This is a genomic window from Xenorhabdus lircayensis (assembly GCF_016306625.1).
Taxonomy (GTDB): Bacteria; Pseudomonadota; Gammaproteobacteria; order Enterobacterales; family Enterobacteriaceae; genus Xenorhabdus; species Xenorhabdus lircayensis.
On record NZ_JACOII010000046.1, the window covers coordinates 1 to 50,183 of the forward strand.

The following is a 50,183-nucleotide window of genomic DNA, read 5'->3' on the forward strand; positions in this document are numbered from 1 at the left end:
CTGATTTGTGGCAATAACGGCAATAGACGTCAACTTTGACCATGCTTCATCCTTAAAAAGCCGGAAGCATATCACAGTAACTAACCATTTAATACATGACCGAATCTCAGGCCTCAATGAACTATCCACTGGTAGGATGTTTCTACCAGTGTGTCTGCACTTGCCTCTTCTATGGCGGTTCAGGCAGGGGAGGCTTCGGCCTCGCCGGTGGATAGTTCCCGGTACCTGAGAATCCCTGTCTTGAATCGCCACCATTCAATAATCAAAAGAAGGGGAAGCAGGTATGACTATGACTCACACTCAGAAAGACTGGCACCCAGCCGAAATTATTTGTGCATTACGCAAACGTGGTACAACACTCGCCGCCGTCTCCCGCGAAGCCGGACTAAGCTCTTCAACTCTCGCCAACACCCTGTCCCGCGCCTGGCCAAAAGGGGAATGGATCATTGCGAATTACCTCGACGTTCATCCCTCTGAAATCTGGCCGAGCCGTTATTTTGACCAATATGGTCAGTTGATTGAACGTACCGTGCGCAAAGCGGTTTCAGCAGAATCTTCAGAGCAATAAGCGATAACGTTTTTATTTCCTAAAAGGCAGTTTCAGTTGTTGATTGAATAAATCCTGTTATTTCCTGCACAGTCAAGGGCATTTTATTGTCGGGCAGGAATAACAGGAATGAGAATAACCGTATTAATGGGTGTATTGGTCACTATCCTGACGGGTTGTCATGCCCCGTCCAAGCAACCGCCTCAATGTACTCCCGAGACCATTTCAGCAACGCAGCTCACGCGCAATATTCAGCCCGTCTCACCCGATATTTATCAACAAACATCGGAAGTTGTCCGTCACGGTCGTTATCTGCTGGTCAGCACCGATCCGACAGAGGCACAGCGTGACCTTCTTTCCCAATTGGTTGATGTTCGTATCTCTGTTTCCCAGAAACCTACGGTTGGCGATGCCATGCGTTATGTGTTGCGTCATTCAGGCTATACCTTGTGTTCGCCTGAAAAAACCAATGACATTTTATATCGCCAGCCGCTGCCGTCGGTACACACTCAGTCAGGTTCTGTCCGGCTGCGCACGGCGTTGCAGTTTATGGCAGGCCCGGCCTGGCAACTGGAGGTGGATGAGGTGCAACGTGAGGTTTGTCACCATTTGCGGCCGGGTTATCAGCTTCCACAACCTCAGCAGGGAAAGCAGCCATGAGATTGCATCAAATCGGTCTGGTAACGTGGATAGTGCTCAGCAGTCCGGCATGGGCAGAAACACTGGCACCCTTAACCTCGCAGCAAACCCATGTTGTGGAAAGCCAGAAGCAAACGTTGAAAACACAGGCTGAGCAATGGGGATTGAATACGGATGAATACCAGCGTTATCAGCATATTATGGAAGGGCCAAGAGGTATCCAGTCGCCGGGACTCGATCCGCTGACAGCATTGGGTATTGAAGCCGAAAATGATGCCGAACGCCGCCGTTATGCTGAGCAGTGGGTCAAAGCGGAATTTGCCCGCACTGAAAAAGAACTGCGTTTTCAGCGGGAAGTGGATGCAGCCTGGCAGCGATTATTTCCGGATATGTTGCCGGTCAATATGGAGAAATCCGGTGAGGCAAAGGGGCGTCTGGCGTTGTTTGTCAAAATCAACGATTGCCCGCCGTGTGATGCCCGCTTAGCGGAAGTTCTGGCATTGATGCAACCGGTTGACATCTATCTGGTCGACAGCAAGGGCAATGACGACACACTACGGCAGTGGGCCAAAAAACACCGCATCCCCGTTGAACGGGTGCGCAACCGGCAAGTCACCCTGAATCATGATGCAGGGTACTGGTTCCGGTTTGGGCAGGGCATCATGCCGGTCTTATTGCGACAGGGAGAGCAGGGATGGCATATCACGTCATGATAATGAAACGGCTGAGCGTATTTCCCGTTATCGGCCTGTTATGGATAAGTGCATGCCATGCTGAACTGAATGTGATTGCCGATTTAGGCGGCAAAGATGCCTCGCCTTTTTATGAAAGCATTAATGCTGAGCAAAGCGATGCGTCTTTGTCATCGGTACAGCATTTTTCGCCCAAGATGGCAGGGGAAGCCGCAATGTTGCCTGTCAAAACACCGGAACTGACGCCGGGAAAAGTAGCAAGCAGACCACTGCAATTGCCGGGGATTGGCGCCCTGTTTCTGATTGGGGATGATCCGGACTCACGCCAGTGGTTAAGCCAGAATGCGGGCACATTGACGAAACTGCATGCTGTGGGTCTGGTGGTCAATGTCAGTGAAATGGCGGGTTTGCAGTTACTGCGGGCATCAGCGCCGGATTTATTGTTATCGCCTGCTTCCAGCACCGAGCTGGCTCGTCGATTGCAACTGCAACATTATCCGGTGTTGATCACGGAAACTCAACTTTCCCAACAGTTGTCACCATGAGCCGCCGTTATGTGGTTGAAGCCCTGCTGCGCCCGGCCGTCGAGCTGAATACGGCGCTGGTCTCCGCCGTTGCCGCGTTTGTCTGTATCCGGGCACCCTGGGCCATCGCACTGGCACCTTCCGTCAGCTATGTGATGGCCGGTGGTTTTACTGTATTAGCGATGATACGCACATGGCAGGGTATTCAGGTCATCCGTTATCGCAGAAATCTGCGCCGCCTGCCGCGTTACCAGATGAGTACCAGGCACATTCCTGTCAGTCACCGGCAGTTGTTTCTGGGCCGTGGATTTCGCTGGCAGCAGAAGCATACCCAGCGTTTACAGGATACGCGCCGACCGGAGGTCGAACGATTTGTGCAACCTGCCCGGCTCTATCAGTTTGCCCGCGCACTGGAGCGCCGAACTGAATACCGTTGGCCGACATTATCTGCGCTATTACGCAAAGACTCGCCATTTAATCCGGTACGCCCGCTGCCGCCTGTGGGTGGCAATCCTGCTATCCACGGTATTGAGCCACAGGAGGCCGATGTTTTTATGGATCTGCGCGAGCGGGTCGGGCATACGCTGGTGATGGGTACCACACGGGTGGGGAAAACCCGGCTGGCTGAACTGCTGATAACGCAGGATATCCGGCGCGGTGAAGTGGTGATCGTCTTTGATCCCAAAGGCGACGCCGATTTGTTAAGGCGCATCTGGGCAGAAGCGCACCGCGCGGGTCGCGGCAATGAACTCTCCCTCTTTCATCTGGGCTGGCCGGAAATATCTGCCCGCTATAACGCCGTCGGGCGGTTTGGCCGGGTGTCCGAAGTGGCTTCCCGTCTGGCCGGTCAGCTCAGCGGCGAAGGCAACAGCGCCGCGTTCCGTGAATTTGCCTGGCGGTTTGTCAATATTGTTGCCCGTGCTTTGGTGGCGCTGGGGCACCGGCCGGATTACCAGCTTATCACCCGTTACGTCAATAATATCAGCGAACTGTATCAACGCTATGCCACCCGAATGATGGAGGAAAGACAGCCGGATCTGCTGGCGCAAATCAATCATTCCCTCAGCAAACTGAAAGAAAAAGACATTCCGCGCAATATGCAGGGGCAACCCGATGCCCTCCGGCTCTGGGCGATGGAAATGACGCTGAGTTCTGACGCAGGCAAACAACTCTATGACCCGATTCTGGATGGTCTGCGTTCTGCCGTGCGTTATGACCGCACCTATTTTGATAAAATTGTCGCCTCCCTGTTGCCGTTGCTGGAAAAACTGACCACCGGCAAAATTGCGGAATTGTTATCGCCGGATTATCTCAATATGACTGACCTGCGGCCCATCTTCGATTGGGAACAAGTGATCCGTAAGAACGGGATTGTCTATATCGGGCTGGATGCGCTGTCTGACAGTGATGTGGCCTCAGCCGTGGGCAACAGCATGTTTGCAGATTTGGTCAGTGTCGCCGGGCAGATTTACAAATATGGCATGAACGCTGGATTACCGGTACGTTATGATGGCAAACTGGCGATTAACCTGCATTGTGACGAATTCAATGAACTGATGGGCGATGAATTTATTCCGCTGATCAACAAAGGTGGCGGCGCGGGCATGCAGGTGACGGCATATACCCAGACCTCCTCTGATATCGAGGCCCGTATCGGCAGCCCGGCCAAAACGGCGCAGGTGATAGGTAACTTCAACACTTTGATTATGTTGCGTGTGCGCGATAACCGGACGGCGGAGTTGCTCACCAGTCAGTTACCTGAAGTGGAAATCTACAGCAAGACCCTGGTATCGGGGCATTCAGATATTGCCGATGTTGAACAAGGACAGGATTTCACTTCTTCCACACAGGACAGGGTAGGCACCGTCAAAACGCCGCTTGTCACTCCCGCTGAAATGATTAACCTGCCGAAAGGGCAGGCGTTCGCGCTGCTGGAAGGCGGGCAACTGTGGAAAATCCGCATGCCTTTGCCCACGGGGGATGAGGATGATGCCCTGATGCCGGCCAGTTTGCAGAAAATCGCCGAACAGATGCGCAGGCACTACCGCACCAGTGAAAACTGGTGGGAAGAGAAGGGATAGTTTCCGGTCATGGCACAGTCAGAAAATCAATCCCGCCCATCTTCCCAACCGCCCCGTAAGCATGGACTGTTGTATCGTCTGTTATGGGAATGGCCGTGGCAACTCATTGGGTTTATGGTGATGTCCTGGCTATTCAGCCTGTTACTGGAATATCTCGGTATGGCTTTTTTCTGGCCGGAACAGGGTGCCACTCACAGTCAGAATATGATGAAAACGGAGCTGCAATTTTTATCCACTGAATTTACCCGAAGCCTGTTGCTGTCAGAACCCTCACAAACCGTTTCGGCAGGGTTGGCGCAAGCCTATCAATGGCTGTTTGTGGACAGTGGTTTTATCAACTGGATTCAGGGACAATCGCACTATCAGCTCCATAGTCGCAATGATTTTATGCGTGAATTTAATGTGGTATTACAGGGTATATCGGGTCATTTGCGTGAGTATTGGCTGGCAACGATGTTTATCACGATGGTGACTCTGATCCGGCTGGCAATTTTGTTGTTATCTGTCCCCTTGTTTGTGATGGTGGTGTTAGTTGCAGTGATAGACGGGTTGGGGCGGCGCGATTTACGGCGTTATGGGGCAGGATATGAATCCAGTTTTGTTTATCACCATGCCAAACGAGGAATTAAACCGGCCTGCACCATTCCCTGTGTGTTGTATTTATCGTGGCCGGATGTGGTGTATCCCACGGTGATATTGTTGCCTGCGGCGATAGTGCTGGGCATGGCGATTGTGATAACAACCTCCATGTTTAAGAAATATTTATAAGTGCGACGTGAGGATTTATTTCAATTATTAAACAATGAGTTATGTTTATTTGAAATAAGTTATAAGCTTCACCAGTTATTGTCAAACATTTGATGTCAGAATGAAGATTGACCTGTTGTACGACCAACAGTAGCCCAAGAGGACAGGCATTGCGGGTAACGGTTTTGTCTGAAGCTCCTTCGGAAAGTAGCCACCGTCAGGTGTGATCACCTCTGTGAGGAGGTGATTGCGATCCTCGAAGCAGCATCGGGGTGAGGCGCAAGGCTGACTGGTAGGGATAATGTAAGTGAACTGCTGATAAACATCGTTAATTTTGATGTGCCAAAGCTGCTGTCAGGCACTGACCAAAACGGTATGTGGCTGGCTGCTCTTGTTTATAGTGGGAGCACGTCGTCGTCAAAGCCACCGGTGGACAGGCAGATCCTAACCCAGTCGTGTAACTGGTGAGGAACACGGTAAGCCCGTATCGTTGCCCCCGGGGGCAGGCGGACCGTAAGGAATGCTATTGACGGTGCGGGTAAAGGAGGATGGAGAAAGCGAAGGTCTGGCCGTAATCGCCAGAATACGGGTTGAAACATCACCTGACACGAAAGTGAGCCCACTTCCATCGGGTCTTTAATCGCATGAAATTTGTAACACTCTGACGATAACGGAGGAAAGCAGCATGGTAGCGCACTCGGCAACATCAGTGTCTGCGCTTTCCCACGGTTTACTAGACTGGCACGATATTGATTGGTGCCATGTTGAACAAACGGTGAGAGCACTACAGATCCGGATTGCGAAAGCGTGTAAGGCCAATAACTGGCGCAAGGTGAAAGCGTTGCAACGGATGTTGGTTCGCTCCCGAACCGCCAAGTTACTGGCGGTTCGGCGGGTGACAGAAAATCGCGGCAAACGAACCCCCGGCGTTGACGGAAAATTATGGTCAACACCGGAAGCGAAGTGGAAAGCAGCCCAGACGTTAAAACGCCGGGGCTATCAAGCCTGTCCTCTTCGTCGGGTTTTCATCCCAAAATCAAATGGTAAACATCGTCCTCTGGGCATCCCCACCCTGAAAGATCGCGCCATGCAGGCGCTGTATCTGCTGGCATTGTCACCTGTTGCAGAAACAACAGGTGATCCAAACAGCTATGGCTTCAGGGCAGAACGCTCAACGGCAGACGCAATGGCACAATTATTTTGCTGCCTGTCGAAAAAGCGTTCTCCCCAATGGGTATTGGAAGCGGATATTAAAGGGTGTTTTGATCACATCAATCATGAGTGGCTGCTCAGTCATATCCCTATGGATAAGGATGTGCTGCGCAACTGGTTGAAATCAGGTGTTGTGCATCAGGGGAGCCTGGCAGCAACAGAGGAAGGAACCCCGCAGGGTGGGATTATTTCCCCAACACTGGCTAATATGACTCTTGATGGATTAGAAATCTTGCTTAAAAAGCATATCGGCAAGGAACGCGCCCGGATAAACAAGATCAATGTTGTGCGGTATGCAGACGACTTTGTGATCACTTGCAGTTCGAAAGAGACGCTGGAAGAACGGGTTAAACCCTGGATTGAAGGCTTTTTGTCCGAGCGGGGATTGATGTTGTCTGAGGAAAAAACACATATCACACATATAGATACGGGTTTTGATTTTCTGGGGTGGAATTTTCGCAAATACGGCGGAAAGCTTCTTATCAAACCCGCCAAAAAGAATGTGCAAGCATTCTGTCGAAAAGTGAAAGAGACAATCACGGCCAATCGAGCGGCGAAGCAGGCGAACCTCATCCGCATGCTCAATCGCCTCCTGAAAGGCTGGGCGCAGTACCATCAACCCGTGGTGGCCAAATCGACGCTTCATAAAGTGAATGCACAGATCTGGTTTATGCTCTGGCAATGGGCCAGACGGCGACATCAGAAGAAAGGAGTCCAATGGGTGAAAGCTCGCTATTTTCACACCGTGGGCAACCGGGACTGGGTCTTCGCCTCTGACGCAGAGGGTGGAACAAGGGAAGGGGTACTGTATGATATCTCAAGTATCCCGATACGGCGCCATTTAAAGGTGAAGGGGCAGTACAATCCATTTGATCCGGCATGGGAACAAGAGGGTGAAATGTTGCGGACGAAACGGATGATGAATAAGCTCCGGTATCGTCGGCAAATATTCATTCTTTATCGCGAACAGCAGGGACGTTGTGCGTTGTGTAAAATGCCAATCACTCAAGAAACAGGCTGGCAGGAACATAATCGGGTTCCCCGCCATCGGGGCGGCAGAGATGTAGCCGGAAATAGAGTATTACTTCATCCTTCCTGCCATCATGAGGTTCATGAGCGCGAACTTTCGGTCAACAAGCTGGCCTGCTAAGCAGGTTTATAAAGGCTTGAGCCGTATGCGGTGAAAGTCGCACGTACGGTTCTTAGAGGGCGGGTGCGTAGTAATACGTGCTCGCTACTCGACGACGCTGACACTGAAGTGCAAAACGCTTTTTGTTTTGTACTTCAGTGTCAGCAGACAAGCCGCATAGCGGCGCGTCAGAAATGACTCTTATTAATATCAATTAATATCAATTAATATCAATTAATATTATAAAAATAAGTAAAGGTAGTGGCAGTAAAAATATAATTAGCTCACTGTATATTGATTTATATGTAAGCCATTATGTTTAGTAAAAAATGCACTTAGACTAGATTTTTTCAACTAACTCACTAATGGCGATTCGAACTTTATCAAGATTTACTTTATTTACCTGAATTGATTTCCCATTAACTGAAAGTTTTCCTGGTTTCATTTCTGAAAAAGGGCAACCCCTAGCAAATGCAACAACTCCTGTTGTTTGGAAATCTCTAACACTAATAATTCCTTCATGGGGTTTGTTAAAGGAAAAATATCTTTGATGATTTTGAATGGCTGTATTTAAATCATCATTTATCCCTGTTAGTACTGCTTGGTATGCAGATGCATCACCCATATATTGAGTAATTCTGTTTCTTACAACCAAATGAATTTTAGGTAAAGATCTACCAGCTTCATTCATGAGGTAAGAAAATGTAAATTCTGAATAAATAGGGGATGGAAGGTTTATGCCGTAGATGAGTGATAGGGCATTCTGTAAAGCTCTACGTGATGAGTCATCAGCCATTACTGGAACAATAATATATTCTGATGTGGCTAATGCTATTTGTGTATACATAGCAAAGCTTGGGTTGGTATCAATAAATACATCGTCATAATAATTATTATTTTTGTTTAGTAAATCTTTCAACCAATCAATGACTGCTAACCATGAATTTATTCCCGGCAATTTAGTATTAGCTAATGTATTCATTGCTATTGTCTGCAATTCAACTAATGGGTCACCGCAAATTAAATCAACATTGTCAGGAATGTTACTATTTACTGATGATGGTTTTAGAGTGTAATCGCTTGGTTCGAAATTGGATGGAGAATATGGAGATGAAAGTCGATTATCGAAGTATCCACCAATACTTTTCCTTGGTGTATTTGCATGAGCTACCAGTAGTTGATTATTTCCATTGTTTTCTTGACCACCAAGAAATAATTCAGAGATATTTGCTTGTGGACATAAGTCAACGGCCAGTATTTTTTTATCTGGGTGTTTTTTTGCAAAACTACAGATAGCCTGAAATGCTAAGCTTGTTTTTCCTGTGCCACCTTTGTTATTCCAAAATGAATATATAGACATAAATATTTTCCTTTTAGTTATTTATCATTAAGATAATGGGATAATTAGATTAATGCAATAAACGCAATATGTGGTTGGTGTGAACTTCAATGAGCGTCATCCATTCAAACCAGTCACAGGTCTGGCAGATCCAGCTTTCTCCCTTCGGATCGAAATAGTAGTGATGATGTGAAATATCTTCATAATACCCTACAAACGGCTGATCGATACGATGTAGCCGAATAGTAGCCGCTTGCTCCTTAGACGCAGGAAAAAACACGCAGCCGATCTCTGCAAACATTTCGATATCATCCTGTTGCGCGCCACAGTGATCGCAATAGTTTATCCGGTGCTGCTTTCGCAGCCGTTGGTTGACAGCTTTACGCAGAGTGTGGTTAAAGCCGGGAAGTACGTTACGCACGAGAGTGGAAATATCGGCGATATAAAATAAAAACGCTGGGCTGCCCTGCTCTGTGTAGCCATCATCATTATTTTCCAGAATTTTATGCTCGCCTAGCAGCATAAATGCCGTCGGGTCAACACTGTTATCGATATACCAGATTTTGGGGGCGCATCCCAACGCGCACCCAGTTTCCGTGTCTTTTCGTATTCATCATTAGGCACATTTAAATCATTCCTCAACTTATGATTTTCTTCATTGTTAAATTATTAACTCAATAATTTAGTCAGACGATTTAGCTAATTCTCATCAAAGCATAAAGAGTTTATTGCTGATCTGACCTTAAAAACCTCGCATCCTCGACATTCTGAATTTCATGACGAGGTGCGTGTTGATGCGTGGTAGTTTTTCCCTGTTCCGTTCTGCCTGTCTGCTGGGGCTGACCCTATTGTGTGTGCCGCTTGCGCAGGCAGCCGAGAAAGATGAATTGGCCAGTGCCAAAAATCTGATTGAGCAGGTACAAATAGCACTGGAACGCGCAAACATTGCCGAAAAGCAGGTTGATGCCCCAACCCTCCCTCGCTACTACTTTGATTACGCCCGTATCAGTGCCGATCTCAACACCATCAAAACCGGCATCGATCACTACCTGACGCCCTCCCGTGGCCAGCCAGGCGAGCCTGCACCGTTATCCGATCAATACCGTCAGGAACGCCCACAATGACCCCCACCCAGCGCAATGCCTTTGAAGCGGCTTCAGGACACTTTGATATTCATTTTCTGTATCTGGTGTGCGTCGGTTTTTTCTTCGCGACCTTGTTTCTTTGGGCGGCCTGGGCGGCGGTGGATGTCTGGAACGGTTGGGCAAATGAAAAAGTGCGTAATCAGACCATCAGCCAGTTTGCCCTGCGAACGGCCCTCTTACTGGTGATATCGGTCTGGATGTTTGCCAGTTAACACAATGAACACAGTAAAAAAGGAACCGCGTAAATATGAATCCAATATTAACTGCCTGCCGTCGTCTCAGTGCGAACCTGATGACTCGAATCAGCACTGTGTTTTTGTTGTTCGGCCTTGCCTGCGAATCCTCCTGGGCTGATTTACCTGCGATCGAACCGCCGAAAAGTGGCGGTGGGGGCGGGTTATTGGGACAAGTGAAGGGTTATGCACAGGATGGCATTGTGATTGGGGGCTTAATCCTCTCGGCTGTGGCGTTTTTTAAAGTCGCCTCTGCCGCCGTGGAAACCTTCTCCGAAGTGCGTGACGGCAAAGCGACCTGGACACAGTTTGGCTCCATTATCGTGGTCGGCGTGGTGCTGCTGGTTGCAGTGATCTGGCTGCTGGCAAAGTCGGCCGGCATTATTTTTTAAGGTGCCGCTTATGCAGACGATCCCGTTCTTACCTGATCGCTTAAACGCTGAGCCGGTGGTATTTCGCGGCTTCACCACCCCGGAGATGGGACTGGCGGCATTAGCCGGAGTAGGCGGTGGGCTGATGGTAAGCCTGCCCCTCATCCCGTTAGTGGGTTGGGTCATGATACCCACGGGCATGCTGGTCACGCCTTTGCTGCTGGTGAGCTTTGGCGGGCGCTGGCTCGCGCAGCTTAAGCGCGGCAAACCGGAAAATTATCTTTGGCAGAAACTGGAAGAAAAAAAACGTCGGCTGGGTATTGGTGATCCGGCACTGATTATTGCGGCTCAGGGCTGGTCGCTACGGCGCAGCAGGAGCAAGCGATGAGTCGGTTTCGCCATGCACTGAAAAACCGTGACCAGCATATTCTGACTTTGCGGCTCGCCTGCGGGGTGCTGGTTCTGGTCTTGTTGATCACGCTGACTGGCTGGATGACGGCACCGCGCAATCTCACCATTCATAATCCGCCGGATTTACGCAGTGGCAGCACCCGGGCTTGGTGGGAGGTCCCCGCGCCAAGTGTCTACAGTTTTGCGTTTTATATTTTCCAGCAACTGAATGCCTGGCCGAAAAACGGGGCACAGGATTATCCGGCCAAAATTGTGGCCTTATCGCCCTATCTGACGCCTACCTGTCAGGATTTTCTGCGGGAGGATGCCAAAACCCGGGCTGACAGTGGTGAACTGCTCGATCGGGTGCGGGTGGTATACGAAATACCCGGTCGGGGCTATGAGACGAACAGTGTGACGGTACACAATCAGGATAACTGGAGGGTGCGGCTGGATTTGGTGGCCGATGAGTATTACCACGCTGAATCCGTCAAACGGGCGCTGGTGCGCTATCCCCTGAAAGTGGTGCGCTGGGAGGGGGATGCCGAGCGTAATCCGTTTGGACTGGCGCTGGATTGCTACGATGGAATGCCACAACGACTGGAAGCCATGCCGCCACCTGTGGAAGAGAAAAAGGGGATGTTTCAATGAAAAGATTGCCTTCTCTCTGTGCTTGTTTGGGGCTGATGCTGTTGTTCAGTTTTGGGGCGAATGCAGATGAATTGCTGAAATGGGAACGCATTCCGTTATCAGTGACGCTGAAAGTGGGTCAGGAACGGATTATTTTTGCTGACCGGAATATGCGTGTCGGCATGCTCCCGTCACTCAGTAATAAACTGCGGGTGCAAAGCGCCGGCGGGGCGGTTTATCTGAAAGCCAGCCAATCATTTTCGTCGACCCGTCTGCAATTACAGGACAGTGAAAACGGCGAAATTATCTTGCTGGATATCCGTACCGCCAAAACGGCTCCAACCGAGCCGATACGCATTATTTATCCGGATGAAAAATCCTCCGTGTCAGCCGAAAAATCCCCTTCGCAGAGCAAAACCAGATTATCTGCGCCCGTGCCGGTGGTGTTGACTCGCTATGCCGCGCAGCAGCTGTATGCGCCGCTGCGCACCCTTGAGCCGGTTGCTGGCATTCATCCGGTCAACCTGCACTTACCTTCGATAATCACGACACTCTACCCCTCAGCGCCGATTGACATAACCCCATTGGCAGGTTGGGCGGTGAACCGTTATTCCGTTGTGGCGCTGAAATTGCGCAATACCGCCAAACGCACTCTCACACTCGATCCGCGCACCTTGCAGGGGCAGTTTGTGGCTGCGACGTTTCAGCATCGCTGGCTGGGGGCAGCCGGCACACCGGAAGATACGACGGTGCTGTATCTTGTCACTCAGGGTCAGCCGGATAACGCCTTTATTCCTGAGCCGACAGTCGTGAAATCGGGAGCCCTTCATGCAGATTAAATCTAACAGCTTGGTCAAGGTACTGGTGCCGGCGGTGCTGATGGTCGGCGGGTTTATCGGCATCAAAAGTTGCAGTTCAACAGACACGGTTGCGCCCGCGACACCGCCCAATAATGCCCTGGCCTCGCTGTCCCCGGAGGAGCTACAGGCACTGGGTATCGGCGGCGATACACCGGAAGATACCCTGCGAACGCTGGTCGGCACACTCAATAAAGTGCGGGCAGAGCAACAACGGTTAAGCCGGCAGAATGCCGATATCCTGAAAGAAAATGACCAGTTAAAAAACCAGCATCACGATGTGGCCGGTCAGATAGATGCCGCCGTTGCCACCCTTCGGCAGGCTGATGAACAGCGTCAGCGCGAATTACAGGATGAGCAGCAGGGGTTACTGGCACAGATTGATTTGCTGACTGAGCGACTGAATTCAACCCCGCTGTCTGCGCCCGACAGTCCGGTACCGCTGGGCGCGGGAATCGATCCCTATTCAGCGAATACAGCCACCGGGCAGGGTGATTTTATCTGGATAACACCCGCCGATGAAAAACCGACAGATATGCAAAGTATCGGCAATGGCAACGCAACGGCACGCTTCCCGACCTCATTTTTAAGTGAACAGCCTGTAGCCGGGCAAAATCAATCTCAGCCTGTTTCGCTTCAGAACCCCTCAAAGGAAGAAAACGAAAAACCGGTCTATACCCTGCCGGAAAATGCCACGTTAGTGGGCAGTCAGGCCATGACTGCGTTGTTAGGTCGTGTCCCCGTCAATGGCACGGTAACCGACCCTTATCCGTTCAAAATTTTGATCGGCAAAGACAACCTGACGGCTAACGGTATTGAGCTGCCGGAGGTGGAAGGGGCGGTGGTGTCCGGTTCGGCCAGTGGGGACTGGACGCTTTCCTGCGTGCGTGGTCAGGTCAATTCCATCACCTTTGTGTTTCAGGATGGCTCCGTGCGTACCCTGCCGGGCAGCGGGCAAAAAACTAACAATATCGGCTGGCTGTCGGATGAAAACGGCATTCCTTGTATCAGCGGTGAGCGTAAATCTAACGCCGGCACCTATCTGCCAACGCTGTTTGCCCTTTCAGCCATGAATTCGGCGGGGGAGGCCGTCAATGAAAGCCAGCAGACTGCTCAAACCAATGGCAGCGGTGGACTTACTACCGCGTTAACCGGCAATGCCGGCCAGGCGGCGCTGGGCAAGGCGATGTCTGGGGGCATGAAGGACATGAGCGAGTGGCTGAAACAACGTTACAGTCAGACGTTTGATGCGGTTTATGTGCCGCCGGGTGCCCGTGTTGTGGTGCATATCACCCAAAACCTGGCCATTGATTACGAAACGACAGGCCGTAAAGTACGCTATGGCGTGAGTGAACCTGCCCAATATCATCAGGAAGCCTTAGATTAATGGAAACCACTTCTTCTCAATGGCTGTTTTGTGCCAGCCAGCCTTATTGCCTGCAAATCACCATGACACCGGGTTCTGAACCCGCGCCCGTTCAGCTTTATTGGCGGTCTGTGCGTAAAAAAGCGAGCCGGTTATATCTCGGTGCCGGTCAGGAAAGCCGGGAACTGGGCGATGGCGATTTTGCGGTTTTCCGCCTGACAGAAACTCAGTGGCAGTCAGCGATTGACGGTCAGGCTGAGAGAGAGCCTGAGCAGTGGGAGCCTTTGCCTTTTACCTTATCAGAGCTGGCAGTCCATCCGGAGTTTGCCACCTTTGACTTCCTTGGTATGACGGAGACGGGTGCATGCGAAAAATAAACGGTGTCTGGGTCGTGTGTCTGGCAGGATTGCTGGCCGGTTGTTCGACGTCGAAAGACGATTTGCTGCCTGCCGGAGAACAAACCGTACTGGCAATGTGGCAGGAGAACAAAGCAGCTCAGGGGACAGCATCGGCAAGGCAAACACTGCGTAGGGCGTTAACCTCCGCCGAACGAAGCAGGGTATTAGAAGAACCTTATCACTACAGCCGCTCAGCCGCGCAGGAAATCAGCCAGCAATTTCCCCGCTTACCTAACCCCGATATGGTGATGTACGTTTATCCGCATCTGGTCGCCGGCAATACACCGATACCGGGCTACAGCACCGTATTTCCGTTTTACAGCCAAGTGCAGTATGCCCTGCCGGGTGAACGTACGGAGGCATTGTAATGGGAACTTTCAAAGCGCTGAACCGCCCCGGCAAGCTGCGTGAAGCCGATGAAAACACCGTTTATCAGGCCAATCCTTCGATTATTGATTATTTGCCCTGGGTGGAATATCTGGAAAAAGAGCGGTGTCTGTTGCTGGATGACGGGATTTCCGTCGGTGCAGTCTACCACATTGAGCCCATCGCCACCGAAGGCCGCCCGGCTGAGCGTCTGATTGAAATCCGGGATCAACTGGAAGATGCGATTCAGGACAGTCTGGAAGAAGATGATATTTCGCCGTGGGTGGTGCAGTTCTTTTGTCAGGATGACGATGATCCTGCTGACTATCTCAACACCTTGCAGGGCTATGTGAAACCGTGGGCGCAGGATACCACCTTTACTGACGCTTTTCTGGCAGAATCGGCACGTCACCTGCACAGTATTGCCCGGCCTGACGGCATATTTCAGGACAGTCTGATCACCGGGCAGCCTTGGCGGGGGCAACAGCGTCAGACCCGAATGGTGGTGTACCGCTGGTTACCTGCGCACAAATCGCAGAGATATACTCTTGCCTTATCTTCCGTGGCGACTCTGAATCAGGTGTGTGAACGGCTGGTCTCGTCACTGGCCGCCGCCGGTGTGATGGCTCGCCGCCAGAATGGCGGGCAGATCCACAACTGGTTATTACGTCATTTTAATCCAGCCCCGGATTGGGAGATGACAAAAGCCGATTTTTACCGGGCTGTCAGTTATGAAACGCCCACCCAATCGGAGCTCCCCCTCAACACCGATTTTGCCGAAAGTCTGTGGTTTACCCCGCCGGTGTCTGATCCTGAGGCGGGCGTCTGGTGGTTTGACGGCCTGCCGCACAAAGCGGTGCCGGTCGAGCGTCTGCGCCGTTCGCCGGAGCCGGGTACGCTGACCGGCGAAGTGAAACGGGGTGACAATATCAATACCCTGATGGATATGATGCCGGAAGGCACCGTGGTTTCGCTGACGATTGTGGCGCAGGCACAGGACAGGTTGGAAGAAGACTTTACCCGGCTGGCGAAAAATGCCGTGGGGGAAAACACCGAATCACTGCGTGTCCGGCAGGATGTGCAGGAAGTCAAAGCACTGCTGGGGCGACGGCATAAATTGTACCGCAGTGCGCTCACTTTTCTGGTGCGCGGCAAGGATGTTTCTGATCTGAATCATCGGGTGCACCAACTCTCTTCCACCCTGTTGACGGCAGGATTACAGCCTGTCCGACCGGAATTCAGTGTTTCCCCGCTGAATGCCTATTTACGGGCACTGCCGATGTGCTTTAATCCGCAGAAGGACAAAAAACACTGGTACAGCCGTTTGACCTGGGTACAGCATCTGGCCGGATTACTGCCGGTCACGGGGCGCTCGACCGGCACCAGGCATCCGGGGTTCAGTTTCTTTAACCGGGGCGGAGCACCGCTGACCTTCGATCCGATGAACAAACAGGATCGTACCCAGAATGCCCATTTGCTGTTATTTGGCCCGACCGGTGCCGGTAAATCCGCTACGCTATGCGCCTCACTCATCCAGCTGATGGCCATACACCGGCCGCGTTTGTTTATCGTGGAGGCGGGCAACAGTTTTGGTCTGCTGGCCGATTACTACGAAAGTCTGGGGCTGACGGTCAATAAAATCGGCATCAAACCGGGCTGCGGCGTCAGCCTGGCGCTGTTTGCCGATGCACATCAGTTGTTGCAACTCAGTCCTCAGCAATTGCGCATTCATGAAACCGACATTCCTGATACGGACGAGCAACCGGAAGAGGAAGGGAATGAGCAGCGTGATATTCTGGGCGAGATGGAAATTGCTGCCCGGCTGATGATCACCGGCGGTGAAAAAAGAGAAGAAGAACGGCTGACCCGCTCTGATCGGGGGCTTATCCGTGAAGCCATTATGCAGGCGGCTCAGACCAGCTTTGAGGAGTCTCGCCAGATGGTGGCGTCAGACTTACAGAACGCACTGTATGCCATTGCTCGCAATCATCAACAGGATGAACACGGCCAGCCGTTAATCACAGCCCACCGACGGGCACGGGCGGATGAAATGGCCAGCGCCATGTCGATGTTTACCCAGGGATTTGAGGGAGAACTTTTTAACCGATCCGGCATGCCATGGCCGGAAGTGGATGTCACCCTGATTGATTTGGGCACACTGGCACGGGAGAACTACTCGGCTCAAATGGCACTGGCAATGGTCTCGTTGATAAACAAAGTCAATAACCTTGCGGAACGGGATCAATATCAGGATCGCGAACTGCAACTGGTTATTGACGAAGGGCATATCACCACCACAAATCCGTTGTTATCACCGTATATGACCAAAGTGGTGAAAATGTGGCGTAAACTGGGTGCCTGGCTGTGGCTAGCGACTCAAAACCTGGCGGATTACCCCGATACCGCTGAAAAGATGCTAAATATGGCTGAATGGTGGTTGTGTCTCACCATGCCACCGGATGAAGTGGAGCAAATCGCCCGGTTTAAGAAACTGACCGAAGAGCAGAAAGCGGTACTGCTTTCAGCCAGTAAGCTACCCCGTTGTTATACCGAAGGGGTGGTGCTGGCGAAGAAAATCGAGGCCTTGTTTCGGGTGGTGCCGCCGAGCCTCTATCTGGCACTGGGGATGACGGAAAAAGAAGAAAAAGCGGAACGACGGGCGTTGATGCGGGAGCATCAGTGTAGTGAACTGGAATCTGCAAAGTTGGTGGCCAGAAAAATGGATATGGTACGAGGCTTGTGATAAGTGAGGTAATTGTGTTGCGAAGCAAATATAGCACGTAGTTGAATTCGCGAGAAACGTGTTTTTGGCTGGAAAAAGCAAAAGCCTTTTTATACCAGAACGCATTCAAATCACCGCAAAGAAAATCATCTAAAAACAATACATTGGATGCGTGTTATGAAAGATTTAATTCTTAAGAACCTTTATATGAAGGAGCTGTAGACTATATTGGTCATCTAGGTCAGCTCCATAAATTCACCTGATTAGTAAATTAATATTACTTTTGAAGATAAATACAATCATTTGGTAGGATAAATCGTTTTAATCCCCATAAAAACAATGCTGCTGGAATTATATTTGCGTAATATACAGCACTAAAAATATATTTTCCTAACAATGAAAATATCATGAAAAGTATTAATGACAGGATGAATGTAATAATAGTCCCCTTTATGCGAGGAGCTTTACCTTGCTTTTTATGAAAGCCCTGTTTTTCTAAAATTGGAAAATAGAATTTTATGAATTTATTTTTTTCATCTAAAGATTTAAATTCAGGAATGGACACTCCCGGATAACAAGGGAGCTCAATTGATACGCTTTTACTTGGTGCTTCAGAAGACACTTCACCAACTTCCGAAGGAAATATAATTGAGAAGCTATCCATGGATTCAAGATAGCCTTCAGTTATAGTTTTTTTATCAATTTCATCAATGTATTTATTGATTTCACTCTCTGTTATTTTATTAAAAATAATATCTTTATATATTATTAAAAACAAAGGTTTTCCATCTTCTGTTGTCTCACTTAAATGGAATTTAGTAATATGATTTTGCATAAAAACTCCTGTCATATGAATCAATTAAAAGCGATTTTACGGCAACTTGAGAGTAAAAAAAAGCTCACATACCCGCCTTGAAATTGTTTTCTGACGTTCCTCACATCATTTTTTCATCGTGAAGATGGCTCATGCTCATAAACACGTCACATAAGCTCACATTTTTAGGCACAAAGGCGCTGACATTGTATTTTTGCGATCGAAAAAGAAAAGAATAAAGGTCGCGTCCATTCTCAAGTTTTCTTGTTTTATCGAGTAATTCAAATTTCTTGTGAATTTCCGTGACCACTGTTTTATGTATTTCACATTTAACCAAATCCTCTCTCCGATAGGGACTTTTAGCATCACCATAGTACAAGTTACGAAGATAAAGGATATTCTCCTCTCCGTCTTCATATACGGAGGCGGTGACTAAGGGCATAATTTCATCCGTGATTTCTTTTTTAATACGGGTGAAAAAATCATGAATGCACTGATGCAATTGAGGTGTGCATTTTCCTTGAGGCTTAGGCCGTTTTATTTCTTTATAAGTGGACTGTTCCTCCGACATTTTTAGCATATCCGCCATGATCTTTTTAAATTCTTTCGGGCATTGGGTCTGTTTGACTTCTGCATGCACACAGCAACCATAATGGCGTGAGTTGTAATCATAATTATATTTTCTGATAGTCAGAATATAGATTCCGGGCTGAGGTTCGCCCCCTTTAATTTCGGTGGATTCATAGGCGAATTTGAAGTAAATTCCATTTTTTTGTTATAGCCAACAAGATTACCGGCATCAGCAAAATCCGGAACAGTACATCCTTGATCGCAATAAAAGGGCGTGTTTCCATTGAGCATAAGAAACCAACCTTTCGGAAAGGTTATTGCATTTTGCATTGGGTCTATCATATGTTTGTTTTCTTTTACAAGTTGTGGTTCGAATGCATATAATGCGATTGTTTTTTTATTTTGTAAATATGAAGTTGTCCGGTAATATAATGTCACCGGACGTTTTAGAAATATATGTGATTTGCTTTTTAATTAAAAATGTAAGCTATTTCATGTTTAAAACCCATCCCAAGCGTCGTATTTATAATTATTATCTATGATTTCAAATTCTGCTCCCTTTAAATTAAGTGACTCAAATTTTTCTTTGAATACATGCGAACATACAGGCTTTGCCAGTTCCTGGCAAAAAAACAGATGTTGTGATATTCCTTCTTTAATGCAGAATTTATCAATTGTTTCATAATAAATTCTATCTAATCCACTGTCTTCTGGTGTTTCTAATTTACCAGTATATATATCTTTTGATATAGAGAAAACGGATTTATTCAAATCTAGTATAGATAAATAATCTGATAGGAAAAAAATGAAATATTGCTTTTGTGGGATTTTTTTTCTGTATAGCTGAATTTCAACGGGAACTGTTATGCAGTTTATTTTTAGCTCGTTGCATAATTTTAACATTTCTAGCGAAATTAGGCGGTCTTTAACAAAAAAATCACCATCAAGTTGGTAGGATTTAATTTTAATATTATATTTATCAGCTAATGTTTCTAAAGATGGAGGATTCTTATAAATATCATAATATGGTAATTCTGGACTCCACTCTTTATCCATAAAATCAGGTAATCCTACCCCATCAGGGGCATATTTAACAATGAAAAAATTATTTTCAGTATTAATCATATTAGTCTCCCAGTATTTGGATCAACTTTGAATAAGCCATTTTCTAAGCCTTTTCTAGCCCAATCTTGAATCTTTTTCACACCTAGTGCCAGCTGAATATCACTTAATTTATCAGCGTTCTCAGCAAGTTTAATAAGTTTTGCCTCTATTTGTGCAGTATATTTATTGTGGTTAGACCAGTGCCCAGGTAATCCAATTTTTCCGGCTAGTTCTTTTGTGCCAGGTAAAAATATTCCGTTAGATGCACCATCTCCGTTCCAGCCTATCTTTTTAATGTTGTCAAATATTTTCCCATACTCTTTATTTTTGATTAACTCCTCAGGAATAAGATGATGATTGGCCATACCATCACGGGCTTTTGCACCCATATTTCGCCCCAAAATACAACTAGATAAACCTAAGGGGTCGATCCAGCCTGTTGGATTTTGTACATAGGAGTATAGATTTTCTCCGCCTAAGAGCTTAATTGGATCGGGTGTTAGATATACACCCGCAACAGGTGAAAAATATCTGTACCGATTATAGACTAAACCACTCTCTCCATCGAGCCATTGACCGGCGAATTGCATTTCCGGGTTCAGTTCCGCATTTTCACCCGCTGCTTTCAGGCGCATGCCATACAGGCTCTGCGGTGGTTGACGCCAGACGCGATGACCTTGCGGGTCAAAAGCGCCAGCGGTTCGCCTGTCGGGGCACAGACGGCATACTGTGTTTGCACCTCGCCGGCCATCAGTTCAGTGCGGTTTTCCGGATTGGGTGTGAAGAACTGGATTTGCTGTGCCAGCAACTGCCAGCCATCAAAGACCAGATGGCGGATACTGTACAGCCGGTTATGACGGTATTCACGGATTTCTGCTGGTTGGTCGCCGTCCCACAGGTAGGTCGTCCGACTGCCGGATTGTTCGCAGACTTTCTCTGTGCGACGCCCGAAAGCATCATAGCGATAATCCCATTGCTGGCCACCCGGTGTCTGCACGCGGATAAGCTGGTTCTGGCTGTTCCAGCGGAACTTGGTCAGCTGGGGACGATGACCTTCCTGCCACAGCTGCATGGCGGTCATTCGCCCTGCATCATCGTATTCAAACAGATGCTGACCCGCCTGCCGCAGCCGGTGGCCTTTCTGGTAGAGCCGTTCGTTGTCAATATCGTGGCGACCGTCGAAACGGCGGGCGGGGTAGCCGCAGGCATCGTACTGATAATGCTCCCGCAGCTGGTCGCCGTCACTGACCGAGGTGACCTGACTGTTACCGTTGACGACATAGCGCAACCATTGTCGTTCATCATTGGCCGCCACCAGATTCAGTGCTGCATCGTAGCGATATTCCCGATCCAGCCCCGCCAGTGTCGGTTGGGGAATATCAGCCACTTCATGGGCAGCAAAAAACTCGGTGTTGCGGCCGGCTCGCTGCGCCGTCAGTTGCCCCATCAGGGCATGTTCCTGACGCAGGATAAAGCCCTTGTCTGACTGACGGTGCCATTCGTGCCCGTCCTCATCCCGCTCAAGCGTAAGTTGATGCTCACCACTGATACTGAGCAGGCTCAGTTCACCCACCTTATTGGCCTGTGTGCCCGTTTGCCAGCTTCGGCCATCGGGCGTGTGAAGGGTGCGTTCTGCCGTGGCGTTGTCGGGATACTCACGCCGGATTTCGCCATACGGCTGAATTTCTTTGACAAGGCGGCCTTTGTCATCGTATTCAAAAGTCAGCGGCTCCGCCTCCGGTGCTGTCACCACAAGCAGACGCCCCAGAATATCGTAGGCATAAGTGGTGGTGCCTTCCGGCGTGTGCATGGCGGTCATCTGCCCGGCGGCATCGTAGTCATAGCGGGTGACGTTATTCAGCGCATCCCGTTTTTCCGTGCAGTTGCCATTGCCGTCATAGGTATAATGCCACTGCGTGCCGGCGTAATCGGTCTCGGTTATCACTCGACCGTCGGCATCCAGTTGATAACGGTAGCTTTCCCCTTGCGGATTAATGACTTCGAGGAGTTGCAGGCTATCGAGATCATAACGGTACTGCCAGCGGTGACCTTCACCGTCAATCCGGCCGATCGGCAGGTCAAACGGCCCGTATTCAATTTGCCATTCCACACCCCGCGCGTCTGTCCATCGGGTGAGGTTGCCGTGGCGGTCATGACGGAAGCGCTCCAAACTGTTGTTGGGGCGGTCGCTTAAGGCGATGCGGTGATGGCGGTCGTATTCCCATAACCATAAAGCCCCGCCGCCCGATGACAACCGTTGTAACCGGTCATGGCTGTCGTAACCGAGCCGCAGGCTGCGGTTTTCTTCATCAAACAGCCGGGTCAGCCGCTGATGGTCATCGTATTCCCAGGTCCGCTGGTTGCCTTCGTCATCCTCAGCCTTCGTCACCAACCCGAACGCATTGCGGGTCAGGGTAGTTTTGCTGCCGTCAGGCGCAATAAAGCATTCGGCATGGCCTTTATCATCGTATTGCTGCCACCAGACCTGTCCCAGCGGATCGGTCATGCTGGCCAGCCGATCGTCGTCGTCATAGTGATACTGCCACACGGCGCCGCCGGCATCGGTAAATGTTGTGACCAGTCCGGTATCCGCCAGATAATCCAGCTGCAAGATTTGCCCTTCCGGCAGGATTTGCCGTTGCAGGTTGCCCCAGTCATCGTATTCATACCGGGTGACGTGACCGCACGGGGTTTCAACCTGAGTGACCTGCTGCTCGGCGTTATAATGCCAGGTGGTGGTATGGCCTTGTGGCGTGGTGGAGCGGGTGATACCGGGTTCATAGGTCAGCCGGACGGGGTAATAGCCGCCGCTGCCGACGCTTTCAACGCAGCGCCCTTGCGCATCATACACATAGTCCACCGAGGTCTGGTCACCGTCTGACCAGCGTTTAATCCATCCCTGTGCATTGTATTCATAGAACAGGTGGAATTGTTGGGCACTGTCGGCTTCCGCCAGCCAGCCATTGTCGTGATAGCCATAGCGCACCATCACGTCATTGAGACCATTGTCGCTGCGGCGAATGTCGGTCAGTAATCCGTCCTCACGATACAGTAATACCAGCTCCGGGCCGTCGCTGTGGGTGACCCGGTTTAGCTGGCCTTGCCCGTTGTAATGAAAATCAATGCTGTTATCGTTGCGGTCACGCAGGGCCGACAATGGCCAGCGCTGGGTGTCGGCGGTCGCTGAAATATCCGGCTGGGTAAAGTATTTTCTGACCGGCTGATTGCGCTCAGTCAGCATAAAGCCCTGTTGATGGCGGCTCAGCGTAAATTCCGGGTGCTCCGGGTTGATACTGTGGTCAACGCTCCGGGGCAGAGCGAAGTGCAGGGAAGCGCCTTCCAGCGTCAGGACTTCTATCCGGTCACCGGTCACGATGACCGCTTCGGAGAAGTTGTCCAGCCAGTTTTCACCCAGCAGACCCCGCAATCCCGGTGACCAGCTGCGGGTGAAGGTCAGGGGTATGGTTTGCCCCAGTTCAAATTCGGTACGCTGGTCAAACAGGCTGCCGGTGGTCACGTCTATCGGATCGCCTGAGAAGAATTTTTTGGTGGACTGGGTAAAACGTTTCACGCCTTTATTGGCTTTAAAAGCGGCTTTAGCACAGCTCAGGGTTTTGCCTTTCAGTACGTTGCCGGCTTTTTTGGCACCCAGCTTTACCCCGGCCAGCACCGCCTGTCGGCCGGTTTTGGTCATCAACTTACCGATGCCTTTTACCAACCCGCGTGTCGGGGGGACCAGAAATTCTACCGCCACCAATAACGCTCGTTGCCAGCCGGAGAACTCTTCTTCAATCTTTAGATAAGTTCCCTGACCGGAGCCGATGAAGACGGTGCTTGCACCGCCTTTGATGGCGGCACCACACACCAGTTTATCGCCAACCCGCGCCGCCGGCTGGTCGTTGATAAACACCGACTCACTGCCTTGCGCTATCAGGGGGGGAGCCGGGTGTTTGCTGCATGCCGCCATATCAACGGTAGCGCGTGCGGCGGGCATACCTTCAATGATGACGTTACCGGAACCACTACTCAACACCCCGTCCGGTGAGCCGAAGCTGTCAACAAAGTCCGAGACGGCCGAACTGGCTGCCGCAATGGCATCGCTGGCCAGATAGGTTAATCCACTGCCGGCGGCTGCCACCAGGAGGGTTGCGCCCAATCCGCCGGTGCCGGCTACCAGCAACCCCACCGCCCCGAAAATTGCAGCACCAATCAGGGCACCGGCCACCGCTCCCATCAGGGCACCAAAGAAACTCTTATGTTGGATGGGGTCACCTTGGCGTGCCGCTGCCGGTCCTCGGGCACCACCTCCGGGCGGCAAGGGCGGCCGGGCATGGGTGGCCCCGACCCGGGCAATCCGGGTAATTATTTCATCACCTAATCCCATATCGGCTTCTCCTTATGCCGCCTGAAAACTGCTCACCACGGCGAGTAAGGCGTCCCGTTGACCGCTGTTCATGGGCTGGGGGGACGTCAGGTTAAACGCCAGTAATTGGTGGCCCCGGATTTGCAGTACCACCGTCTGGTGCATTTCCCCTTCCGGGCTTTGCCATTGGTAATCCAGTCGCCACGCCATGTCACCGCTGAGTTCCATTTGCAGCCGCTGATGCTCCTGATAGCCCGGCAGGTGGGTCACAAATTGAGTCAGTGTCTGTTCATAATAGGTCTCTCTGTCAGTGCCTGCCGGCACCGGCGTGCGGTTAATCACCAGATTGACGCCGCTGTCATCCGGCAGCACAAAGACGTGCATTGATTCATCGCGCCAACCGGCGGGAATGTTTAAGGTACCTTCGTTCAACTGGTAAGGTTGTGCACTCATCATGTTTCCTTTTCGCTCTTTAGTTATCGCCGATGTTCAGTCTATGACCGAAAAATCCGTTTTAATCGGCTTCAATGTTGTTATTGTTTTGTCTGGCATCAATTCAGGGTAATGACGTCTTTTCCGTTAATAATGACAGTCTTACCGGTAATATGAATATTGCCGTCTGCATCAATTGAGATGCTCCCTTTGGTGTTGCCGAGGGTGATGCCGCTTTCAGTGGACTGAATGGTGATTTGCCCTTTGACACTGAGGACGCTGGTTTTTTCCACGGTGACCTGTCGTGTTCCGATACTGCTCACTTCCATGCCGATAACTTCTTTATGGCGGTCAGCCCGCACGCTGATGGCCTGATTGTGCCCGACACTTTCGGTATGGTCGTGCATCACGCGGGTACTGCGGTCGTTGAGCACCGTGGTATCCATATCCTTCTGCGCGTGCATTGACAGTTTTTCACTGCCTTTCGAGTCTTCAAACAGCAGCTCGTTATACCCTTCCCCTTTATGGGTTTTGGATCGGAACGCCATCTGGGTTTTACTGCCCGGCAAAGCCCCTGGGGGGATGTTGCTGGCGTGGTAAGTACGGCCGGTGACAATGGGCTGATCCGGGTCGCCGTGCAGGAAATCCACGACAACTTCCTGACCGATGCGCGGGATGGCGAGCATACCCCAGCCCTGACCGGCCCACGGTTGGCTGACGCGTATCCAGCAGGAGCTTTGGTCGTCGCTTTTGCCGTAGCGATCCCACGGGAATTGCAGGTGTACGCGACCATACTGGTCACAGAAAATCTCCTCCCCAGCAGGCCCCACCACTTTGGCAATCTGCGGGCCGTCAATGCTTGGTTTCGGTAGCGGAGTCGGCCGCCAGTGCTGGTTATGGCGGATAAAGCTGAACTGGCTGTGCAACGTGGTGCCGCTGCCGCCGGTAGCCGTTTCCAGGGCACCCGGTTGGTTGCCGGAGTGGCTTGCGCTCACGACTTGCCAGGGCTGGTTGAGATCCACCCGCGGGTGGTTGGTCAGAATGAACAGTTTCCCCGGTTGAATGGCAATCGCGTGACCGAGCCCCTGTCCGGTGATCGCATCGTTACGCAAGGCTTCCAGCCGATAGCGGGTAAAGGCCTTGCCGTGGGCTTCGTCTTTAAATCGGCCCGGGTAATCGTAATGTTCGTAATACTGTTCCTGTAGCTGTTCGTCCTTCATCTGCTCCCGAAATTCCGCTGGCCACGCCGGATTTTTGAAGGTGTAGTCTTTTAGCTCAACCTGTGCCGGGCGCACCTGTGCACTGCTGGTGAAACTGGTCACCGATGGCTCTCCAGTGGTACTGGCTTCCCCCGGCTGGTAGGGCAGCATGATACCCGGCGGCACGGAACCGGCATCGTCGGCGAATACCAGTGTGTTGCGCCCGTTGCCGCATTCGAAGAAATAGAAGATGCCTTCTTCCGCCGTCAGCCGTTGCAGAAAGGCAAAGTCACTTTCCTGATATTGAACGCAGAATTCCCGTTCCGGGTGCGGATGACGCAGGCTGAAGACCACATCGCGGATACCGTGTTCTTTCAGGATAGACGTGACAATGGTGGAAATGTCCTGCTGCTGAAAGATACGGGAGTTCTGACGCAGGGTGGTGCGCCACAGGTCGGGGAGGATACTCATCTGGTAGGTGGTTTGGTGCAACCCGGTGTTACCCTGTTCGAAGCGTGCCACCATGCCGGTGATGCTGCGTTGTTCAACGCCGTCCTGCAAAATGGTCAGGGTGGCGGAGCGATCCAGCACGGCCGGAAAGTCGATGGCAGGATCAGCACTTGCCAGTCCGACACTCAGGCTGAAGGGTTGGGAAAAACCTTCCGTCAGGGTGAAGTCAGTAACGACAAAGGTTTCTGGAGCCAGTCCCCCCGCCGTCAGGGTAAATTGCAGGCCACTCGGGGTAGATCCCCCCATCAGCTGCTGACCAGCTTTTTGCAGTGCCTTGGCGGCCCCGCTGTGTCCGGCCGCCGCTTGCTGAGCGAGGCCCTGACCGCCGAGTGGGCCGGCAAAACCGCCGGGTTTCATCAGGCTGCCTTTATCCATCATGCCAGCAGCACCGGTTCCACCCAGAACGCCTGCTGTTTGTTTCGCCAAGCCGGCAGCTTGCTTGCCTTTTTCCAGAAGGGAGTGCCCCTGCTGCAACTTCGTCAGGTGTTTTTTTATCGACATTGTTTCGTTTTCCTTATTTGTACTTGTTGTCCTCTATACCGTGTTCCACCGGGATCTCTTTGATTCACTTAACCTGGCATCCGGGTTGGTATTCCAGCTGAAAAATCAGGCTATTCAGGCACATCCTTTTTTTCTTATTATGCTGGGATGAGGCTACTTTGATCGACATGTTTTTCATTCCATCTATTACAGATGCTGTCAGGCGACCCATCCTGCTTGTTATTTTATCGGCATAAGCATGAATTTAATGAATGTAATGCCCTTCTTATCAACATTTGAGAAAAATCTTAGCAAGCTGGTGTATTTATTCTTCATTTTCAGAAAATCAATTAAACGCTGATTTTTTCCGTGGCTTTCTTCACGCTGGTCTGATGTTTTGCTTTCGGGAGAGTGATAATGAAAAAAACGGGTGTACTGTTCCTGATGGGATGGATGGTGTCTCTGTCCTCGGGGGCCAAAACGGTGGTGTACACTGACCGCCAGCACCCGCCGGTGAATCTGACACCGGACAGCCATGTGGTCTGGCTGGATGCGGCTGAACAGCATCAGAAAAAAACTTTCCCTCAACTTTCCGCTGATCCCCAGCAGGCAACCCTTCAGGCACAGGCTGTGCTGCAATCGCCCCAATGGCGTCAGCAGGAACAGCAGCTTATCAACGCTTATCGTGATGTTGTTGAAGCCTGGCAACGGGGTGTGCGTCAGTACCCGGCGGTGGTCTTTGATGATCGTGATGTGGTGTATGGCACCGCAGATGTGGCTAAAGCGGCGGCGCTCAGGGAGCAACACCAGCCATGAATTCGTCACGTATTGCTTTTCCTGTGTCTATCACACTGGTTGCGGCGTTTACGCCTGTCACACAAGCCGCCATCAATACTGCCCAAATCGTGGCAAGCAGCCTCTCACCCACCTGCATTCAGTGGCAGGTCAGTGGTATTTGTTATTGGCTGTTCTGTTCGTGGCATGGCTGCACGGTAAAAACCTCGGTCAAAGTGACTCATTTCCTGCCACAGACGGTGGTCTCCACCTATCATGGCCCCGGCGGCAACCCGTGGTCTGAAATGGCGCAAATCAGCTCCATATCCGGCGGGCTGGAAAATACGGTGACCAGCGCTTTATCTAACTTCACTACCGGCGGGGGCAATCATAATACTCAGGTTGCCGGAAAGCGCAGTACCCATCTGCGTTTCAAATACGCTGATGCTATCGGGCATCCCGCCACCACGCTGATAGGCGGGCAAATTCCGGGTTACTCCTGTAAAAGTGCAGCGACGCCACTGATGCCTTATTTCCTCAGCACGCTGGATACGGTGGCGTGGCGCAGCGGGTTGCCGGAGTCATTTTATCCAGAAGCCCTTATCCCTGGTCAGCGGGAACTGGGTAGCCAGATGCGTGGCAATATGTGGGGAAATCTCTACCCGCGTGCCGGTTTTGTTACGCAGGCGGATGAAGATAAAGCCTCGGCGGTGGTGGCGCAGCGGGTGGCAGACATCATTACCCGTACCGGGCAACCCCATGTCTATCAGCCGCTGACCGGGCAACGCCGTGACGGCTACTGGCCACCGCCGCCGGTGACGGAAAATACCGGCACGAAAAATCATCAGTGGCAGCGGTTATCGCCACAGTTAAGTCAGTCTTGTGCCGTGTTTCCTGACGGAACACATTCCGCTGCCATGAATGGCAATCAGGCGTATGCCTTGTGGCAACCCTACAGCTGTTGCAAACGGCGCGGGCAGCGTTTTCTCAGCAGTACGGATATTTGAATCAGGAGGTCGGATGACGACAAGAAACGCCTTATGGCTGGCTGTAGGCGCAATGATGCTTGCTCCGATACAGTCCCATGCCACCGGGCTGTCCCTCACCTTACCGCAGGTGAACCGAAGTGCTCTGGGCTATGGCGCAGAGGCCAGCGGGGCGATCTCCGATACGCTGTTTTATACGCTGGGTGGCGGCTCGGTGATTTCTGAGCCGGCCAGTCGCGGCGGTTCAACTATGCTGGCCGGTCTGGAGTTGGGTTGGAGTTCGGATTTGATGTGCGGCAATTTCGACCTGAAAACCACGATCAGCAATCAGCTTAATGGCATTACGGCGGGATTCAAGAACCTGATGAGTGATGTGGTTCAGGGGGCCACCGGAGCGGTTGCCAGTCTCCCTGCCATGATAATCCAGCGAGCCAATCCGGGGTTGTATGACATGCTGACCAACGGGGTATTGCAGGCCAATGTGGCGTTTGATAAAGCCCAGTTCAATTGTCAGAACATGGCGAAGAGAATGATGGATTTTGCGCAGAACAACAAATGGAGCCAATCAGCGGCGTTGCAGGAGTACAAAAATCAGGTTAACGGCGGGGATGGTGATGCTGTGCGTGTCAATAATGCCGGAACCAAAGCGACCGGAGCCAGCGGGCACTCGTGGATTGGCGGGCAACGACAAGGCGGGAAGGGACAGAATGCCATTCGTCCGACCCGTGATTTAGCCAGCGCCGGCTTTAATATGATGAATCAGCTGCCAGTACTGAGCCAGTCATCGGTCAGCCCCTTCAATTGCGAGGGCAGTGCCTGCCGTAAATTCAGCACGGCGCGGGAAGCAGCCGAGGCAGTGGTCAGCGTGCTGGGCGACCGGGCCATCCGGACCTGCGCGCAAGCCACTGAGTGTAGCAGCGGGGGGGGGGGGGGGGGGGNNCCCCCCCCCCCCCCCCCCCCGCAACACCAGCCGGGGACGACGGTCGCGGGAACGGGATTTGCCCCGATGCTGGAAGCCCATACCAAAACGAACACTGAACAACTGGTGAAACTGGTCAGCGGCACGGAGAAACCCACGCGGGCGAATCTCACCAAACTGAAAACCGGCAGTCTGGCCGTGACGCAAGGTGTCATTCAGGCGTTGCAGCGTGATCCCGATAAGGCCGCCCTGACAGCGCGTCTGGCGGGGGAGCTGGCCATGAGTGAGACCATTGAAACCGCGTTACTGATGCGCCGGATGCTGATCACCGGCATGTCCGAACCCAATGCGGCAGCACAATCGGAAGCACTGGCAGAAGGCGACCGCCGGATTGCCGCGCTGGACAGGGAAATTAATGCCCTGAAAAATGAAATGGAGTTGAAGCAGGCGCTTTCCCGTAATTCCATTCTGACCATTATTGAGCGGGATACCCAGCGTATTCACGCTCACTCGCAAAAACAGGTCGCGGACAGTCAGGATGCCCGTTTTTATCAGCTGGAAGCCCCCAACCGTGAGGGCAGGTAAGTTCGATGATGGCAAAAAAACGTGCAAGATTAAAACGAGGCATCGGATTATCACTGATTATCGCTTTGGCGATGGTGGTGACGTTAACTGCCGGCTGGGCAGGGATGAATTATCCCGAAACCCTGTCTGCCTTGAATCGCTGGCTGGAAAGGTATCAATCGCTTTGGCTGTTGTGGCGATTAAGCCTTTACGGCGGGCTGATCTGGGGCGGCCGGAAAATCTGGCAAAGAGTGAAACATCAGGCGGAATATCGCACAACGCTGAGGCGGATGATGGTGGTCAGCCTGTTGTTTATCCTGCTGGGTGAATACGCCCTGTCAGCCAGCCAGGGAAATGTGTCATGACCACGAACAGTTATCTGGAATATTTCCTGACCCTGCTCGGCTGGGTGGTGAATAATGGCCTGTGGCACATTCTGATAGCCACGGGGTTGTTTACTCTGCCGTTAGTGGTCAAAGTGATTGCCATTTGGCTGAAAGTGCGTGAATGCGGGGAGGAAGAAGGTCCCAATGGATTGCAGTCACTGGCCCGGCTTGAAAATACGCTTTACAGTGCGTTTTTCGTCATGGTGTTCTGCTGCGTGCCGCTGGTGAATGTCAGCTTCAGTACCCTCCAGTATGATACCGCCCGAACCAAAAGCTGTGGCACCTGGACACCCGGTGCGCCGGAGAACAGCGGTTATGCGCCGGTGATATCCAGCCTGAACAATCAAACGGCGGCAGTGCCGATTTGGTGGGCCGTGTTGCACCGGTTATCCAAAGGGGTGACGCAGGCTGCGGTGGCCGCCATTCCCTGTCGGCCGGATTTACGGCAACTGCGTTTTGACGTGCAGCATACCCGTATCAAGAGCCCGGCATTGGCGGCCGAGTTGCAGGATTTTACCCACGATTGTTATGCATTGGCGTTGTACCAGTGGCAACAACGCGATCCGGAACACACCAGCGATCCAATTATCCTGAATGATATCGGCTGGCTGGGCAGCCGTACATTTTTAGCCGGCGATTACCGGACGCTGCAATCGCGCACGCCCCGGGCTGATTTCCCATGGCAGGAGAGTCGAGACAACGGGCGACCTTATACCGGGCTGGGCGGCTATCCGAGCTGTCAGGTCTGGTGGTCAGCGGCCAACATCGGCCTGAAAGATCGGGTACTGGCGCAGGCCGATCCGGGGTTATGGTTGCGTCTGTCCGCGACACTGAAAATGTTAGGTAAAAACACGCCCGCTTATCAGGAAGCGGTGATCCGCCGTCTGGTCAGTCCGGTGAACCTGACGGTGTCTCAAGCCGGTCAGGTGTATGCCGGCTATGGGGGAAATGCCGATCCCACGCTGTGGGATGGCTCGACCCGGATAGGGGCCTCTGCCGGTGCATTGTTGGGGGGCTTACTGGCTTATCCGATGTTTGATGCGGTACGGCAGGCTCTGCCGATGATTCAGGCGGTGATTTTGATGGCGTTGTATATCTTAATCCCGTTGCTGCTGTTGGTGGCTGCGTATGAGTTTAAGACCGTGTTTACCCTGACTTGTGTGATTTTTGCGTTGAATTTCCTGACGTTCTGGTGGGAGCTGGCGCGCTGGCTGGACAGCCATTTGCTGGACGCCCTGTACGGCTCAGACACCCACAGCCTGTTTAATCTGGCGGGCATGCAGAACACGTCGGATGATTTAATCATGGGGCTGGTGATGGGCACGTTGTTTATTGTCCTGCCGATGGTCTGGCTGGGTGCGCTGGCTTGGGCCGGGGTGCGGATGGGTGACGTCGGTGGCCTGATGAGTCAGGGCGTGGGGCAAGTCAGGCAATCCGCTGGCATGTTTGGGCAGATGGTGATGCAGAAGATGATGTCAAAAGGAAAGTAGACAAACCCGTGTTTACAACGTCAAGGATACGCGGTTATCCCTGAATTGTCGTTTGGGTTTTAGGTCAATTTTCTATTTTTTTGTCTGTTTGATTTATTTATTATTGCCTCGTTAATGAAAGATAAAATAAAGATGTTTAACAAGATGGATAAATGAATCATTTAACGCCAATGCGTTATTGATTTAATTTATTCTATTTTAGAATGCAGGGGGATTTTATATTGGTTTTTGTGTCGTTATATTTTACGTCGGGATTTTAATACGCAATATTCATGAGCTGACTCACAAAAAAAATAATAAACTCATGCCATTTTATTTCATATGACATACACTGTAAACGCTGTAATATTTAACATGTTCTATATCAATAATGCCGTTTTAATGATAATAGACGATTTATAGAAGCCTCAGTGGTTGAAGCCATTGAGGCTTCGCCGTTTATTGCCATTAAATAAATGCGGGAAGATTCAACTTACCGATTTGGTTTAATTTTTTCGCTATTGAATTCATTATAAAAAGGATTAAATTGGAACGTCTTGAATATCGTCTGAAAAGGTTCAGGGAAAGTCATGCGTGATATTGATAAAAATCACAAAAATAAAAAAGTTAAAAAACAATCCGATCATTTTATTCCTTACAAAACGACGTATGATTTGCGGTTAACGAAAAGGGAACCTAATTTAATCAACATACTGATGCAAGTTCAGGGGTATGAATACGGCTTTTTTACGGTGTTAGGTGTCCGCCCTTTATCACAACGGGGTAACCCGAAAAGCACATCCATTTATGTCGTGCGGTGCCGGTGTGGTAAATATGCCGTCCGGTCACTCAGGGCCATCAGAAACCCGGCGAATATGAATGACATGTGTGAGCATTGTCGTCACCTGTACAACTTGAGACGCAGAAACTGCTTTCTTACTGAAGGGAAGGATGTGGATTTGTCAGAATTAACCGGTATTAACTATAAAAAGCCTTTAGACATTAAAGAATAAAGGAACGCTATTGCACTTGAGTATGAGCTCCCTGAGCGTGTGAAACGTGAGGCAGAGATCATCGCACTGACATTGACCCGGTTTGATACACACGCTACCATCGAAATGTAATTATCAGTGATCTGTTCGCCTGTGAGGATCACCCATGCGATGGCGAAACAAAGCTCCCGTAGCCTGCAAGGGAGCGCATTACCCTGTGGTACATCTGCGCACTTTTGGAAGCAGATATCGTCAGACAATAACCCACCGTCCGGCGATGAAAGTTATCCGGTGTGATTCACGACCGGCTTATCACGCAATACGAACAGCGCAGGCTTTGCGTTGTCCCGAATACCGACGATAAACGTCCTGAATGTTGTGCGGCGTCACTTGCGTAAAAGCAGCGCGATTACCAAGTGACGCCGCCGGGCGGCCAACGTCCAGAGCACGTCTGGTCAGGCTTTACGACTGATTTGAACCACGAATTACTCAGTGAAACCGCCCAAAATAGGCCATTGTCTGACATTCTGTTTGATTGACGAACCATCGTCAGGTCTGGTTTTCAACCCACTGCCTTGCAACAGGCTGATGCAGTAAGAAAGGAGATACGACACGTCAAGATAATGAGGCGTTCACCCTGATTGGATCAGGCACTGAACGGGGAGCATGCCATCGCCGTGCTGAGCACGTCGCGAGCTCCTGCAATAACTCAACACAACCTCGCTCTGCTACACATTGTCTGACGCACCACGGAACGGTGAACCTGTACCGACACGCAGAGAATTTTTAAGCCTAAAAAATGAAAAGTGACAGGAAAGGTGTGGATTGCGCAGAACTCGACACGTTCAAAGGTTGAGCAGTTCAGAAAAGAATTTATTACTCATGCCCGACAGGCGGGCGGGAGTTTTGTCACGGTGGCGGATCGTGAGCGGATTGCCCGGCACTTCCTTGATTATTTGAAAAACAATGGTATCAAACTCCGGCAAATGGATAGCCTGAAGGTAAAATATATTGAGCGCTACATCGCTGAACGAAAAGCTAACCATATTAATTATAGAACCCTGCAAAATGAGATGTCCGTGCTGAGAGCCATTTTAGCGCAGGCCGGAAAGCATAAGCTGGCTAATCCCGCTAATGCCCGTCTGAGCAATCAGGCTTTGGGTATCGCTGATATGAGCCGCAAGGGAACGAAAACGGCGCTGACACCGGCCGCGTTCAGAGAAATCTTTCAGCAGGTAGAGCAAAAAGATCGGAGCGTGGCGGCGGTGATGCAACTGGCGTATGTGCTGGGACTGCGTACAAAAGAAGCGGTGGAAGCCTATAAATCGTTAGCGACCTGGAAAAAAGGACTGGAGAACGGTCATACTTCCGTGCGGGTGGTGTTTGGCACCAAAGGGGGACGACCCAGGCAGACGGTCATACTGGATAGAAATGCTCTACGACATGCTATTGCCTATGCGGAGCGAGAGCAGGCTGAGCGCAGTGGCAGATTGATTGATAAACCCACAATCCATCAGGCGATAGATCGTTACCGTTACGTGGTCAGAAGTGCCGGACTGGTGGGTCAGCAAGCGCCACACAGTATGCGCTACCATTTTGCGCAGCAATCCGGAGCACATTACAAAGCACAGGGTTTCAGTGAGCGGGAAGCGCTGGCACTGGTGTCGATGGATTTAGGGCATGGTGATAGGCGGGGGCGCTATATCCGGCAGGTGTATTACCAGAATATTGAGGGCGAATAAGCTGTATTGGGTCATACACGGTTTACTGCTTTGATCATTGAATACGAGCAAACTAACCTTGGCACTTAGCTGATTACTCACATGTTATCTCTAACTTGCTTCTGGACATAAATCATTTAGAGTAAAACCCGAATAAATCCAATTATTCGGGTTCTGGTCTTAGTGGATAAAGACAAACGTAAATGGTTAGCTCATAAAGTGACTAATTATGCAAAATACATTTAACTCTATCGAATGTAGTGTATCTAATCTGTGGCACCCTGCAAAATAAACTCCCGCAGGAGCTTGTTCAGTTCAATATTGACTTTAGGTGGCGTTAGCTTTGTGTCTAATTTATCTTCTAGATAGGCCTTAGCTTTGGCTTTATCCACCGTTGCCTTAAGCGCATCAAAACGACCATAATCGTTTAGGTTAGCTTCGGTAAGATTTTCTTTCGTTAGTGTTTTAAGCTGATTACCATCAAGTCCCAAAGCATCGACCATTACCTGCAAGGCTTTATCTTCTTCCTCTGCTTGAGCACGGGTAATGTAATCCTGTAAGGTTTTGCCTGCTTCGATGATTAAATTACCTGCCTGTATATCAATCAATAGCTTGTTTGCCTGTTTTTGTTCAACTTGGCTTAAGGTGGCAAAGGATTTATGGAGAGCATCAAGCGTTTGCTTCATTTCTTCTGGCGTGACATTGGGTTGATCACGTTGCTTAAGGAATTTGGTGAACTGAGCATTCATATAGTTATGATCAATTCGCCCCGTATTTTGCTTGGTTAAATAACCCAAAATGGCGTAAGGCACAGCAGGTTCACTGCCACCATTACCTGGTGAGGATGAGAGCTCTTTATAACGTTGCAACATCGCTTGATACTGATTCTCATCAAAATCAATATCCACGGTATTACCCGTTTCTTCAAATGAATAGCTGTTTTCCTGCCAGTTAAATCCTTGAACTTTCACCGCCTCCAAGATTTTGCTGAACTCATTAAACAGAGTGGCAAATTTAGCACGAGTCTCTTCATCTTTTGGTAACTGACTAAAATCGCTGATCTTCGCGTTTTTAAAAATGATTTCTATCTCGGCAAATTTTTCATTGAGAGAATGCAAGTTATCTTCCAATTTCTCCACAAATACACCATAAGGACGATCTCCAGAATAGAGCTTGAGCGCTTTATTGATGTTGAGTTCCATGGTGTGCGGTTTACGGTAATAACGAATATTGCCAAAAGGTTTATCGATACCAAATAATCGGTTAGTGCGAGAAAACGCTTGAATGATATTTGCGTACTCAAGTTCTTTATCCAAATACAGGGTATTCACCCATTTGGAGTCATAACCGGTGAGCATCTGATCAACAACAATCAGTAAATGTAATTGCTGGTCCGGTTGTTGCTCGACATATTGATAAGGTTTTTTGTGCGCAAGACGTGCCGCAATATCCTTTTTAAATTGCGCATGAGTGGGCAAAGTGTAGGTCGTATTGTAGGTTTTGTTATAGTCCTCAATAATCTCAATTAACCCAGCCTCTTTAGTCACGGCGTTACCTTTGTTATCAAGGTTAGGATCAAACAACGCTGTTATCTTCAATTGAGGAGCTTGCTGTTTGAATAATCGATAATACTGTAAGGCATCAGGAATACTGTGTGTGGCAAAAATGCCATGAAACTGATTACCACGGCTAAAACGTACCCAGTTAGCCAGAATATCATTAATGACTTGCTGTTTATGCTCTATGCGATCATATTGCGTTGCAGGCAGTAATTCTTCAATGCCACGCACTTTTTTACCATTGATTTCTTGGGTCGCCATTGGCACTCGGGCACTGTCCATGTACTTTTCATAAATTTTAGTTTTTGCAGGATCGGCAAACACTTCAGCAACACTCGTTGCTTTGGCTTTTTCAAGCGCAACCGCCTCGCGTAGGTCATCATCACGATACGTCATCACTTTGCAAGGGTCGAACCCCAGCACGTTACCATCTCGAATACCATCCGCAATGCTATAACGATGTAACTCATCACCAAAAATCGTACTGGTTGTGCTGTCCTTCTTCTGGTTTTCTTCTTGGATTGGCGTTCCCGTAAAGCCAAAGAACACCGCATTAGGGAAAGTGGCTTTGATGATAGAAAGCATATCGCCAAAGGTTGAACGGTGGGCTTCGTCGACAATGAACACAATGCGCTTTTGATTAATACAGTCGATATCCGCAGTTTTTAATTGTCCTTCATCGTGGATGTTGCTCATCTTTTGAATTGAAGTCACAATCAAGCCATCGCTTGGCTTTATGCTTTTCAGTTTGGCGATCAGAATATGGGTATTTTCTGTTCCTTGCACATCATCACTGGCATCGGCAAAGCTGCGATATTCTTCTAAGGATTGTGTTCCTAACTCGATGCGGTCCATCAAAAACACCACTTTATCGGCATCGCCAGAGTTAGCAATCAGTTGCGCTGACTTAAAGCTGGTCATGGTTTTACCCGAACCAGTGGTATGCCAAATGTAGCCACCTTTATTTTTAATAGACCAGTCCAAGCTGGCGACTTTACTTGAAATGGCATTAGCAGCGTAATACTGATAGCTGCGCATCACTTTAAGAATGCCATCGGCATTGTCGGCAACGGTATAAAAACCAATTAGCTGGTGAGCCATCGGGATGGATAGTAATCCCTCGATCACTTTCTGCCAGTGGTTGATGGGTTCATTAGAAAAATCGGCCCACTGGAAGTAGTAATCATGATTAAAGATTCCGTCCTTCCCAGGGTTAGCAAAATACAAGGTGTTATCTGGATTCATTGCAACAAACACCTGCGCTAACGCCATGATGCCGCCGGTAAAATGCCCTTCATGGGTGTATTTTTCTATCTGGTTACACGCCTCAATCACTGGGACGCCTGAACGTTTGAGTTCAAGGTGGATAACGGGCATGCCATTAATCAGCAACAAAAGATCACCGCGCCTGTCGTGCTGGACGGCACTTTTACGAACAAATCGAGGTTGCTGAACAATTTGATACCGGCTTTTCCCCGCGGCTATTTCTTGGCGGTCGTAAATATTGAGACTGATCTCTTTGCCATAGTGCAGAGTGTCTGCGGCATTGTCACGTTTAAGAGAGACAGTTTTACCGTTAATAAAACCATTTAGCTTGAGTGGTGTTTTAAGCGCAATGATTTGCTCTATAATTTGCTGCATCTCACTATGGCTGAGTGGCACATTGTTTAGGCGATCAATGCTGTTGTTATTTTGATAAAGAATATCCGCCCAATTTTGCAGCAAATCGGCTTCAGTGAAATTGGTTAAAACCTTATCTTCCCAGCCTTTCTTACATAGCTCGGAGATAACATCTTGTTCAAATTGGGCTTCACTAGTGTAGGTCACAGCTTATCCTTAGCGTACAGTCTAAAAAGCTCAGTTACCTTTGGTTTATGAGTGGTAACAGATAAAATTGATATCAGAGTGCGCCCCTAAACTAACGTGGTGAGCGCATCCTATTGGGTATTGATTTAGTGCTTAAACAAACATTTTTTCTAAGCACGCTTGCTTAATATTTTTCAGCTTATTAATGTGTTGCTGTTGAAGAGCAATTAAGCGATCGAGGTTATGGAAGTAATTGCCGATTTTAGTTTGTTCATGCTTCGTAGGAACTTTAACCTTCATATTCCGCAGTAATTTTCCTGATATTTCTAAGAAAGTTGAACCTGAGGCATTTCTCATTGCATATTCTTTTATTAGATGGCCCATAGAATAAATAAAATAAGTATCAAAACCTTCTTTTAAAACCAACGACTGAAAACCTTGGTTTGTAGTTGCCTCTTTTTTTAAAATTGCCATATCACCAATACCAGCACGGCTAGTAAATAAAATAGTTCTTTCAGCTGGTAGTTTCTTTGCGGAGCTATTACTTAATCCTAACTGCGTAATTTTTTTTACACTATCAAATGCAAATGGAGAATCGCCAATTTCTGTTGGAGAATACCAATCGATATCGCCATCCCAGTATCTATCATCCATGGTATTAGGTGTACCTCCACCAATAATATCAGCGATATCAATTCCTAATACTTTTTTTTCCCAATCCCCACTAAACCCAGCAAAACGCACCTCTGGCACTTTTGCTCCCGCTTTCGGGAACATCTTACCCAGCATTGCCTTTTTTAACTGCTGCAATTTGGTGTATTTGGATTGATGGAGTTTTAGTTGTTGGTCGATGTTTTGGAAGAAGTTGCCAATTTGGGTTTGTTCTACAAATTTCGGAAAGTATCCTTGAATATTTCCTAGAGCATTTTGGTTAATATTGGTGTTGGCAGAACTTGTCGCTCCCATAAGTATTTGCTCACGGATACGACGAGTAGAAAAAACGAATCGATTAAAATTTCCACTCATTTTTACTTGAGGTCTGAAACGAATCATAAAACCTGAATAAGTGGTATTTTCTAAGTCGTTACTTACTAACGCTGCCTCACCAACACCTTCCGGCTTAACAGACGACCGTATGAATAAAATATCACCTTTTTTTAAGCTATATTCCTTTCGTTGATTTACCGAACTTTTAGCTAAGCCAAGATACTTGCCATCTACAACATTTTTACCAAAAACATCTTGTAAATTGACAAAGGGGTATCCATGCCCAAGCGCATCTTTTCCAAAGTTCATTCCATTTTTAAAATCCCCAATCTCAATTAACTTATAACTATCCCAATCTCCCTCAAAACCATTAAAACGCAGAGCAGGTTGAAACGTTTTTTCATTACTCATCGGCGCCACCTTGCAACTTTTCACCAGAAAGGAACTGTTGCAGCTCTTTTAAGCCCTGCATATCAAATTCATTGCCTTGTAGTTCGCCCATCATTGACGCCAAGCTTTGCTCCACTTGTTGCGTTTCTTGAGCAATATCGGCATACGTTTGTGCATACTTTTCAGCCAAAGCTTCCAGCTTACAGGTCAGTTGCTGCAAGACTTGATTTGGCAGTTTATCTAGGGAGCTAACAATGGGTTTTATCCATTTAAGCAGCAGTAGATGATCAATTTCATCTTGAGTTAAGTTTTCGATTTTTTTACGTGTTGCTTCCAGCAAAGTTTCATTGGCGGCTTTGAGGTTTGTCTTCAGTGATTTTTCTTCTGTTTGTAATTTGTCTACGGCAAGCAATTTGCTTTCAAAGCTGTCATCATCAAATGTTTCGCCTTTCTTTTTGTCGGCTTTGATTTGTTTCACTTCTTTGTTCAGCGCGGCGGTAACAAATGCGGTTTTGTCGTCATTAACATATTCCGCTTCTTTATCGTCTTCGCTAAGCGAATCGAAGATCTCTTGAACCTCGGATTCGATGCTTTGCAAACGCTCTGCTATTATTTGGATTTTTGCTAGGTCTTTTGAAAAGTAGGTTTTTTCAACCAATGCAAAGGGGAAGATGCGACCAAACCAACCGTCTTGAACTTGAACGTCTTTACCTTTTTGCTTTTTGGTCACCATATTCGGCTCAACTACTTTACAGGTATCCATACCTTCGGTTTGGATCATTTCCAAATCCGCACTGAGTTGCTGCCATTGATCATCAAGCAATTGGTAAGCATCGTATTTATCAATCAGTGTGATTCCTTCTAAACGGCGGAAAATCTCTTCACTGATGATATCTTGTTGGCGCGAGCTTTTAACTTGTAATAAATCTTTAATCAAGCTTTGTGTCAAATAAGCTTCAAAATCACCGAAAGCATGTTGATACGTTGCCATAAATTTCTGTACATCACCATTCGCTTCAATCGCTGATTTCACATCGGCAACGCTTAACTCTGAGTAATCATTGGATGTTGCGTTAAACAAGCTCGCTTTGAGGTTAGGTATGGTGTGCCAATAGTGATTTAGCGCATCCAGTTCGTTATTGTGAATACCACCACACATAGAGGCGTAAATATCCCAACTTTCCGCTGCATCTGAAGAATCTACATAACGCGGAATATTGAGGTTATAACCATTATCGCGAATGGTGTCACGGCTAACTAAGGCTGCAAATTTTTCTTGTGGTTTACGAGTGACCACTGCATCCACAATACGTTTTATGTCGCAAGCGCGAAGTTTGTTGTTCTTGCCTTCTTTCACGAACCCTTTTGAGGCGTCGATGATCAATATATCGTCATTTTTACGTGTTTGCTTAAGCACCAAAATGATGGTTGGAATGCCCGTACCGAAGAAGATATTTGCCGGTAAGCCGATAATGGCATCAATATGGTTCTTTTCAATGAGGTTCTCACGAATCTTTCCTTCATCACCACCACGGAATAAAACCCCGTGTGGTAAAACGATGGTCATAATGCCATCGGGTTTCAAGTGGTACAGATCGTGTAGTAAGAATGCATAATCTGCCTTCGTTTTTGGCGCTAAACCAAAAGGCGAATAGCGAGGGTCTTTGTCTTTAAACTCTGGGTCCCACTTTTGTGAATAAGGAGGGTTAGAGACAACAGCATCCACACGCATCGGTTCATGGGTTTTATCTTCATCCAGAGGCCAATCGTCTTCGAGTGTATCGGCGTTACGGGTGATGATGTTATTTGGCAAAATACCACGCATAAACAAGTTCATACGAGTTAAGTTATAGGTGTTTTGCTTGAGCTCTTGCGCGTAATAACGAATGTTATGTTCACCATCAAGACGTTTTTCTACCGATTGACCGATGTTGATCAACAGAGAGCCGGAACCACTGGTTGGATCGTAAATTTTGATATGTTTATGGTCTGTTAGGTGTTCAGCCATGATTTCTGACATTAATACTGAGACTTCATGGGGAGTGTAGAATTCTCCGGCTTTTTTCCCCGCATTCGCAGCAAACGAACTGATTAGGTATTCGTAGATAAAACCAAGCACATCATAATCATGCTTGCTTTTCATCGGAATATCATCAATCAGGTGAATCAGATTCATCGCCGCTTTGGTTTGTGCAGCGGCACTTTCGCCCAATTTGCTTAGCCCGGTTTCCAAGGTAGTAAAAATACCGTCAAACAAGTCTTTATGAGCTGGATTAATTAAGCGGCTGAACGCCGATAATGCATCACGCACATAAGCAATGTCGAAATCTTTACCATCACTGATCCAAGTTGAGAACAGGTTGTCATAAGCGATGAAGTAACCTAATTCGTCTTGAATGTATTTGAGGGTGTCGGTATCGCCCTCATTCAATTCTTTGATCGATTGCTCATCAAATTCGTTTTGGATTAAGAACTGAATTTGCTTATCAGACAAAAACTTATAAAAAATGAAGCCTAAGATATAATCTTTGTAGTCGTTTGCTTCGATTTTAGAACGCATTTGGTTAGCCGATTCCCAAATCTTGGCGGCCAGTTGTTGTTTATTCATGTTCTACTCTAATTATTATTCATCAATGACTGAGCAATGCGCTTAAATGAGGCAAAGCAGGTATCGAAATCGGGTGTTTCTGTATTAAACCCCATTGGGGTAACAAATTCGTAAAACATTTTACTAAACATAGTGTTATACTCTAACTTTTGCAAGCCTAGCTGTAATTCTTGAACAAGGTTAGCAACAAACTCCGGATGCTGATTACCAAAGCGTTTCACGTCTTCTTGTAACACGGTTTGAAAAAGGGGGCATGAGAGCTTCAAAATCAAGCTGCTGGTCCGCGTCAATACAATGTATATCGTAGATATGGCGTACCAACGTAGCATCATCTTTGCGTTCAGAATCTCGTCTAACTAGCATGGTACGGCGCAGCATAGAAATGACTTTTTCAACCAACGTGGATTGGACGGAGATACAAGCAAATTCGTTGATTTCTTGAGGTTGATGATACAACTCTGCAACCAGTGATTGAATGCTACGCTGTTCTACTTGAAGCAGAGGTATGGTCTCCATCAGCTCCAGTTTTATGATTGGGCGCAAGCAAGGAACTTGGCTAAATTGCTGTGGGTATTTCAATTCATATTCGACGTAGCGGTATTCATCACGAACTATTTTTTCTTCAATAGAAAAATAGCTTGATTGATGAGTAAGAGATTCTTCGATTTGTTGCACCAGAGCTTTACGTTTCGCCTTGCGTTTGTCACGACCGAATGAGTTAAATGTATCCGTTGGAATGAGTTTGATGTCGACATCTTCCGACATCCTGAGGATTTTTACATTGGATTTAGCCAGTGCCGTCCCGCCAGAAAAGACCATTTGATGTGTATCAAAAGCAAGCTTTGCTAACTCAGCAAGCAAAGCCACTACCCAGTAATCTTTTTCAATAATGGCTGGGTTTCCGAGCTCTAAGGCATCGGAAACCTCTAAGAATTGATCTTTTAATTTTTTCATTTTTAACTTGGTGAGTTAAATACGCGATTACCAACAACCAGCTTGCGATTAAACTGCTTAGGATTCCACGAATACTGCACTGATGAAGGGACTTGCGTGCTATTACCGGAAAGACTTTGCAACGATAGACTATCTACTTCGAAGTCTACACCTTTCATCTTAAGAATTTCACGTAAAATCGCATCGGTGCCACCAGGATTCGTTGGCATTAGGCGACCTGTGAGGCTGTTCTTACGTGCTTTAGTATACAGGCCATATCCGATTTTCATCAGTTCACCTTGCTTGATCAATTGATTAAGCGCACGACCGATCTGGTCATAACTGGCAATGTCTTCAAAATCTTTGCGCTCAAAGACGTAACGTCTCGAACGTTTCAACTTTTGATTGATTCGATCTACTGCTGTCATAGGACCTCCTTCTTTATGTATAGGAAGTATACATCAGAGGAAATGAAACTGGAAGAAATACGACATAACCTAAAGAATAAATACGGCATTAAAACTAAATAAATATTTTTAAGGTATTGATTTATATTTAATATTGTTAATTTGTATAAATATCAGCCCAAACTATAAAATATAATGACCTTGTTTATAAATCAATGTTTTCGGATAGTTTCAGAGCATCTTCAATTTCAACACCCAAATACCGAATTGTGTTATCGAGTTTGACATGCCCGAGTAAGCGCTGAACTGCCCGAATATTTTTAGTTCTGGCATAAATCAAAGTTGCTTTGGTTCTTCTCATCGAATGAGCTCTATCCATATAGATATTCATCATACCCAAGTTCTCTTGCCTATCGTCGAATTATGCTGGCGTAATAACTATAACTCATAGGCTTACCGATTTTACGGGGACTGGGAAAAAGATAATCAGAAGTAGTTAACCTTCGAAGTGATACCCACAGTGTAATGGATTAACACCATTACTACTAATATCACGAACCTTGATCCTGAGTAGATCGCATGATCTCAACTTGCTATCAATAGCTAAGTTGGGCAAAGCAATCTCTTGAATATTCTCCTCAATTTCTAGCCTTGTTCTGATCCGCCAGATATCTTCGAGCCTAAATGGCTTTTTCTGACCGGTTGGATGACCTTTTTTAGCCCACATGGCATTCTCCTAGTGAAACTATTAATTGGCCTTAAAAGTTTAGCTAAAAATTGAGGAAATGAGTAAACACATAAGTATTCAAATAGGAAATAGAATTTTTCATCATGTAAAGCCTACGGTAGTGGTTGGCTTAAATGATAATGGGGCAGATTTGATATTTAAGGCCGTGTTGACATAGTCAATCACGGTCACCATTTGTTACTTATTAAATTTATTCATTAATGCTTTGAGTTTTTGTTCAGATTCATCTTCAATGAGCTTGTTAAGATCGCTTGGTTTGCACTGTAGTTGCTTGTCAAGGAATGCAGGAGGCTTATCCTCTTTGCCCAATGAATGTATACCGGATTGAATACGCTGACGCACTTGCTCCCATAAGAATGCAACTTGGTTAGGCTCTGTCGTGTAGTAGCCAATAGGGATGGTTAAGCCGCCAAAACCCAGACTTGGGTCGATTTTTGCGTGGTACTGAATTAGCGCAATACCATTTTCGCCAGGGAATACCATAATTTCAAGGTGCGATTCAGACTTACCTTTAGCAAACACTCGTAGCTTATCGGTAGTTCGACTACCAAACATATTCTTGATGCGTGTACGCTCATTGTAATCACTAGGTTCAATGTGAAAGACCAGGCTTAGTACTACAGCCGTAGATTTTCGCAAATCAACGTGTTATCTGATCATCGCTAAATTAAGAAACTATGTAATTTCAATCTTTTTATGGCGGATTTCCTATCGAGAAATAGTGTTCACGGCTGTAGTACTAAATTGCAGTCAGAGCAGGATCGTGCTAAGAGTGACAACTTTCCTTGATTCCCATTCAGCCTTGTGGCCGAATTTCGTTACATTGTCGGATCCGCTGCTTTATTCAGAATCCTAGGGTCACCTGGTGATACAGGTGGTTCACTCTTCTCGTGGTGAACAACGCTTCATACGACTTCAGGTCGCACGGGCAAAAATGAGTTAGACCAAGCGGCCAGAACGGGTCACCGCGTGAAATGAGCATTGACAGCCTGCCCCCCGATTAACCCAAAAGGCCATCGTGTTCCTGACATTATTTTTTATCCCGGGAAATGAATTACCCATTGACCTTATGATTTCCGTTTATTAGCGTAGTCAGACTTATCGATGATCCGGTCGCTTGTGAGGATCACCTTCGGGCAGCGACAATAACACTCCTGTAGCCTGCAAGGGAGTACACTACCGTGTGGTACATCTGCGCACCTTTGGAAGCAAATATCGTCAGTCTCATGACGATGAAGGTTTCTTAATCTCATCCATCATGGCCAACAGGCCAGTCACCCAACGGGGAACACGTTTCCCATTGGGTCAGGTGTTCCCCGTTGTTTTATCAGGAGAATACCATGCCACAAAATACAACCCCGGCAACGGCACACACTGTGCCCGCGTCTGAATTATCCCCTTTTACTGAAATTTTTCCGCACACCGGTTCGTTGGAGCTGACGCTGCTGGAGCACACGTTCATTAAAGCCGCCGCCGTGCTGTGTGATGATGACTGGTGTGATCAGTGGCAGTACCGGAAAGTGTCAGACACTATCGCCTATATTGTACCGGTACGGCCGGATCCCTCAGGGGTCAGGGTTGAAACAACCGACTTTAAAGGTGAGGTTTTTGCCGATGCCTTCGGACTGATGGTAACCCTGAGCGTATTGGGGTATCTGGCGGCCCTGATGAAGCTGGACGGGTACGCTGAACGGTTTTGCGACCTGCGTGAATATGCGCTGCAACATCCTCAGGCTTCGTGTATCCGGGCGGCTTTGGGCTTAAAGGGTGCATAACAGGAGAACGTGATGCCAAATAATGAACTGATTATGCTGGACAGTCTTGCGCTGTCGGTCGTGTTTCCCGACAAAACCCCGCTGGAACGGTTGTTTCTGGGATTCCTGCTGGCGAATACCGCATCGACGTTATGTAGCGATTATCAGCCTGAACAGTGGACAAGCCGACAGGTGTCTGAATCGCTGACTTATATGGTGCCGACACGGGCGGAAACGTATTCCGTTTACCTGCCGGTTACGCAGCTGACGGTCACGCTTTCAGCCGATGCTTTCGGGCTGGCGGTCACGGCCATCGTATCAGCCCGTATCGCGGTGCCGGATACGCAGAATGAGGAGGCGTACCGGTTCTGCGCATTGCAGGCGTATGTACAACAGCACCCGGAAAGCGGCCTGATAACATCGATCATGACACTGAAACCCGGAGAGGACGTTATCAGTCCGTCACTTATCCCTAACAAAAATAATCATCATTAACGTTATCAGCCCATGAGGCTGTTAACGCTTTTCTTAAGCGCCTGACCGGGGAAACCAAAACACCTTCCCGGTATCGGGCGGGTGTTTTCTTTCATTGACATAAAATCAAGGAACAACACCATGAACCCCATTTTTTTACCGGCACCGGATGATACCGGTACCGCATTACGTGAAGAGCTGTTTACCGCTCAGGTCACCGGCCTGAGGCAACACCCGAAAGCACTACAGTCATTGCAGCCGGAAACCCTGATGATGTGCGAAGCCGCCACCGTCACGGAAGTGGTGCAGCGGCTGAAGGTGATCCATCTTCTGGGGGACTGGCCGGTGCCGGCGAGGTTATCTGCTCAGGTTTCGGGGACTTTTTTTCCGCTGACCGTCATGATTTTTGATGCACAGGACAGAAAAGTGCTCGGTGGCCGGTTTGATGAAGAGATTATCTGGGCGCAGCCGGTCACACTGACGTCAGAACGCCTGTCACTGGAACAGCAACAGCAGCGGTTATGTCAGGCAGCGATGCTTGAGCAGAGCTGGCAGAATACTCCGGCGGCGCGTGCGTTGTGGCACAAGGTGCATTTATTGTCACTGCATGGGGTTTCCTCCTGTTATCAGCAGTGCCATGAAGTGCGGGATATTCTCCGGTATGGCGTCTCCGTCTGTGTCTTTTCTGAGGGGACGTTATGACCACGTTACGTTTAACCGTCTGGCAGGTGATTGCGGCTGCCTTGCTGAAACGGCATTTTGGCCTGAGCCTGACCGATACGGCCCTGTGTGAAACCGATACGGTGGCAGCACTGATAGCCCGCGGTGTCCGGCCTTCAGAAGCCATTAACGAACTGGTGGATAAATACGACTTAATCCGGCTGAACACGCAGGTTATCCCGCGCAGTACGCCTTATCTGGATATCCACGATGAGCTGACGGTCATTTTTGACAGCGGTCTGGCTGAAATGCTGTTCAGGCAAGCCAAACCGTAACACTTTTTTTCAATCTACCCATCGGGGGAACTGATCTCCCTGATGGGACGGTTCCTCCTTTTTATCTGAACAGTTTTAAAAATGAGGAAATCAACATGGCAGAATGGTGCACTAATCAACTGGAAATTACCGGCAAATCCGTCTGTATTGATGTGATGCAGCAGTGGGTCTGCGGGGAAGAAGTCCCCCGTTACCGTCAGGCGGTGTTACAAAGTCTTCGCCTGTTTCTGGCCGGCTGTGCGGGGATTCTGAAACCAACCAAACCGCAAACCTACACCCCGTACCCGGCGCTGGTGCGCGGCACGGCCGTTCCGACGGCGCAGCATCTGGCGTTTGAGCAGTGGCTGCTGCTGTTGCAGAATAATGTGCCGCTGAATAATGACAATATCAAACGCATCGATAACCTGTACCGCCAGTCCGGTCTCAGCCTGATGCACTGGGACAAGGTGCCGGAAGCAGCGCGTGACATTATCGCCCGTCTGCTGACCCGCCAGTATACCGACTGGTTCGGCATGGTGGGCTGGTCAGACACGCCCGATATCGGGGTGTGCTGGGATAAACTGAATGCGTACCCGCAGGCGGCACAACCCTGCGATATGCTGATGATGATGTCAACTAATCTGGCCACTGAAATCAACGGCAACAGCACGTTGCTGAAAGGCATTGCCACCACGGCACAGTTTTACGGGGAACAATACGGGATGGAATGGCCATTCGGCCACCATGTCCGCTGGGAACGCCGGAATGTCAGCAGTTTAACCGTGCGGTTTGATTCTCCCTGGGCACCGCCTTCGGCCGAGCTGATGGGCGAGCTGTCCGCGATGTTTGACTGTGAAATCCGCCACTGGTACAGCGAAGCATCAGGAAGCCTCAAAGGTTACGATTGTTATGACCAGGGCGAGCACGTGGACAGTGGTCACGGGCAGTCAGGCCGGGAAAACCGGCCGGCACTCTATCTGGTCACCGGTGAGCAGGCGGAAACGGCGCTGGCCTTGCCGGCCATTGCCGTCGGGCAATAAGCGGTTACTAATTTTATACAAATTGACCACATCAACCGAAAGGGGAACCTGTTCCCTTTTCGGGGCGTGTTTTCCTTTTTTCACTTTTTGTTCAGCAAGGAAAACATGCAATGGCATTCCGAACCGATCATCAGAAAGAATTCATTTCGCTGTTTAAGCAAACGGCCCGTTATCAGACCCGTTATCAGGTCTTCCGGGATTTTTGCAATTGTGCTATGGCAGCGATCCACAATAAACACTGTTTCAGCGAAGAGCTGGAGCAGTATTACCTGAAAACCATCAACAAGTACAAACGGGCAGACGTTGACCGGATTGTTCAGCTGTTCTCCCATGTGGTACTCGGACTGGCACAGGAACCCAATGATTTTCTGGGCAGTGTGTTTATGCGGCTGGAATTGGGTGATAAGGATCTTCAGCAGTTCTTTACCCCCTGGAGTGTGGCCAGAATGATGGCACAGATGCAGTTGCATGATGCCGCCGGGCTGTTGCAGACGCAACCGTTTGTCACGCTGTGCGAGCCGTGCTGTGGCGCGGGCTGTATAACTTTGGCCGCTGCCGACGTGCTGAGAGAACAGGGGCATGATCCGTTGTGCAGCCTGTGGGTTTACGCGATTGATATTGATCCGCTGGCGGCCGTGATGGCCTATATCCAGTTCTCGCTGACCGGTATTCCGGCCGCCGTCACCATCGGCAATGCCCTGCATGATGGCGGTGACAAGCGAACCCGTTACACGCCCGCGCATTATCTGGGCAACTGGTCTCAGCGTTTGCGGGAGGCGGAGCTTATCGCCGCCTGAACGCATTTCTTCAATGATGACTATTGCGCCTTTCGGGGCGCTTTTTTTTATTTTTAAGTTGAGTTAATACAAATGGTTAGGGTGAAAATTAAGCCGATTTTGTAAGTCAGTCAGGGGATGAACCGGGTCAGTTTAATTTTCATTTCCGCAAAAAGAGTTGTTCCTTGTTTCCGGCCGGGATTCACCGACACTGAGCCAAATCTGAACCAAAAGAGGAAAAACCATGTTTCAGCGTTTTAAATCCCGTTTTACCCGTGACCCTTCCCCGTCACAAAAAGCGCCCGGGCAAGCACCTGAAAGTGTACACGATGCCGGAGGTTATTTCCGTCCACAGTCAGCAGAGGTGCTGCTGGCAACTTCAGAGCGTGGCCAGTATCTCCGGCAGCTGTGGGAAAACAGTGTGCTGCCCGCCGGGTTGTATCAGCAATTCTATCTGGATCCGCTCCGGCAATTATGCGCCCGTGTGCAGCATGTTCCCGCGACACAAGAGGGCGTCTGGTCTTATCGCGGCGGATTTATCGATCTGACCCTGCAATTTACTGCCTGTGCCGTACGGCTGGCAAAAGGGCATCTGTTGCCTCCGGGGGTGGCGCCGGAAACACAGGCCGCACAAAGTCTGCTGTGGCAGGCGGTGGTGTTCTGGGCGGCGCTGTTTTACCACCTGCCGCTGTTGCGGCAACTGAAAGGTGAACTGGAAGACGGGCATCACTGGCAGCCGGGATTGTGGATACCTGAGCGTCGTTTCCGCTTCCGGTTTCAGGCACCGGGGCCTGAGCTGCCTGTCCTTTATAAAACGCTGCTGGCTGCCCGTTTGTTACCGGAGGAAGCGGTGACCTGGCTGTCTTTAGTGCCCGGTGCGTGGCAGTGCCTGATGTTGCATCTTGGCGGACATCCGTCTTCTGTCCCGTTGACGGACTCACTGCTTCAGTCTGCCGCTGAGCAGGTGCAGTCACCGCTGCTGAATCCCGTTAAATTTTCTAAACCGACTACCGATACCAGACCGTCATCACCAAAACCCGATCCGGTTATTCCGCT

Annotated in this window: 53 protein-coding genes; 34 read left to right on the forward strand and 19 right to left on the reverse strand. The window is 49.1% G+C overall.

All coding sequences use genetic code 11. From position 1 onward, the window contains the following. The first annotated feature begins 283 nt into the window (after window positions 1-283). The 6 genes from H8A87_RS13670 (at window position 284) to H8A87_RS13695 (ending at window position 5,251) form a co-directional block, all read left to right on the forward strand. Window positions 284-568: a helix-turn-helix domain-containing protein gene (locus H8A87_RS13670; RefSeq protein WP_013185134.1), complete on the forward strand. Its 285-nt coding sequence runs from the start codon at window positions 284-286 to the stop codon at window positions 566-568. Between the two features lie 108 nt (window positions 569-676). After that, window positions 677-1,207 (forward strand): PFGI-1 class ICE element type IV pilus protein PilL2, encoded by a 531-nt coding sequence (gene pilL2 / locus H8A87_RS13675; protein ID WP_198690509.1) that lies wholly within the window; start codon window positions 677-679, stop codon window positions 1,205-1,207. Beyond that, the gene (locus tag H8A87_RS13680; RefSeq protein WP_198690510.1) at window positions 1,204-1,899 is read left to right on the forward strand and encodes a TIGR03759 family integrating conjugative element protein; all 696 of its coding nucleotides are present in this window, start codon (window positions 1,204-1,206) and stop codon (window positions 1,897-1,899) included. The genes pilL2 and H8A87_RS13680 overlap by 4 nt, the downstream gene beginning before the upstream one ends. Beyond that, window positions 1,881-2,423, forward strand: a complete 543-nt coding sequence (locus H8A87_RS13685) for an integrating conjugative element protein (RefSeq protein WP_198690511.1) — start codon at window positions 1,881-1,883, stop codon at window positions 2,421-2,423. Before H8A87_RS13680 ends, H8A87_RS13685 begins: the two co-directional genes overlap by 19 nt. Next, window positions 2,420-4,483, forward strand: coding sequence for a type IV conjugative transfer system coupling protein TraD (gene traD, locus H8A87_RS13690; RefSeq protein WP_198690512.1), 2,064 nt, complete (start codon window positions 2,420-2,422; stop codon window positions 4,481-4,483). Before H8A87_RS13685 ends, traD begins: the two co-directional genes overlap by 4 nt. Before the next feature lie 9 nt (window positions 4,484-4,492). Beyond that, entirely contained in the window at window positions 4,493-5,251 is a 759-nt protein-coding gene (locus tag H8A87_RS13695) for a TIGR03747 family integrating conjugative element membrane protein (protein ID WP_198690513.1), read from the forward strand. 423 nt (window positions 5,252-5,674) lie between these two features. Here H8A87_RS13695 and H8A87_RS13700 read toward each other — a convergent pair whose 3' ends face one another. After that, window positions 5,675-5,839: a hypothetical protein gene (locus H8A87_RS13700; RefSeq protein WP_198690514.1), complete on the reverse strand. Its 165-nt coding sequence runs from the start codon at window positions 5,837-5,839 to the stop codon at window positions 5,675-5,677. A gap of 76 nt (window positions 5,840-5,915) precedes the next feature. Between H8A87_RS13700 and ltrA the strand changes: the two genes are divergently transcribed. Further along, window positions 5,916-7,592, forward strand: coding sequence for a group II intron reverse transcriptase/maturase (gene ltrA, locus H8A87_RS13705; protein WP_198690515.1), 1,677 nt, complete (start codon window positions 5,916-5,918; stop codon window positions 7,590-7,592). Between the two features lie 319 nt (window positions 7,593-7,911). On the opposite strand, the gene H8A87_RS13710 is transcribed toward ltrA, so the two are convergent. After that, the gene (locus H8A87_RS13710) at window positions 7,912-8,931 is read right to left on the reverse strand and encodes a ParA family protein (RefSeq protein WP_198690516.1); all 1,020 of its coding nucleotides are present in this window, start codon (window positions 8,929-8,931) and stop codon (window positions 7,912-7,914) included. Between the two features lie 49 nt (window positions 8,932-8,980). Then, window positions 8,981-9,490, reverse strand: a complete 510-nt coding sequence (locus H8A87_RS13715; RefSeq protein ID WP_232370252.1) for a hypothetical protein — start codon at window positions 9,488-9,490, stop codon at window positions 8,981-8,983. A 214-nt stretch (window positions 9,491-9,704) separates the two neighbouring features. Here H8A87_RS13715 and H8A87_RS13720 point away from each other — a divergent pair, with 214 nt between their 5' ends. From H8A87_RS13720 to H8A87_RS13765, 10 genes are read left to right on the forward strand one after another with little or no spacing between them, the layout of a single operon-like run. Continuing rightward, window positions 9,705-10,034, forward strand: coding sequence for an integrative conjugative element protein, RAQPRD family (locus tag H8A87_RS13720; RefSeq protein ID WP_198690517.1), 330 nt, complete (start codon window positions 9,705-9,707; stop codon window positions 10,032-10,034). Continuing rightward, a complete protein-coding gene (locus tag H8A87_RS13725; protein ID WP_198690518.1) occupies window positions 10,031-10,267 on the forward strand; it encodes a TIGR03758 family integrating conjugative element protein in 237 nt (78 codons plus the stop codon). Before H8A87_RS13720 ends, H8A87_RS13725 begins: the two co-directional genes overlap by 4 nt. A gap of 35 nt (window positions 10,268-10,302) precedes the next feature. Next, window positions 10,303-10,680 (forward strand): TIGR03745 family integrating conjugative element membrane protein, encoded by a 378-nt coding sequence (locus H8A87_RS13730; RefSeq protein WP_198690519.1) that lies wholly within the window; start codon window positions 10,303-10,305, stop codon window positions 10,678-10,680. A gap of 10 nt (window positions 10,681-10,690) precedes the next feature. Further along, window positions 10,691-11,047: a TIGR03750 family conjugal transfer protein gene (locus H8A87_RS13735; RefSeq protein ID WP_198690520.1), complete on the forward strand. Its 357-nt coding sequence runs from the start codon at window positions 10,691-10,693 to the stop codon at window positions 11,045-11,047. Then, complete coding sequence (locus H8A87_RS13740; RefSeq protein ID WP_198690521.1) at window positions 11,044-11,700, forward strand: PFL_4703 family integrating conjugative element protein; 657 nt, start codon at window positions 11,044-11,046, stop codon at window positions 11,698-11,700. The genes H8A87_RS13735 and H8A87_RS13740 overlap by 4 nt, the downstream gene beginning before the upstream one ends. Further along, the gene (locus H8A87_RS13745) at window positions 11,697-12,518 is read left to right on the forward strand and encodes a TIGR03749 family integrating conjugative element protein (RefSeq protein ID WP_198690522.1); all 822 of its coding nucleotides are present in this window, start codon (window positions 11,697-11,699) and stop codon (window positions 12,516-12,518) included. Before H8A87_RS13740 ends, H8A87_RS13745 begins: the two co-directional genes overlap by 4 nt. Further along, entirely contained in the window at window positions 12,508-13,923 is a 1,416-nt protein-coding gene (locus H8A87_RS13750; protein ID WP_198690523.1) for a TIGR03752 family integrating conjugative element protein, read from the forward strand. Before H8A87_RS13745 ends, H8A87_RS13750 begins: the two co-directional genes overlap by 11 nt. Next, complete coding sequence (locus tag H8A87_RS13755; RefSeq protein ID WP_198690524.1) at window positions 13,923-14,279, forward strand: hypothetical protein; 357 nt, start codon at window positions 13,923-13,925, stop codon at window positions 14,277-14,279. The genes H8A87_RS13750 and H8A87_RS13755 overlap by 1 nt, the downstream gene beginning before the upstream one ends. Further along, window positions 14,267-14,668 carry a TIGR03751 family conjugal transfer lipoprotein gene (locus tag H8A87_RS13760; protein WP_198690525.1) on the forward strand — a complete coding sequence of 134 codons (402 nt, stop codon included), beginning with the start codon at window positions 14,267-14,269 and terminating at the stop codon, window positions 14,666-14,668. Before H8A87_RS13755 ends, H8A87_RS13760 begins: the two co-directional genes overlap by 13 nt. Continuing rightward, window positions 14,668-17,409, forward strand: a complete 2,742-nt coding sequence (locus H8A87_RS13765) for a conjugative transfer ATPase (RefSeq protein WP_198690526.1) — start codon at window positions 14,668-14,670, stop codon at window positions 17,407-17,409. The genes H8A87_RS13760 and H8A87_RS13765 overlap by 1 nt, the downstream gene beginning before the upstream one ends. A 256-nt stretch (window positions 17,410-17,665) precedes the next feature. Here H8A87_RS13765 and H8A87_RS13770 read toward each other — a convergent pair whose 3' ends face one another. The 8 genes from H8A87_RS13770 to H8A87_RS13800 form a co-directional block, all read right to left on the reverse strand. Beyond that, window positions 17,666-18,223 carry a hypothetical protein gene (locus H8A87_RS13770; RefSeq protein WP_198690527.1) on the reverse strand — a complete coding sequence of 186 codons (558 nt, stop codon included), beginning with the start codon at window positions 18,221-18,223 and terminating at the stop codon, window positions 17,666-17,668. 100 nt (window positions 18,224-18,323) lie between these two features. Further along, window positions 18,324-18,842, reverse strand: coding sequence for a hypothetical protein (locus H8A87_RS19930; protein ID WP_332460372.1), 519 nt, complete (start codon window positions 18,840-18,842; stop codon window positions 18,324-18,326). Between the two features lie 50 nt (window positions 18,843-18,892). Next, window positions 18,893-19,114: a hypothetical protein gene (locus tag H8A87_RS19935; RefSeq protein ID WP_232370253.1), complete on the reverse strand. Its 222-nt coding sequence runs from the start codon at window positions 19,112-19,114 to the stop codon at window positions 18,893-18,895. Window positions 19,115-19,270: 156 nt separating this feature from the next. Then, window positions 19,271-19,897, reverse strand: a complete 627-nt coding sequence (locus H8A87_RS13780) for a hypothetical protein (protein WP_198690528.1) — start codon at window positions 19,895-19,897, stop codon at window positions 19,271-19,273. Beyond that, the gene (locus H8A87_RS19940; RefSeq protein ID WP_232370254.1) at window positions 19,894-20,511 is read right to left on the reverse strand and encodes an RHS repeat-associated core domain-containing protein; all 618 of its coding nucleotides are present in this window, start codon (window positions 20,509-20,511) and stop codon (window positions 19,894-19,896) included. The genes H8A87_RS13780 and H8A87_RS19940 overlap by 4 nt, the downstream gene beginning before the upstream one ends. Next, a complete protein-coding gene (locus H8A87_RS13790; RefSeq protein ID WP_232370255.1) occupies window positions 20,502-24,260 on the reverse strand; it encodes a PAAR domain-containing protein in 3,759 nt (1,252 codons plus the stop codon). Before H8A87_RS13790 ends, H8A87_RS19940 begins: the two co-directional genes overlap by 10 nt. A gap of 12 nt (window positions 24,261-24,272) precedes the next feature. Further along, window positions 24,273-24,692: a DUF1795 domain-containing protein gene (locus H8A87_RS13795; protein ID WP_198690550.1), complete on the reverse strand. Its 420-nt coding sequence runs from the start codon at window positions 24,690-24,692 to the stop codon at window positions 24,273-24,275. Between the two features lie 98 nt (window positions 24,693-24,790). Next, window positions 24,791-26,881, reverse strand: a complete 2,091-nt coding sequence (locus H8A87_RS13800; RefSeq protein WP_198690529.1) for a type VI secretion system Vgr family protein — start codon at window positions 26,879-26,881, stop codon at window positions 24,791-24,793. A 396-nt stretch (window positions 26,882-27,277) separates the two neighbouring features. Between H8A87_RS13800 and H8A87_RS13805 the strand changes: the two genes are divergently transcribed. From H8A87_RS13805 to H8A87_RS13835, 9 genes are all read left to right on the forward strand, one after another. Then, a complete protein-coding gene (locus H8A87_RS13805; protein WP_198690530.1) occupies window positions 27,278-27,676 on the forward strand; it encodes a TIGR03757 family integrating conjugative element protein in 399 nt (132 codons plus the stop codon). Then, the gene (locus tag H8A87_RS13810; RefSeq protein WP_198690531.1) at window positions 27,673-28,641 is read left to right on the forward strand and encodes a TIGR03756 family integrating conjugative element protein; all 969 of its coding nucleotides are present in this window, start codon (window positions 27,673-27,675) and stop codon (window positions 28,639-28,641) included. Before H8A87_RS13805 ends, H8A87_RS13810 begins: the two co-directional genes overlap by 4 nt. 52 nt (window positions 28,642-28,693) lie before the next feature. Further along, entirely contained in the window at window positions 28,694-30,124 is a 1,431-nt protein-coding gene (locus H8A87_RS13815; protein ID WP_232370258.1) for an integrating conjugative element protein, read from the forward strand. 5 nt (window positions 30,125-30,129) lie between these two features. Continuing rightward, window positions 30,130-30,468: a hypothetical protein gene (locus H8A87_RS13820; RefSeq protein ID WP_232370256.1), complete on the forward strand. Its 339-nt coding sequence runs from the start codon at window positions 30,130-30,132 to the stop codon at window positions 30,466-30,468. Then, the gene (locus H8A87_RS13825; protein WP_198690533.1) at window positions 30,465-31,979 is read left to right on the forward strand and encodes a conjugal transfer protein TraG N-terminal domain-containing protein; all 1,515 of its coding nucleotides are present in this window, start codon (window positions 30,465-30,467) and stop codon (window positions 31,977-31,979) included. The genes H8A87_RS13820 and H8A87_RS13825 overlap by 4 nt, the downstream gene beginning before the upstream one ends. A 569-nt stretch (window positions 31,980-32,548) precedes the next feature. Beyond that, the gene (locus H8A87_RS13830; RefSeq protein WP_198690534.1) at window positions 32,549-32,971 is read left to right on the forward strand and encodes a hypothetical protein; all 423 of its coding nucleotides are present in this window, start codon (window positions 32,549-32,551) and stop codon (window positions 32,969-32,971) included. Window positions 32,972-33,121: 150 nt separating this feature from the next. Next, window positions 33,122-33,247 (forward strand): hypothetical protein, encoded by a 126-nt coding sequence (locus H8A87_RS20215; protein WP_269749552.1) that lies wholly within the window; start codon window positions 33,122-33,124, stop codon window positions 33,245-33,247. A 119-nt stretch (window positions 33,248-33,366) separates the two neighbouring features. Next, window positions 33,367-33,489: a hypothetical protein gene (locus H8A87_RS20220; RefSeq protein ID WP_269749553.1), complete on the forward strand. Its 123-nt coding sequence runs from the start codon at window positions 33,367-33,369 to the stop codon at window positions 33,487-33,489. 285 nt (window positions 33,490-33,774) lie between these two features. Beyond that, window positions 33,775-34,692, forward strand: a complete 918-nt coding sequence (locus H8A87_RS13835) for an integrase domain-containing protein (protein ID WP_198690552.1) — start codon at window positions 33,775-33,777, stop codon at window positions 34,690-34,692. A 245-nt stretch (window positions 34,693-34,937) separates the two neighbouring features. On the opposite strand, the gene H8A87_RS13840 is transcribed toward H8A87_RS13835, so the two are convergent. The 8 genes from H8A87_RS13840 to H8A87_RS13870 all read right to left on the reverse strand — a co-directional run bounded on the left by H8A87_RS13840 (window position 34,938) and on the right by H8A87_RS13870 (window position 44,664). Continuing rightward, window positions 34,938-38,057, reverse strand: a complete 3,120-nt coding sequence (locus H8A87_RS13840; RefSeq protein WP_198690535.1) for a type I restriction endonuclease subunit R — start codon at window positions 38,055-38,057, stop codon at window positions 34,938-34,940. 132 nt (window positions 38,058-38,189) lie between these two features. Continuing rightward, window positions 38,190-39,434 carry a restriction endonuclease subunit S gene (locus H8A87_RS13845; RefSeq protein ID WP_198690536.1) on the reverse strand — a complete coding sequence of 415 codons (1,245 nt, stop codon included), beginning with the start codon at window positions 39,432-39,434 and terminating at the stop codon, window positions 38,190-38,192. Next, window positions 39,427-42,021, reverse strand: coding sequence for a type I restriction-modification system subunit M (locus tag H8A87_RS13850; protein WP_198690537.1), 2,595 nt, complete (start codon window positions 42,019-42,021; stop codon window positions 39,427-39,429). Before H8A87_RS13850 ends, H8A87_RS13845 begins: the two co-directional genes overlap by 8 nt. Before the next feature lie 204 nt (window positions 42,022-42,225). Further along, window positions 42,226-42,975 carry a nucleotidyl transferase AbiEii/AbiGii toxin family protein gene (locus H8A87_RS13855; RefSeq protein ID WP_198690538.1) on the reverse strand — a complete coding sequence of 250 codons (750 nt, stop codon included), beginning with the start codon at window positions 42,973-42,975 and terminating at the stop codon, window positions 42,226-42,228. 2 nt (window positions 42,976-42,977) lie between these two features. Further along, window positions 42,978-43,382 carry a DUF6088 family protein gene (locus H8A87_RS13860; protein WP_198690539.1) on the reverse strand — a complete coding sequence of 135 codons (405 nt, stop codon included), beginning with the start codon at window positions 43,380-43,382 and terminating at the stop codon, window positions 42,978-42,980. Between the two features lie 184 nt (window positions 43,383-43,566). After that, window positions 43,567-43,722: a site-specific integrase gene (locus H8A87_RS20495; protein WP_408646920.1), complete on the reverse strand. Its 156-nt coding sequence runs from the start codon at window positions 43,720-43,722 to the stop codon at window positions 43,567-43,569. 135 nt (window positions 43,723-43,857) lie between these two features. Beyond that, window positions 43,858-44,088 carry a site-specific integrase gene (locus H8A87_RS20500; RefSeq protein ID WP_408646921.1) on the reverse strand — a complete coding sequence of 77 codons (231 nt, stop codon included), beginning with the start codon at window positions 44,086-44,088 and terminating at the stop codon, window positions 43,858-43,860. A 198-nt stretch (window positions 44,089-44,286) separates the two neighbouring features. Beyond that, a complete protein-coding gene (locus H8A87_RS13870; RefSeq protein WP_198690540.1) occupies window positions 44,287-44,664 on the reverse strand; it encodes a hypothetical protein in 378 nt (125 codons plus the stop codon). Between the two features lie 628 nt (window positions 44,665-45,292). On the opposite strand from H8A87_RS13870, the gene H8A87_RS13875 reads away from it, so the two are divergent. The 8 genes from H8A87_RS13875 to H8A87_RS13910 form a co-directional block, all read left to right on the forward strand. Then, a complete protein-coding gene (locus tag H8A87_RS13875) occupies window positions 45,293-45,499 on the forward strand; it encodes a hypothetical protein (protein WP_198690541.1) in 207 nt (68 codons plus the stop codon). Beyond that, on the forward strand, window positions 45,450-45,884 hold the full coding sequence (locus tag H8A87_RS13880; protein WP_198690542.1) for an antirestriction protein: 435 nt from the start codon (window positions 45,450-45,452) through the stop codon (window positions 45,882-45,884). Before H8A87_RS13875 ends, H8A87_RS13880 begins: the two co-directional genes overlap by 50 nt. A 12-nt stretch (window positions 45,885-45,896) precedes the next feature. Beyond that, a complete protein-coding gene (locus tag H8A87_RS13885) occupies window positions 45,897-46,358 on the forward strand; it encodes an antirestriction protein (protein WP_198690543.1) in 462 nt (153 codons plus the stop codon). 120 nt (window positions 46,359-46,478) lie between these two features. Then, the gene (locus tag H8A87_RS13890) at window positions 46,479-47,039 is read left to right on the forward strand and encodes a hypothetical protein (protein ID WP_198690544.1); all 561 of its coding nucleotides are present in this window, start codon (window positions 46,479-46,481) and stop codon (window positions 47,037-47,039) included. Further along, window positions 47,036-47,332 (forward strand): TA system toxin CbtA family protein, encoded by a 297-nt coding sequence (locus tag H8A87_RS13895; RefSeq protein WP_198690545.1) that lies wholly within the window; start codon window positions 47,036-47,038, stop codon window positions 47,330-47,332. Before H8A87_RS13890 ends, H8A87_RS13895 begins: the two co-directional genes overlap by 4 nt. Before the next feature lie 95 nt (window positions 47,333-47,427). Further along, on the forward strand, window positions 47,428-48,351 hold the full coding sequence (locus H8A87_RS13900; RefSeq protein ID WP_198690546.1) for a DUF1281 domain-containing protein: 924 nt from the start codon (window positions 47,428-47,430) through the stop codon (window positions 48,349-48,351). A gap of 110 nt (window positions 48,352-48,461) precedes the next feature. Next, window positions 48,462-49,148 (forward strand): N-6 DNA methylase, encoded by a 687-nt coding sequence (locus H8A87_RS13905; protein ID WP_198690547.1) that lies wholly within the window; start codon window positions 48,462-48,464, stop codon window positions 49,146-49,148. Window positions 49,149-49,371: 223 nt separating this feature from the next. Continuing rightward, window positions 49,372-50,183: TraI domain-containing protein (locus H8A87_RS13910; RefSeq protein WP_198690548.1), on the forward strand; the 812-nt coding region annotated here is incomplete at its 3' end.

Coding starts and splice junctions, on each gene's coding strand:
- H8A87_RS13830 (WP_198690534.1), top strand. CDS start 32,549: ATGCGTGATATTGATAAAAATCACAAAAATAAAAAAGTTAAAAAACAA.
- H8A87_RS13685 (WP_198690511.1), top strand. CDS start 1,881: ATGGCATATCACGTCATGATAATGAAACGGCTGAGCGTATTTCCCGTT.
- H8A87_RS13720 (WP_198690517.1), top strand. CDS start 9,705: ATGCGTGGTAGTTTTTCCCTGTTCCGTTCTGCCTGTCTGCTGGGGCTG.
- H8A87_RS13740 (WP_198690521.1), top strand. CDS start 11,044: ATGAGTCGGTTTCGCCATGCACTGAAAAACCGTGACCAGCATATTCTG.
- H8A87_RS13735 (WP_198690520.1), top strand. CDS start 10,691: ATGCAGACGATCCCGTTCTTACCTGATCGCTTAAACGCTGAGCCGGTG.
- traD (WP_198690512.1), top strand. CDS start 2,420: ATGAGCCGCCGTTATGTGGTTGAAGCCCTGCTGCGCCCGGCCGTCGAG.
- H8A87_RS13755 (WP_198690524.1), top strand. CDS start 13,923: ATGGAAACCACTTCTTCTCAATGGCTGTTTTGTGCCAGCCAGCCTTAT.
- H8A87_RS13795 (WP_198690550.1), bottom strand. CDS start 24,692: ATGAGTGCACAACCTTACCAGTTGAACGAAGGTACCTTAAACATTCCC.
- H8A87_RS13900 (WP_198690546.1), top strand. CDS start 47,428: ATGGCAGAATGGTGCACTAATCAACTGGAAATTACCGGCAAATCCGTC.
- H8A87_RS20215 (WP_269749552.1), top strand. CDS start 33,122: ATGGCGAAACAAAGCTCCCGTAGCCTGCAAGGGAGCGCATTACCCTGT.
- pilL2 (WP_198690509.1), top strand. CDS start 677: ATGAGAATAACCGTATTAATGGGTGTATTGGTCACTATCCTGACGGGT.
- H8A87_RS13855 (WP_198690538.1), bottom strand. CDS start 42,975: ATGAAAAAATTAAAAGATCAATTCTTAGAGGTTTCCGATGCCTTAGAG.
- H8A87_RS19940 (WP_232370254.1), bottom strand. CDS start 20,511: ATGCGCCTGAAAGCAGCGGGTGAAAATGCGGAACTGAACCCGGAAATG.
- H8A87_RS13860 (WP_198690539.1), bottom strand. CDS start 43,382: ATGACAGCAGTAGATCGAATCAATCAAAAGTTGAAACGTTCGAGACGT.
- H8A87_RS19935 (WP_232370253.1), bottom strand. CDS start 19,114: ATGATAGACCCAATGCAAAATGCAATAACCTTTCCGAAAGGTTGGTTT.
- H8A87_RS13885 (WP_198690543.1), top strand. CDS start 45,897: ATGCCAAATAATGAACTGATTATGCTGGACAGTCTTGCGCTGTCGGTC.
- H8A87_RS13850 (WP_198690537.1), bottom strand. CDS start 42,021: ATGAATAAACAACAACTGGCCGCCAAGATTTGGGAATCGGCTAACCAA.
- H8A87_RS13780 (WP_198690528.1), bottom strand. CDS start 19,897: ATGATTAATACTGAAAATAATTTTTTCATTGTTAAATATGCCCCTGAT.
- H8A87_RS13750 (WP_198690523.1), top strand. CDS start 12,508: ATGCAGATTAAATCTAACAGCTTGGTCAAGGTACTGGTGCCGGCGGTG.
- H8A87_RS13770 (WP_198690527.1), bottom strand. CDS start 18,223: ATGCAAAATCATATTACTAAATTCCATTTAAGTGAGACAACAGAAGAT.
- H8A87_RS13800 (WP_198690529.1), bottom strand. CDS start 26,881: ATGTCGATAAAAAAACACCTGACGAAGTTGCAGCAGGGGCACTCCCTT.
- H8A87_RS13760 (WP_198690525.1), top strand. CDS start 14,267: ATGCGAAAAATAAACGGTGTCTGGGTCGTGTGTCTGGCAGGATTGCTG.
- H8A87_RS13895 (WP_198690545.1), top strand. CDS start 47,036: ATGACCACGTTACGTTTAACCGTCTGGCAGGTGATTGCGGCTGCCTTG.
- H8A87_RS13710 (WP_198690516.1), bottom strand. CDS start 8,931: ATGTCTATATATTCATTTTGGAATAACAAAGGTGGCACAGGAAAAACA.
- H8A87_RS13845 (WP_198690536.1), bottom strand. CDS start 39,434: ATGAGTAATGAAAAAACGTTTCAACCTGCTCTGCGTTTTAATGGTTTT.
- H8A87_RS13810 (WP_198690531.1), top strand. CDS start 27,673: ATGAATTCGTCACGTATTGCTTTTCCTGTGTCTATCACACTGGTTGCG.
- H8A87_RS13905 (WP_198690547.1), top strand. CDS start 48,462: ATGGCATTCCGAACCGATCATCAGAAAGAATTCATTTCGCTGTTTAAG.
- H8A87_RS13870 (WP_198690540.1), bottom strand. CDS start 44,664: ATGTTTGGTAGTCGAACTACCGATAAGCTACGAGTGTTTGCTAAAGGT.
- ltrA (WP_198690515.1), top strand. CDS start 5,916: ATGGTAGCGCACTCGGCAACATCAGTGTCTGCGCTTTCCCACGGTTTA.
- H8A87_RS13745 (WP_198690522.1), top strand. CDS start 11,697: ATGAAAAGATTGCCTTCTCTCTGTGCTTGTTTGGGGCTGATGCTGTTG.
- H8A87_RS13825 (WP_198690533.1), top strand. CDS start 30,465: ATGACCACGAACAGTTATCTGGAATATTTCCTGACCCTGCTCGGCTGG.
- H8A87_RS13805 (WP_198690530.1), top strand. CDS start 27,278: ATGAAAAAAACGGGTGTACTGTTCCTGATGGGATGGATGGTGTCTCTG.
- H8A87_RS13820 (WP_232370256.1), top strand. CDS start 30,130: ATGATGGCAAAAAAACGTGCAAGATTAAAACGAGGCATCGGATTATCA.
- H8A87_RS20495 (WP_408646920.1), bottom strand. CDS start 43,722: ATGAGAAGAACCAAAGCAACTTTGATTTATGCCAGAACTAAAAATATT.
- H8A87_RS13725 (WP_198690518.1), top strand. CDS start 10,031: ATGACCCCCACCCAGCGCAATGCCTTTGAAGCGGCTTCAGGACACTTT.
- H8A87_RS13790 (WP_232370255.1), bottom strand. CDS start 24,260: ATGGGATTAGGTGATGAAATAATTACCCGGATTGCCCGGGTCGGGGCC.
- H8A87_RS20500 (WP_408646921.1), bottom strand. CDS start 44,088: ATGTGGGCTAAAAAAGGTCATCCAACCGGTCAGAAAAAGCCATTTAGG.
- H8A87_RS13890 (WP_198690544.1), top strand. CDS start 46,479: ATGAACCCCATTTTTTTACCGGCACCGGATGATACCGGTACCGCATTA.
- H8A87_RS13730 (WP_198690519.1), top strand. CDS start 10,303: ATGAATCCAATATTAACTGCCTGCCGTCGTCTCAGTGCGAACCTGATG.
- H8A87_RS13695 (WP_198690513.1), top strand. CDS start 4,493: ATGGCACAGTCAGAAAATCAATCCCGCCCATCTTCCCAACCGCCCCGT.
- H8A87_RS13765 (WP_198690526.1), top strand. CDS start 14,668: ATGGGAACTTTCAAAGCGCTGAACCGCCCCGGCAAGCTGCGTGAAGCC.
- H8A87_RS13880 (WP_198690542.1), top strand. CDS start 45,450: ATGCCACAAAATACAACCCCGGCAACGGCACACACTGTGCCCGCGTCT.
- H8A87_RS13670 (WP_013185134.1), top strand. CDS start 284: ATGACTATGACTCACACTCAGAAAGACTGGCACCCAGCCGAAATTATT.
- H8A87_RS13680 (WP_198690510.1), top strand. CDS start 1,204: ATGAGATTGCATCAAATCGGTCTGGTAACGTGGATAGTGCTCAGCAGT.